Source organism: Aeromonas eucrenophila (genome assembly GCF_000819865.1).
Lineage (GTDB): Bacteria > Pseudomonadota > Gammaproteobacteria > Enterobacterales > Aeromonadaceae > Aeromonas > Aeromonas eucrenophila.
Genome location: NZ_CDDF01000005.1, coordinates 967,633 through 1,020,314 on the forward strand (window position 1 = coordinate 967,633; position 52,682 = coordinate 1,020,314).

Annotated in this window: 48 protein-coding genes, 2 tRNA genes, 1 other RNA gene, 1 pseudogene and 1 riboswitch; of the genes and pseudogenes, 30 read left to right on the plus strand and 22 right to left on the minus strand. The window is 57.2% G+C overall.

All coding sequences use genetic code 11. The annotated features are described in order from the left end of the window. Positions 1-2 precede the first annotated feature (2 nt). Positions 3-131, minus strand: a non-coding RNA gene (locus BN1124_RS20825) — RtT sRNA. Positions 132-648: 517 nt separating this feature from the next. On the opposite strand from BN1124_RS20825, the gene BN1124_RS08265 reads away from it, so the two are divergent. From BN1124_RS08265 to BN1124_RS08280, 4 genes are all read left to right on the plus strand, one after another. Next, on the plus strand, positions 649-1,773 hold the full coding sequence (locus tag BN1124_RS08265; RefSeq protein ID WP_042640752.1) for a Fic family protein: 1,125 nt from the start codon (positions 649-651) through the stop codon (positions 1,771-1,773). Positions 1,774-2,118: 345 nt separating this feature from the next. Continuing rightward, entirely contained in the window at positions 2,119-3,189 is a 1,071-nt protein-coding gene (locus BN1124_RS08270; protein ID WP_042640754.1) for a helix-turn-helix domain-containing protein, read from the plus strand. Between the two features lie 706 nt (positions 3,190-3,895). Further along, a complete protein-coding gene (locus tag BN1124_RS08275) occupies positions 3,896-6,025 on the plus strand; it encodes a site-specific DNA-methyltransferase (RefSeq protein ID WP_042640756.1) in 2,130 nt (709 codons plus the stop codon). 3 nt (positions 6,026-6,028) lie between these two features. Further along, positions 6,029-8,626: a DEAD/DEAH box helicase gene (locus BN1124_RS08280; protein ID WP_042640758.1), complete on the plus strand. Its 2,598-nt coding sequence runs from the start codon at positions 6,029-6,031 to the stop codon at positions 8,624-8,626. 791 nt (positions 8,627-9,417) lie between these two features. Here BN1124_RS08280 and BN1124_RS08285 read toward each other — a convergent pair. From BN1124_RS08285 to mepA, 11 genes are all read right to left on the minus strand, one after another. Next, positions 9,418-10,758, minus strand: coding sequence for a VapE domain-containing protein (locus BN1124_RS08285; protein WP_042640760.1), 1,341 nt, complete (start codon positions 10,756-10,758; stop codon positions 9,418-9,420). Positions 10,759-11,308: 550 nt separating this feature from the next. Beyond that, positions 11,309-12,286, minus strand: coding sequence for a site-specific integrase (locus tag BN1124_RS08290; protein WP_052445580.1), 978 nt, complete (start codon positions 12,284-12,286; stop codon positions 11,309-11,311). 146 nt (positions 12,287-12,432) lie between these two features. Continuing rightward, positions 12,433-13,602 carry a tyrosine-type recombinase/integrase gene (locus BN1124_RS08295; RefSeq protein WP_197066190.1) on the minus strand — a complete coding sequence of 390 codons (1,170 nt, stop codon included), beginning with the start codon at positions 13,600-13,602 and terminating at the stop codon, positions 12,433-12,435. A gap of 867 nt (positions 13,603-14,469) precedes the next feature. Then, positions 14,470-15,792 (minus strand): type II toxin-antitoxin system HipA family toxin, encoded by a 1,323-nt coding sequence (locus BN1124_RS08300; RefSeq protein WP_042640763.1) that lies wholly within the window; start codon positions 15,790-15,792, stop codon positions 14,470-14,472. Further along, positions 15,786-16,121, minus strand: a complete 336-nt coding sequence (locus tag BN1124_RS08305) for a helix-turn-helix transcriptional regulator (protein ID WP_042640944.1) — start codon at positions 16,119-16,121, stop codon at positions 15,786-15,788. The genes BN1124_RS08300 and BN1124_RS08305 overlap by 7 nt, the downstream gene beginning before the upstream one ends. A 352-nt stretch (positions 16,122-16,473) precedes the next feature. Continuing rightward, the gene (locus BN1124_RS08310) at positions 16,474-17,754 is read right to left on the minus strand and encodes a site-specific integrase (protein ID WP_231553614.1); all 1,281 of its coding nucleotides are present in this window, start codon (positions 17,752-17,754) and stop codon (positions 16,474-16,476) included. 83 nt (positions 17,755-17,837) lie between these two features. Further along, a tRNA-Ser gene (locus BN1124_RS08315) sits at positions 17,838-17,925 on the minus strand. 176 nt (positions 17,926-18,101) lie between these two features. Next, on the minus strand, positions 18,102-18,719 hold the full coding sequence (locus BN1124_RS08320) for a TPM domain-containing protein (protein ID WP_042640765.1): 618 nt from the start codon (positions 18,717-18,719) through the stop codon (positions 18,102-18,104). 22 nt (positions 18,720-18,741) lie between these two features. Next, on the minus strand, positions 18,742-19,521 hold the full coding sequence (locus tag BN1124_RS08325) for a TPM domain-containing protein (RefSeq protein WP_082041494.1): 780 nt from the start codon (positions 19,519-19,521) through the stop codon (positions 18,742-18,744). Next, entirely contained in the window at positions 19,518-20,108 is a 591-nt protein-coding gene (locus tag BN1124_RS08330; protein WP_042640769.1) for a LemA family protein, read from the minus strand. Before BN1124_RS08330 ends, BN1124_RS08325 begins: the two co-directional genes overlap by 4 nt. 56 nt (positions 20,109-20,164) lie before the next feature. After that, a complete protein-coding gene (mepA, locus tag BN1124_RS08335) occupies positions 20,165-20,908 on the minus strand; it encodes a penicillin-insensitive murein endopeptidase (protein WP_042640948.1) in 744 nt (247 codons plus the stop codon). A 186-nt stretch (positions 20,909-21,094) separates the two neighbouring features. Here mepA and BN1124_RS08340 point away from each other — a divergent pair, with 186 nt between their 5' ends. Together BN1124_RS08340 and BN1124_RS08345 are read left to right on the plus strand one after the other, a co-directional pair. Continuing rightward, entirely contained in the window at positions 21,095-21,697 is a 603-nt protein-coding gene (locus tag BN1124_RS08340; RefSeq protein ID WP_042640771.1) for a hypothetical protein, read from the plus strand. 157 nt (positions 21,698-21,854) lie between these two features. Continuing rightward, positions 21,855-22,133 carry an RNA recognition motif domain-containing protein gene (locus BN1124_RS08345; RefSeq protein WP_082041515.1) on the plus strand — a complete coding sequence of 93 codons (279 nt, stop codon included), beginning with the start codon at positions 21,855-21,857 and terminating at the stop codon, positions 22,131-22,133. Positions 22,134-22,208: 75 nt separating this feature from the next. On the opposite strand, the gene BN1124_RS08350 is transcribed toward BN1124_RS08345, so the two are convergent. Beyond that, positions 22,209-23,108 carry an aldo/keto reductase gene (locus BN1124_RS08350; RefSeq protein WP_042640775.1) on the minus strand — a complete coding sequence of 300 codons (900 nt, stop codon included), beginning with the start codon at positions 23,106-23,108 and terminating at the stop codon, positions 22,209-22,211. Positions 23,109-23,260: 152 nt separating this feature from the next. On the opposite strand from BN1124_RS08350, the gene BN1124_RS08355 reads away from it, so the two are divergent. From BN1124_RS08355 to ltaE, 3 genes are all read left to right on the plus strand, one after another. Next, positions 23,261-23,668 carry a hypothetical protein gene (locus tag BN1124_RS08355; protein ID WP_042640777.1) on the plus strand — a complete coding sequence of 136 codons (408 nt, stop codon included), beginning with the start codon at positions 23,261-23,263 and terminating at the stop codon, positions 23,666-23,668. 90 nt (positions 23,669-23,758) lie between these two features. Beyond that, the gene (locus BN1124_RS08360) at positions 23,759-24,475 is read left to right on the plus strand and encodes a Rossmann-fold NAD(P)-binding domain-containing protein (RefSeq protein ID WP_042640950.1); all 717 of its coding nucleotides are present in this window, start codon (positions 23,759-23,761) and stop codon (positions 24,473-24,475) included. Between the two features lie 87 nt (positions 24,476-24,562). Further along, on the plus strand, positions 24,563-25,579 hold the full coding sequence (ltaE, locus tag BN1124_RS08365; protein WP_042640779.1) for a low-specificity L-threonine aldolase: 1,017 nt from the start codon (positions 24,563-24,565) through the stop codon (positions 25,577-25,579). A 104-nt stretch (positions 25,580-25,683) separates the two neighbouring features. Here ltaE and BN1124_RS08370 read toward each other — a convergent pair whose 3' ends face one another. The 4 genes and pseudogenes from BN1124_RS08370 to BN1124_RS08385 all read right to left on the minus strand — a co-directional run bounded on the left by BN1124_RS08370 (position 25,684) and on the right by BN1124_RS08385 (position 28,986). Further along, entirely contained in the window at positions 25,684-26,115 is a 432-nt protein-coding gene (locus BN1124_RS08370; protein ID WP_042640781.1) for a PAS domain-containing protein, read from the minus strand. A 65-nt stretch (positions 26,116-26,180) separates the two neighbouring features. Continuing rightward, positions 26,181-27,203 carry a response regulator gene (locus tag BN1124_RS08375; protein ID WP_042640783.1) on the minus strand — a complete coding sequence of 341 codons (1,023 nt, stop codon included), beginning with the start codon at positions 27,201-27,203 and terminating at the stop codon, positions 26,181-26,183. Positions 27,204-27,255: 52 nt separating this feature from the next. Beyond that, positions 27,256-28,202: pseudogene (locus BN1124_RS08380) on the minus strand (LysR family transcriptional regulator). 82 nt (positions 28,203-28,284) lie between these two features. Beyond that, positions 28,285-28,986, minus strand: a complete 702-nt coding sequence (locus BN1124_RS08385) for a DUF2982 domain-containing protein (RefSeq protein ID WP_042640787.1) — start codon at positions 28,984-28,986, stop codon at positions 28,285-28,287. A gap of 169 nt (positions 28,987-29,155) precedes the next feature. Between BN1124_RS08385 and BN1124_RS08390 the strand changes: the two genes are divergently transcribed. From BN1124_RS08390 to BN1124_RS08410, 5 genes are all read left to right on the plus strand, one after another. Next, positions 29,156-31,096 (plus strand): putative bifunctional diguanylate cyclase/phosphodiesterase, encoded by a 1,941-nt coding sequence (locus BN1124_RS08390; RefSeq protein WP_042640789.1) that lies wholly within the window; start codon positions 29,156-29,158, stop codon positions 31,094-31,096. 153 nt (positions 31,097-31,249) lie between these two features. After that, positions 31,250-32,815, plus strand: a complete 1,566-nt coding sequence (locus tag BN1124_RS08395; RefSeq protein ID WP_042640791.1) for an AbgT family transporter — start codon at positions 31,250-31,252, stop codon at positions 32,813-32,815. A 67-nt stretch (positions 32,816-32,882) separates the two neighbouring features. Beyond that, a complete protein-coding gene (nfsA, locus tag BN1124_RS08400; RefSeq protein ID WP_042640793.1) occupies positions 32,883-33,608 on the plus strand; it encodes an oxygen-insensitive NADPH nitroreductase in 726 nt (241 codons plus the stop codon). A 161-nt stretch (positions 33,609-33,769) separates the two neighbouring features. Beyond that, entirely contained in the window at positions 33,770-34,534 is a 765-nt protein-coding gene (locus BN1124_RS08405) for a hypothetical protein (RefSeq protein ID WP_042640795.1), read from the plus strand. Beyond that, positions 34,528-35,082: a VOC family protein gene (locus tag BN1124_RS08410; protein WP_042640797.1), complete on the plus strand. Its 555-nt coding sequence runs from the start codon at positions 34,528-34,530 to the stop codon at positions 35,080-35,082. The genes BN1124_RS08405 and BN1124_RS08410 overlap by 7 nt, the downstream gene beginning before the upstream one ends. A gap of 74 nt (positions 35,083-35,156) precedes the next feature. Here BN1124_RS08410 and BN1124_RS08415 read toward each other — a convergent pair whose 3' ends face one another. Beyond that, complete coding sequence (locus tag BN1124_RS08415) at positions 35,157-36,371, minus strand: MFS transporter (protein WP_042640799.1); 1,215 nt, start codon at positions 36,369-36,371, stop codon at positions 35,157-35,159. A 117-nt stretch (positions 36,372-36,488) separates the two neighbouring features. On the opposite strand from BN1124_RS08415, the gene BN1124_RS08420 reads away from it, so the two are divergent. Continuing rightward, positions 36,489-37,361: a LysR family transcriptional regulator gene (locus BN1124_RS08420; RefSeq protein WP_042640801.1), complete on the plus strand. Its 873-nt coding sequence runs from the start codon at positions 36,489-36,491 to the stop codon at positions 37,359-37,361. An 89-nt stretch (positions 37,362-37,450) separates the two neighbouring features. On the opposite strand, the gene ribA is transcribed toward BN1124_RS08420, so the two are convergent. Then, positions 37,451-38,044: a GTP cyclohydrolase II gene (gene ribA, locus BN1124_RS08425; RefSeq protein WP_042640802.1), complete on the minus strand. Its 594-nt coding sequence runs from the start codon at positions 38,042-38,044 to the stop codon at positions 37,451-37,453. A 262-nt stretch (positions 38,045-38,306) separates the two neighbouring features. On the opposite strand from ribA, the gene cmk reads away from it, so the two are divergent. The 6 genes from cmk to pyrF all read left to right on the plus strand — a co-directional run bounded on the left by cmk (position 38,307) and on the right by pyrF (position 43,550). Next, on the plus strand, positions 38,307-38,999 hold the full coding sequence (gene cmk, locus BN1124_RS08430; protein ID WP_042640803.1) for a (d)CMP kinase: 693 nt from the start codon (positions 38,307-38,309) through the stop codon (positions 38,997-38,999). Positions 39,000-39,092: 93 nt separating this feature from the next. Continuing rightward, positions 39,093-40,763, plus strand: coding sequence for a 30S ribosomal protein S1 (gene rpsA / locus BN1124_RS08435; protein ID WP_005327816.1), 1,671 nt, complete (start codon positions 39,093-39,095; stop codon positions 40,761-40,763). A gap of 92 nt (positions 40,764-40,855) precedes the next feature. Further along, positions 40,856-41,140: an integration host factor subunit beta gene (gene ihfB / locus BN1124_RS08440; protein ID WP_033129160.1), complete on the plus strand. Its 285-nt coding sequence runs from the start codon at positions 40,856-40,858 to the stop codon at positions 41,138-41,140. Between the two features lie 156 nt (positions 41,141-41,296). Then, positions 41,297-41,581, plus strand: a complete 285-nt coding sequence (locus BN1124_RS08445; protein WP_033129161.1) for a LapA family protein — start codon at positions 41,297-41,299, stop codon at positions 41,579-41,581. A 9-nt stretch (positions 41,582-41,590) separates the two neighbouring features. Continuing rightward, positions 41,591-42,757, plus strand: a complete 1,167-nt coding sequence (lapB, locus tag BN1124_RS08450; RefSeq protein WP_042640804.1) for a lipopolysaccharide assembly protein LapB — start codon at positions 41,591-41,593, stop codon at positions 42,755-42,757. 94 nt (positions 42,758-42,851) lie between these two features. Next, positions 42,852-43,550, plus strand: a complete 699-nt coding sequence (pyrF, locus tag BN1124_RS08455) for an orotidine-5'-phosphate decarboxylase (protein ID WP_042640805.1) — start codon at positions 42,852-42,854, stop codon at positions 43,548-43,550. A 71-nt stretch (positions 43,551-43,621) separates the two neighbouring features. Here pyrF and rrtA read toward each other — a convergent pair whose 3' ends face one another. Further along, positions 43,622-44,200 carry a rhombosortase gene (gene rrtA / locus BN1124_RS08460; protein ID WP_082041496.1) on the minus strand — a complete coding sequence of 193 codons (579 nt, stop codon included), beginning with the start codon at positions 44,198-44,200 and terminating at the stop codon, positions 43,622-43,624. Between rrtA and BN1124_RS08465 the strand changes: the two genes are divergently transcribed. The 5 genes from BN1124_RS08465 (at position 44,166) to BN1124_RS08485 (ending at position 47,095) form a co-directional block, all read left to right on the plus strand. After that, entirely contained in the window at positions 44,166-44,822 is a 657-nt protein-coding gene (locus BN1124_RS08465; RefSeq protein WP_197066191.1) for a tRNA-uridine aminocarboxypropyltransferase, read from the plus strand. The two genes, rrtA and BN1124_RS08465, sit on opposite strands and share 35 nt — an antisense overlap. 64 nt (positions 44,823-44,886) lie before the next feature. Continuing rightward, complete coding sequence (gene queC, locus BN1124_RS08470; protein ID WP_042640808.1) at positions 44,887-45,576, plus strand: 7-cyano-7-deazaguanine synthase QueC; 690 nt, start codon at positions 44,887-44,889, stop codon at positions 45,574-45,576. A gap of 55 nt (positions 45,577-45,631) precedes the next feature. After that, positions 45,632-46,303 carry a 7-carboxy-7-deazaguanine synthase QueE gene (queE, locus tag BN1124_RS08475; RefSeq protein WP_042640954.1) on the plus strand — a complete coding sequence of 224 codons (672 nt, stop codon included), beginning with the start codon at positions 45,632-45,634 and terminating at the stop codon, positions 46,301-46,303. 1 nt (position 46,304) lies between these two features. After that, on the plus strand, positions 46,305-46,535 hold the full coding sequence (locus tag BN1124_RS08480) for a DUF3820 family protein (RefSeq protein ID WP_042640810.1): 231 nt from the start codon (positions 46,305-46,307) through the stop codon (positions 46,533-46,535). Beyond that, positions 46,532-47,095: a cob(I)yrinic acid a,c-diamide adenosyltransferase gene (locus tag BN1124_RS08485; protein ID WP_042640812.1), complete on the plus strand. Its 564-nt coding sequence runs from the start codon at positions 46,532-46,534 to the stop codon at positions 47,093-47,095. Before BN1124_RS08480 ends, BN1124_RS08485 begins: the two co-directional genes overlap by 4 nt. A 67-nt stretch (positions 47,096-47,162) precedes the next feature. Here BN1124_RS08485 and BN1124_RS08490 read toward each other — a convergent pair whose 3' ends face one another. Continuing rightward, a complete protein-coding gene (locus BN1124_RS08490; RefSeq protein WP_042640814.1) occupies positions 47,163-47,567 on the minus strand; it encodes an H-NS family histone-like protein in 405 nt (134 codons plus the stop codon). Positions 47,568-47,884: 317 nt separating this feature from the next. Continuing rightward, a riboswitch (Lysine riboswitch) is annotated at positions 47,885-48,056 on the plus strand. A gap of 86 nt (positions 48,057-48,142) precedes the next feature. Between BN1124_RS08490 and BN1124_RS08495 the strand changes: the two genes are divergently transcribed. Together BN1124_RS08495 and BN1124_RS08500 are read left to right on the plus strand one after the other, a co-directional pair. Beyond that, positions 48,143-49,723, plus strand: a complete 1,581-nt coding sequence (locus tag BN1124_RS08495) for a Na+/H+ antiporter NhaC family protein (protein WP_042640816.1) — start codon at positions 48,143-48,145, stop codon at positions 49,721-49,723. Positions 49,724-49,823: 100 nt separating this feature from the next. Then, positions 49,824-50,405: a thymidine kinase gene (locus BN1124_RS08500; RefSeq protein WP_042640818.1), complete on the plus strand. Its 582-nt coding sequence runs from the start codon at positions 49,824-49,826 to the stop codon at positions 50,403-50,405. 71 nt (positions 50,406-50,476) lie between these two features. Here BN1124_RS08500 and BN1124_RS08505 read toward each other — a convergent pair whose 3' ends face one another. Then, a complete protein-coding gene (locus tag BN1124_RS08505; RefSeq protein ID WP_042640820.1) occupies positions 50,477-51,814 on the minus strand; it encodes a flavohemoglobin expression-modulating QEGLA motif protein in 1,338 nt (445 codons plus the stop codon). A 158-nt stretch (positions 51,815-51,972) separates the two neighbouring features. Here BN1124_RS08505 and BN1124_RS08510 point away from each other — a divergent pair, with 158 nt between their 5' ends. Together BN1124_RS08510 and BN1124_RS08515 are read left to right on the plus strand one after the other, a co-directional pair. Continuing rightward, entirely contained in the window at positions 51,973-52,428 is a 456-nt protein-coding gene (locus BN1124_RS08510; RefSeq protein WP_082041498.1) for a type III secretion system chaperone family protein, read from the plus strand. A gap of 146 nt (positions 52,429-52,574) precedes the next feature. Then, positions 52,575-52,662 (plus strand) — tRNA-Ser (locus BN1124_RS08515). Positions 52,663-52,682: the final 20 nt, after the last annotated feature.

Below are 52,682 nucleotides of genomic sequence, written 5' to 3' on the forward strand. Positions count from 1 at the left end.
TTTGGCGGTGAGGGAGGGATGATTCGCCACTGCGTGGCTCACCCCTTCGGGGCGGCCCGCGGCCGTTCATCGCGGCAAGCCGCTCTGCTCGAACCCGGCGAGGGTTCTCGCCCTCCCTCGTCGACATCAGAGATATGTGTCGACTTGGAAAGCAAAAAGCAGACCCTGAGGTCGGCTTTTCAATTTGGCGGTGAGGGAGGGATTCGAACCCTCGTTCGCATCCATCACAGCTCAAATAAAACCTTAAATTTCAATAACTTACGTCGACTTTATCGATACAAAAAACAGCCTGATTGACTCAAGCTTTTGTCATGAAATTTCCCATACATCTTATATAACAAAATACAGAAAAGTCAATTTATTCACGATGGTAATGTGAGTTACGTCGCTGCCTCTCTGGATGACTGAGCGCGCTTAGTCGAGCCTTCCACTGGTACATTAGTAGTCGCCTGTAGGGGGCAGAGCAGCTCAAGGTTTTGGCTAACTAAGCCAAAATCAGTGGTTTCCGCTATCTCGGTTGTGCAGTGAGCCGAATCACAGCTATTATCGGCTCATATTTTGAGCCAAATGTGTTATCGATTCGACTCAAAATGTGGCATTCCGCAGTCACAGTCCGAACCCTGCAACGATAAATCACGAGACAAACACATGGTAACTGACTGGATCTGGCAGCATGAGGACTGGCCAAATTTTTGCTGGCAAGATGAACAGCTACAGCCACTGCTGCGCGTGGCGCACCGTAATATGGGGTATCTCCTCGGCCTCCATTCAGTCCACTGTTCGACACTGGAGCAACAATCCCTGGCACTCGATACGCTACTGGCCAATATCCTCGCCTCATCGGCCATCGAAGATGAACGACTCAATGCCCAATCGGTACGCTCATCGCTAGCTCATCGCCTAGATATATCGGAGCCTCGGCCCTATCCCACCTCAGCTCGCTCTGAGGGATTGGCCAACTTGATGCTCGATGCTATCGACAATCGAAATCAGACTCTGACGCAGGAGCGCCTTCTGCAATGGCATCTCTGGTTGTTTCCCGCTGACGACAGGATATTGCAGCGTGTACGCGTGGGTCAGCTGCGCGGTGATGAGCCGATGCAAGTGGTATCTGGGCAACTAGATCAACCAATCGTGCATTTCGAGGCCCCACCGCGCCTAGGGCTAGCTCAGGCATTGACCACCTTTATCGACTGGTTTAATACAAGTCTGGATAACCCCTGCCTTGACCCTCTACTACGTGCCGCCATCTGCCACCTGTGGGTTGTCACGCTGCACCCGTTTGATGATGGCAATGGTCGTATTACTCGTGCCCTCACCGATTTGGCTCTCTCTCAGGCCGATAGCCAGAGCATCCGCCTGTATGCCATGTCGGCGACCATATTCGCGCAACGGGCCGATTACTATAGAGTGCTGGGACAGGTCCAGAAAGGCAGCCTGGATGTCACCACTTGGCTGGTCTGGTTTTTGGATACCCTCAATGCCACGCTGGAGCAAGCTCGGCAGACGTTCACGCGGACCCTGGTCAAAAACCGTTTCTGGCAGCAACGGGGTTCCGAACGACTGAATGCAGAACAGGCCGCGTTGCTTGATCGAATGCTGTTAGACAGTGACGAGAACGGTTTTTTGCAGGACATTACTGCCAGCCGATATCAGAAGATGGCCGGGGTCAGCAAGGCTACCGCAACACGTCATCTTACTGATTTACTTGATAAAAACTGCCTTGAAAAAATGCCAGGTGGTGGCAGAAATACCCGTTATCAGATCAAGTGAGCCCCTCTAATTGCGGCTTTGGGTCGTTCATCCTAGAGAGTGGCCAAATGCTCATCAATGACCACATTCGGCACATTTGTCAGCTGGCAGACATAAACCTGCGCCGAGCGCTGTCTGGCCTCAATAATATCAAAGCGCTAACCATCCGCACCTGATCGCCCCAGCCAATCAGCCAATCAGCCACATTCGAAACCATGTGGTTGCAATGTTGCGCTCGCTCATAGGGTGCTCTCCTAACTTGAATAAATAGGATATTGACAATCCCAATAGGCAGCATGATATCTTATCAGCCTTGTTTTAGGACAGGGGAAAAAGCGCAGTGAACACCCACCTAAGAGTACATCTATGGCTTTGAAATTTGAAATCCCGCAGCTGGAACTCACCCCAGAACACATTAGATCAGTGAGACTCTATCTCTCCGAGATGTACGATATGCCAACCCCCATTACTCAAGCGGAGATGGCCAGCCTGCTCGGTTGTGGCAATACCAACAGCTACGCCAAATGGGAACGTTTGGATAACTCACCACCTGCAATGGTACTGATGTTTTTGCAGAGGCAAATCAGCTGTGTGCACCAGCGTCTACGAATGTATCAAAGCGAAACTCATTCAATGGGTCTCTTTTTCGCCTTCCACGCTGATGTCACGCGGACGGCTGTCGATGAGGCTGCGGTACGACGCAACCGGATATTGTATGAGGGCGCCTGGGCCTTTGGGGAACTCGATAGCTTTAATCATTGGAGGTTGCCTAATACCCCATTCACTATTCGTAATGCATTTGGTGGACGCAACAAACTGCGTACGTACCCCATATTTCTGCTTGATCAGATGATACGGCAGGATGATGAGGCCATGATGTCCGCGGACGACATCCACCATATGCGTGAGGAACTGGCAGTTCTCGTCGACCGTTCGAGAAATGGCGGGACAGCAACAGTACCATTTGAACACTTCGATGTGACCTTGAAAGGGGGAACCCTGACGATTTTTGTGCGAAACCCAGACCACCAAGCTCTGCTGCAAAATCGCTTTTCAGATGCGTATCGTCAATTTTGCCTAGATATGACGCCCGAGTTGTCTGATGAACTCATTGAGCGCAAAGGGCGGCATGTTCTGACGCGGTGTGTGAGTGATCCCGAATCCGGCCGTGTGATTTTTCGGCACTTCATTGGCGCAGACAATCGAGTAAAGTTTTTGCAATTAAGCCAACTGGGAGCCGCGCTGGATCGGAAATCGGCGCTGCCAGCTAAAGAGCCACTTTTTTCCGCTGGATTCGAACTCTGGAGGGCGATGCAGGTAGGTGAGCGGAAATCTTCCGGCACGACATTCAAAGTGGCCCTTGAGGGCCGAGATTTGACAATCCGTATCGATGACACATGGAAGCGTGCGCTGAAAAGTCTCGCAAATAGTTTGTAGTGGTCACTGCTAACAAAACCAAATTGACTGAATGAGGTCATTTTTCATATGTTCGGCATAACTCGACAACCCATCAGCAAGAAGATCTAACCGTCCTTACAACCGCTCATACCACTACAGACAGCTATAACCTCGGGGTAGCCGCCCACGCTTTAATGATCATGCTGCTATCAACAGCATGTTTTTTGTGCAGGCAACGGGTGTTTGCTCTTCAACACATACAGTATACCGTCCATAGAACAGGGGTTTTCTGGGCACTCCGAAGCCCTCTGCTTTTGGTTTCGCCGAAGCTGCCGCCGAGTGTTAATATACCCACCAATTTTTAGTGTTCTGATTGCGCCAATGAACCAACGCAAAGGATACGACCGCGTATCGACCAATGGCCAGTACCTAGACTTACGCCAGCGCGATGCGCTCATACGAGCCTGGGATACTCTCGTCGGACGGCTGGAGCAGCTAGGCCCTTGTTTGCCTGATTTGGTGCAGATTGTGGCCGGTCTTGAACTGCGAGGCGGGCAAACTGGTTTTCCATGTGTTCGCGATACTCGCAGAGTTTGCACATGGCATGATTCGGGAACGGGCGCAGGCATAGCTGGTAGCCGCCCGTGGATCGCTGCAATGGTATATCTCAAACCACGATTTACAAGCATTGCGGCGTAGTCCAACCGGGTTATAAAGCGAAGATAAAAAAGAGAGAAAAATTTCCGTGTCCAGACTTACTGATTTGATTGCTAAGGCAAAAGCCAAAGATTCGGCATTAGGGGCCGAGTTGGATCGAGAGTTTAAGATTCTGTCGTCACGTCTTCCCTTTGGACTGAACTTCGAACGGCATAGCCCGGAGGTAGTTGAGTTGCCACTGCGACCAATCCGCAAGGGTGACAAAGTGCGCGTATTACCGGCGCGTGGCTCTACCAAGAAGGGTGATCAGCGACTGTGGCAGGTAAAGATCATCCACAGAGCCAAGAGAACGGCTGTTTTAGAGTTGTTGGATGCGGCAGAGGTCGAAATGCAGACCGTGACGTTGGACAATCTGGTGGTGGTGGCCGAGTTCCGCGATGCCATCTACCCCGGTCTGATCAGTACCGGCAAGGTACTGCGTGGCAGCGATAAGCCTTATCATACGGTCATTAATGGCGAAAACTACCATGTCCTCAAGGCGCTGACCTACACCCATCGAGGCAGGGTGGATGCCATTTACATTGACCCACCGTACAACACGGGAGCAAAGGACTGGAAGTACAATAACGACTATGTTGCCGGTGATGACCTATATCGACACAGCAAGTGGTTGGCGATGATGGAGCGCCGCCTGTTAGTAGCTAAAGAACTGTTGAATCCAGTGGATTCAGTGTTAATCGTCACCATTGACGAAAAGGAGTATTTGAGACTTGGATTACTATTGGAACAGGTATTTCCAGAAGCACAAATCGAAATGGTTACAACAGTTATTAGCGCAAAGGGTGTCGCTCGGTTTGGCCAGTTCTCACGGGTAGAGGAGTTTATTTATTTTGTAAGCCTGGGTAATGCTAGTGTCCAACTTGGTGAACAGAATATGCTGGACGATTCTCGCTCGGCTACTGCGCAAATCGGACGTGATATTGATTGGCTTGGACTTCGCCGTCGCGAACCTACTGCGAAGCGAGGGGCTCGTCCAAATCAGTTTTACCCAATATTCGTCGATGTAGTTTCAGGTTTCATTGAATCCATAGGTGATCCAATCCCCGATAACGTGGATCGAATGACAGTGACATCGCCGAAAGGAACAATTCCAATTTGGCCACTAAGGCCGAAGGGCGGTGAGGGTCTTTGGGGCATCACACCTGAAACGGCTAGGAGATATCTCCAAGATGGATTTATACGCGCACGCAACTACAAGCCGGAAAGTGGTCAGGTCGCAATTCACTATCTGCCAAGTGGTACTGTCAATGCGATTCGGGATGGGCGAATTGATGTAGTTGGGCATGATCCAGATGGTGCTGTAAGAGCTATTCATCGAGAGCGCAAGGGTGTAATTCCAAAGCGTGTATGGAACATGGCCTCTCACAATGCGGAGAATGGTGGATCGCTGATTTTGTCTAAGTTGATTCCGGATCGTCGTTTTCCTTTCCCCAAATCACTCTACGCAGTAGAGGATGCGTTGAGATTTTTCGTTGCCAACAAGCCCGAAGCTATCGTTGTGGACTTTTTCTCTGGCTCCGGTACCACAGCTCACGCCATTATGCGTCTGAATCGCCAAGATGGCGGTCGCCGCCAGAGCATTAGTGTCACAAACAATGAAGTTGGCGCAGATGAGCAGAAGAAGCTCAGGGAACAGTGTTTGCGGCCTGGTGATGATGAATGGGAAAAGTGGGGCATCTGCGACCATATAACCAAGCCTCGTGTTGCAGCAGCCATCACGGGCAAGACTCCAGACAATGAACCGATCAAGGGCGACTATAAGTTTACCGATGAATTCCCGATGGCCGAAGGCTTTGAGGAAAACGCCGAGTTCTTTACCCTGACCTACGAAACCCCGGTTTCTATCAGTTATAACCTTGCTTTCAACCGAATTGCGCCGCTGCTGTGGATGCGAGCCGGTGCGCGGGGTCGTCGTATAGACAAGCTGCCAAGCGATGGTTGGGCGGTAGCGGATGCCTATGGACTGCTAAGCAACGTTGATGCAACCACACCTTTTATTAAGGCGCTGGCCGAGGTTGCTGGGCTACACATTGCCTATATCGTTACCAACGATGATCGACGCTTCCAAGCTATTGCCAAGCGGTTGCCAGATTACGTCGAGCCAGTGCGCCTGTACGAATCGTATCTCACCAACTTTAGCTTCACCAACGGAGAATAATGGATGAAGTTCACGCTCAAAGACTATCAGCGCGACGCCGTCCGCGACTCCTTGAATAATTTGTGCAAAGCTCGCCGCCTGTGGCAAAACGAGTCAGATAGAACTGCGTTTTCACTGACTGCGGTAACCGGTGCTGGTAAGACAGTCATGGCAGCCGCAACCTTCGAAGCATTGTTTCACGGTGACGATGAATTCAGTTTTGATGCCGACCCGGGCGCAGTGGTGATCTGGTTCAGCGATGATCCTTCGTTAAATGAGCAGACTCGCTTTCGCTTTATCGAGGCCAGTGATCGTATCAATTACACCGATCTAGTGGTGGTGGAAAACAGCTTTAACAGGCCTAAGTTCCAAGCGGGGAAAATTTACTTTCTTAATACCCAGAAGCTTGGTAAGAACAGCTTGTTGGTGCGTGGGCATGACCCCGAGGAAATGGCAGCCAAACTGGATAGTACCTTCCCTGAAATGCGCCCAGACCTGCGTGCATACACTATCTGGGACACCATTCAAAATACTATCGAAGACCCAGACTTGACGCTCTATCTAGTATTGGATGAAGCTCACCGAGGCATGGGGGCACAGACGGCAGCTAGCCAGAACGCCAAGAGCACTATTGTCCAACGGCTCATCAATGGTGTCGGTAGTGTGCCCGGTATCCCAGTGGTATGGGGCATTTCGGCTACTGTGGAACGGTTCAACAAGGCGATTGAGTCGGCAGGTAAGCATATCAAATTGCCGAATGTCGAAGTTGATGCGTCTAAAGTACAGGAGTCTGGCCTTATCAAGGACACAATCCTGTTAGATATCCCTGACAATGTCGGTGATTTCGATACCGTGCTGGTGCGGCGTGCGACAGATAAGTTAAAAGAGTCCACTGCGGCTTGGGGAGCTTACTCCAGACAGCAGCAGGAAAGCCAGGTTGTCATCCCCCTGATGGTTTTACAGGTTCCCAACACACCTGATCCTGATGAAATTGGGCGGGCACTGGATACCATTTTCGAGCGCTACCCCGAGCTGACTTCTTCCAGTGTGGCACATGTTTTTGGAGAGCACACTACACAACGATTCGGCAATCGCGACGTGCCCTACATCGAACCGCAACGGGTTGAAGAATCGAAGTGGGTGCGGGTGCTGATTGCCAAGGATGCCATTAGCACAGGCTGGGACTGTCCACGAGCTGAGGTCATGGTTTCTTTCCGGGCTGCTAGCGACAAGACCCATATAACTCAGTTGTTGGGGCGTCTTGTGCGTTCTCCGCTGGCTCGTCGTATCCCTGGTAATGATCGCTTGAATGCCGTGGACTGCTTGCTGCCTAAGTTCAATCGTAAAGCCGTGGAGCAGGTGGTCGATGAGCTGACGACAGGCAACGAGGCTGCGACGCCTGGACGCGTCTTGATCGATTACATTGAAGTGCGGCCGAACCCTACTGTTTCGTCTGCCCTGTGGGAGACATTCGAAGCGTTGCCAGCACAAACGCGTCCACAGCGTGGAGCTAAACCTGCGGTCAGATTGACTGCGTTGGCACATGAATTGGCGTCCGACGAGATTCTGTCCGGTGCTGGCAGGCTGGCCCATACCAAGATGCACGCCGCCTTGGATAAATTTCAGACCGACAACGAAGCCAAGATCAAGGCCAAGCGGCAGTCCGTATTGGTTGTGGATGGCAAGACCGTGAAAGCAGACATGTTGGGCCAGGGCCGGAGTCTCGAACAGTTCTGGGAAGACGCTGACGTGGCTGCGATCGACGATGCCTATCGCCGTTCGGCACGTATCTTTAGTCCAGCGATTGCCCATTCGTATGTTGATCATCTGGCGAGTCAGGAAACTGACCGCGAAGGCGATCCGGAAGCATTCTTGGAAGCCATTGTCGAAGCTCGTGTGACCGTTGCTGGTTTGGGGCTGGTGATGGAGGTGCAGGCTTACTTCGATGGCAAGGCAGATAATCTCGTAAAGGATTGGCTGGATAAGTATGGGGCGCAGATCAAGGCACTGGGCGATGATCGCAGAGAGTCCTATCGACAGATTATCGAGATGAGTGCGGAGCCGCAGGACGTCGGATTGCTGAAACCAGAAGCTAGGTATGAGGCGACCAAGGCGAACGAAAATAGCAAGGTGAGAGTTATTCCAGTTTGGGATAACCATTTACTGTGCGATCACGTAGGCAAGTACCCGGCTGAACTGAATGATTGGGAACGGACGGTTGTAGAAACTGAATCGGCAAGGCCCGGTTTTTACTACTGGTATCGAAATCCGCAACAACCTGGACAATCTTCACTGGGTATTGCCTATGAGAAATCCGGGCAGTATGGAATTGTCCGTCCTGACTTTCTGTTTTTTGCTGAGCAGGACGGTTCCCTTGTTGTCGATCTAGTTGATCCGCATGGGCTCCATTTGAGTGATGCTCTGGTCAAGCTTCAAGGCTTGGCGCTGTATGCTGCGAGCCACCCCGATGTTTATCGCCGGATAGAGTCCATCGCCCAGGTGAAGGCAAACGGCAAACTACGAGTGCTCGACTTGAAACGGCGGGAGGTGCGGGATGCGATTGCTATTGCTCAGGATGCGGAAGAACTGTTCAGTAGTGGGCTTGCAAATGATTACCTGTGATACAGCAACTAAGAACGGTTAATCAGCTCAACTACGATCGGTGCCATGGCGTATGAAACTACAAAATGAAACCGAACTGTTTTTCCACACGGAGGAAAGAAGGGGGGCTGAGCGCCATCGAATAAGTATTCGCGCCATCCGGCCAGGCCACCCAGCCTACCTGCAACTCTGCTGCATAAGTACAATGAGTAGCTAGAGCCAACGCTGTTGCCCTTATTGAAGTGGAGCTGCCATCGGGAACGGCTGGGAATTATTTAGAACACCAAAAGGGATTCAATGGGGCTCATCATTGATTACACTGCTCATTTATCAGGGAGACTGTGTGCAGTGGAACCATCTATCTGGCTGGGAACAGACTAAAAAGCGGTTGGATTGACCCTTGGACTGGTGTTTGAACTGGATGACTTGCCGTTGGCCAACGGCAATTAAAAAACGTCTTGGTCTATTTTGGTTAGATTCTAGTTAGACTGGCTCTGTGGCACTTAATCAGTCTCTCACCAGCGCCATGACTGAGTTTGAGGTGATCATGGTTAGGCGGTTAAGCAGCATTGCTATAAAGCGATTAGATCTGTTGAGGAGCGAATACCTTGAAACGCTCCTCCCGGTATCCCAAATGCTTTTATTTATATAAAAACTACTTAACCATTTAACCAAAAGCATCTGTAGGCCAGTCATCACAAGGTACTCCGACTGGTTAAGCAAATCATATCGCCCCTAACCAGAGTCTAACCACCTAACCATCCGCCAACCCAGCGGACAAAAAAAGCCCCGCCTCAGCGGCAGGGCTCGGGTTACTTGTCGGCGTTGTCCACCGGCTTTGGGGTTACCACCGGCAAACTATACTGAGTTTGGTTGGCTCTCCCTGGTGTGCTTACGATCTTCCCCTCCTCCACAAGCGCCTTGAGAGCTTTACCCCAGGCTCCCGCCATACTCAACTTCTCACCGTGGCGGGCGCAGAGTTCGCTCGCAATAAGCTTTTCAGTCTTGGAATATTCACTCGACAGGTAGTGATGACAGATAAATTCATACACTGGGCCTTTGTCGGTATGAGCCCCGTTTGCAGTGGCGGCCAGGGCAGCCGTTTTGTCATCCAGAAACCATGATGCTCCGGCATCATAATGCTCCTTGACCTCCAACCAGAACTGACGCAATTGCTCGGGCTCGGTGTGACGAACGCGACCCGCGTCCCAGCTCCAGCCGAGGATTGTATTTAGGGCATCCATATCCGCCGCCGCAGAGAGTTCGATAACCGCAAATCGGGTGTTGCCGGTTGCATCTTTGAGGAAACCCGTACCGTTGACCGTAGCAATGAATGCCGTCTGACGCGGTTTGGTGGTCATACTGCGGGCATAGGGTAGACGAAAACAGTCGTTCTCTCGGGTCAGGAAGGCTTTGAGGGAACCCGCTTCGTGCTTGGTCGTGCTCTCCAGCTCAGCCAGCTCCACGACCCACGCAGACACTGCGCGGCGAACATCATCGGGTTTGTCAGGATTGACGGCGCAGTCCAGCGTCGAGCCTGGCACCACGGCAGCAAAACGGCTGATCCATGCGGATTTACGGAAGGACTGTCCACCCGCGAGTACAGGCACCAACTTTGAGTGCCAGTGTGGCTCATACAGCGCTGCAACACACCCGACCAACCAGGCACGCAAAACAGCAGCTGCATATACTGGATTGACGGCATTCAACGTGGCGATCACGGCATCAATACGTGCTGTGCCGTCCCATGGCTCCCCGCTCTCCAACCAGTGGCGTACAGGGTGGTAACTGGTGCGTTCACAGATAGCGACTAAATGTTCTTCAATGGCTGCGTCCTGTACACCTGCCAATTGGCAGGCATCGACCAGCGCCGAACGCTGGCCCGCCTCAGATCCCCCCAGACGCTCACCATTGGCGCCAGCCAGCTCTGGCTCACCCGTCATTTGATTGTAACGCGGAGACCATGCATGGAATTGAATAATGGCGAGTAAATTGCCGCTCGTTTTGATGGGGCGGCCAGTGGGGCTAAGATCCGGCAGGAGCAGCCGTTCACCACTCATCACAGCCTGTTGACCCTGCGGTGTGGTGCTGCACTCGTTAACGTGGAGTGACAGCATCTTATTCCCCGATGTAGCTTCTTTTGTTATTGTCATTTTATTATCCTCGGCTCTACCGCCTGTTTATTGTTATATATTGGGTACTACAACCCTCAGAGTATAATTTGATGTGCAGCCAATAAATAATGTGCCTGACTATTATGTCCAATCTATTTTTATGAATGGCATTGCGCAATCAATATGGATGACCGTCACCTATAATATAGGTGTCAAGGTCGTTCTTCCTCATGCTTCGTCAGACTCCACCTTGACACCTATATTCGGCACCTTTGTCATGCCATATTGCTCGCTTCATGCCATCCATAAAAAAGGGTTCTCCACCCCACTTCGTTCGCAAGCTCTCTACGGGGGTTCCGGTCTCGTAACCTCGACACACCCCCATACTTACGCGCAGCTTGCGTGCGTAAGTATGGTTCAGGATGACGTACTTCCGGGGAGCTTCCTCAGCGTACTTACGGTCGCCCCCATTGCGCACTTACGTGCGCACCAGCCAGCATCACTCGTGATATTAGTGTCCGCTGCTGAATACTATAAATATGCGCCATCCCCCCAGATCTGATTAACCTATGCGCGTTAGGTTCTCACATTATTTCAACGAAAAATCATCCCCGTTGATTTTCATGCTAGATATAAAAGCAGCCATTCCCGACAGTTGCTCATTGCTATGAAATTCTTGACTTGATCCCTGCGCCATGACCGGTGTGTTCGGCTTGCTATAACTTTTTTTATCCGCTGACGGCAGATCATGCGTCACTCTGATGTGACTCAGATCGGCATCAGCAGGACAACCCGGCAGCACTCCTCCTTTTGCTGTTTTTCGATTTCCGTAACGATCGACCGAAGCCGTTGCTTGATGGCCCATCAAATAGGCAATGCGCAGGCGATCCAGTCCTGTCGCCTTGAGCTCAGAGCCGAGTTGGTGACGCCAACTATAAAACGTGGGGAGTGATTTACGCCTCGGCCATAATTTCTTACCAACAAATCGCAGCTTGTCTTGCATTGCCCCAATATTCATGAGCTGCGCTTCTCTGACTACCGCAGCTAACCAACGTGGATCCGTTCCCTCAAACAGTAATGTTCTATCTGCGCCTCGTGTGCCATTATGACTCTTTTTTGCCCCCTCAATAGTCAGTTTGGTGCCATCCACTTTAACAGCAGCGAGTTCTGCGGGTCTGATTCCAGAGTATTTGAACAGTATAATAGCAGCCGCCATACTCATATCGCCATGCTCTTTAAAATATGTGATGAGCGCGTTTTCGTCAGCAGAATTGATGGTCTTAACTCTGTTTTGTTTCTTTTTTACCGGCGTCTTGCTGCCCTTGGCCGTTACAGGGTTGCGCAACCCAAGGGTGCGTTTAGCGGCATCGTCATAGCCCTGATCTTTTTGATGATATGCTAAAGCGCAGCGTAGACGTCGCCAATAATCAGGGCGATATCCGGGGGCACACCCCAACAACTCATCAGCAATATTTTTCACAGTGAGCTTTAAGCCTTTTTGTGCCAAGCGCAGATAAAAATTCTTTGCCAGCTTTACGTATTCCAGCTTGGTTTTATCGGTAGCCATAGAATGAATTCCTCTGGGCTCTTAGTGGCCCTTATTTTATGCTAGGGAGGGTGAAATCTAGTCCACCCAGATAATATAAAAACATTTAGCATTTACGTCTATGCCAGACGTTGAAACTACATCTTATAACTTATTACCACCTTATTTTATTGACTACCGGTCACCCGTTGACAGAGAATATTCATTATTTTTTGCATCATCTGTGGCTTTGCCAATAATGCATCTATATCTATGTTTTCATCAAAATGAACATCGAGATCAGCTTTAGGCTTATGGCCATGGATACAGGTATTAAAGACCGTATCAGCTTTCCCCCTAAAATCGGGAGCGTCCTCCATTAGCCATCGCCCATAATGGCGCAGGATCATTTCCGTTCCAGTATGTCCCATCTGACGAGCAATCCACTCGATACTGATCCCCGCTGAGAGGAGTTGACTCGCATAAGTGTGCCTAAAATGGGACGGTCCCCGATAGCGAACACCAGCCACCTTGCAGAATGGTCTGAAAAATTTCTCTCGGTACTCGTCAACCGACCTATAGATACGTTTTCTGGCACTGTAGTAGGCAAGCAGCGTTCGAGTCATTGTGGTAACAGTACGATTGTCAGACAATCGAACAGTAATCGATTTTGCCTTACAATGTGTTTGACTCAATAGGATACGCAGTGCGTCAACAGCTTGGTTAGATAACTCTATCGTCCGTTTTGAACTCTTGGTTTTTGGTACTTTGTACACCCCATCAACCAATGCGAGATCGATAAGCAAGGTCTTTTTATCGAGATTGACCGCCTCGGCACTGACCGCCATTAGTTCACTGATCCGCATACCGGTGGTGATCCCAAGCTGGATCAGTGCTACGTCAATCAAATTCAGATCTTTCTGCCCGAGAAATGCCTGTATTTCGTGCTGATAAAAAGGGTCTGGCTCTTCGGTCTCGAATTTACACTTTTTGATGCCGTCCATTGGACTGGCACTGATCACACTATCATTGACCGCTCTGGCATAAACCTGTCGCAGCAGGTCCAGGTACTGGTTGATAGTATTCCCCTTATAGCCTTGCTGATAAAGGTCAACGACAAGCAGCTCAATATCAGTAGTGCAAATCGTCGCTAACTCTCTATCGCCAATCCAGCCGATGAGCTGTTCCATTTTTCGTTTGGTAATATCGTTGGTTGATGGCGCACATTGAAATTTTTTGATCTCAAAGTGCTGACGCAGGGCAGCCGCAAGCGTTTTTTCGTTAAACATCAATGGCTGAGTGCCTTTGCCTTTATTCTTTTTGGCTTTAACATTCCTTGTATTTGATTTTCTATTCATCGCGCACCTTCGTTTTTATTGTTATAGACAGTTCACGCCCTGCAACAATAGCAATGGCAAACTTAAAATTGAAATTTTAACTTTGAGAGAAGAAAAACGATTCAAAAAAAGTCGCATAAATCTGATTGCAATCTTGCAAACAGTTTTTTATAAAAAACATACTTATAGGTTGGCAAATGCCAAATGTTAATAATTGATAAGATTTATATAGTCAAATTTTTTTGGCAGCCTGCCTAATTCAAGATAGAGCCAAGAAAAATACTATAGACTGCCAATTTAACCAGATGTTCTAGGTAATAACTGAGATTTCAGCTTATCAATGAATGGCTGCTTTCCAGACGGCTTATTGAAAACCAAACATATAATGACCACCCATTGAAGTAATTGAGCGACTTGGCTTGTTCAGTACGCCATGTTCATGCAGTTCAATAGCATCTTGTATCTCGTGTATACCGTTGTTGTAGCCTGTCAATGATGACTTTAACGATACGTTACAGGGTATAAATCTCACAGTCAACCACTTTCAATCACAAATTAAATTTAATGTCAACATTTTTTTATTGGATTTTATGGATATTTTGGATGGGCATTAAAAACAATATTTATCAATGAGATACGAATGATTTCAGCATCGGTACGGCAGCTGGGTGCTGCGAGGTGCCTATGGCTGCCCGATTTATCGGGAGGGGCCAAGACCAACCTAGCTGCCGTACACCACATCGCGCTGGGCATACCGCGCAGCGAGCAAAGCAAAAAATGGCAACTATGAATCGTGGTTATCTAGAACAGGTGATCTTGGCTAGATTCAGCAGACTGGATAATAAATAGTCCCTCATGCGTTTGCCCTGGGCTTGCGGCTACCTCACATCACCATGACAACCGGAGGTGTTGTCCCACCTCATAGGCTAAGGATTGCGGCACATCGTTATCACGCGCTAACTTAGGCCATGTGGAAACAACATCAACCACCCGCTCTAGCATTTCATCGACAACTTTCGGGCTAAATATCGTGATGGCTTTGCCGACGCTGTGGAGATCCTTTCTCGTGAAGTCATCTCGCTTGCCATTGAGCGTCATCCAGTGCGAGTTAATCCACTTGTTGCCATGTTTGTAGCTAAAGGCCAGATCGTATGCTGGGGACAGCCTCCATGTGCCCTGATTGTCCATTGTGAAGGCCCAGTTTTTGGGGTGGTCATCGTGATTTCTGGCAACGATGTTGAAGATCATGCGCAACAGGATTTGGTGTGCGTCTTCGACAGGGAGGGCTAACTGTCGTGCTGTTTGAAAAATCTCGTGATAGGAATAAGTACCTGGCATTTTGTAGTCAACGTGCTGCATGGCGTTGAGTGTTTGAATATGCACTTTCTCTTTGCCAATGCGATCAAAGCGCTGCGTGAGAAAATGTCGTCGCGCCCCTTCTTCCAGTAATTTGCAATAAGACATGTTGATCCCAACCGCCGTTGCCATCAGGTAGTACACATACTCCATGGCACCGTACCCCAAGGGATCACCAAACGTCTCAGTATCTGTTCTGTGGGTGTTTACGCCATCGAACTTGAGTAAGTAGTGGCTCCACCCTTCCGGCGCTTCGACCTGACCCGATTTCACATGGCGAAATTGGGCATCAAACGCCAAGACTGCCTTGGGTCTCGCACCGCCAGCACTCATTCCCACCTGCATCAGTTGTTGCATCGCAAAGCTATCGGCACCATTACCGTGGGTTAGGGTCGCCTCAAAATTTGTTCTGGTATCAATGACTGTCTGTGCCACCCGCACGAGATCTTCAAGCGCAACGTCTTTAGGAGTGACTGCAATCCCCTTGCGTGTGGCTGGTCGGAATTCCAACGCCCCCATCCCTCGGCTCCCTGTATATTGCAGTCGTTGCAAAGGGGTGATCTGTGCAGGGTCTTTCCCTTGACTTGCCACCCAGGCATTCAGGACAGCATTACCGAAATCGTCAGGGAGGCTGTCAGCCAGCATTCCAGGCAAACATCGGAATGTGGAGTAACTGAGGTTAGGGAAGCTGTAAACCATCCCTTGTCTGAGCGGCATCATCAGGGGGGAGAGCTGCAAGCCAGTGTTGATAAACTGGGGGGTGTACTCGAAATAGCCTCGCCCAGTTTCTGGGTCAAAACTCAGAACACCGACCTTGTGCAGGGCGTAATGGACATTGATGAACTCGTTTACCATTCGCTTACCACTGGTTTGCTTGGCTTGCTGGATATACCGGATGCTCGCCGCCTTTCCTTGCCTGCTAACTGGGCAAGTTGGATTGGTGAGATAGGCACCGGGGGTAGGAAGCTATCGAGTTGATCGGCAATGTTCATTGCTCGCATCAATTTGACGAGGGTGGTCAGATCGACATTGCCTGTTTCGGCGTGCATCACTTTTTTGCGAGTCACTCCTGCCAACAGAGCAAGTGCTGCCTGAGTGATGTTGAGATTCAAACGTACTCGCTGCAATCTCGCCCCCAATTCTTGGGTGATAACGTCTACAGGATCGCCGTTGGAGATGGTCATGTAATGCTCCATTTTTCGGACATTATCGTTCATTAACATGATTATGTCCCTAATAAGGAACACAAAATTATTTATCAGTAACTAAATCAAGGTCCTATTTTGGAAGCAACATAGGCATTTTATGCAATAAAGATCCATTTATGGATCTTTATTGCCTTTGCCAAATATTCATGGGGTCACCGCACAGCAGGCTGGTCTTGCGGGCTAACAATCCGACACCTGCGTCGGGCTACCCCCTACCGATCTAGCAGGGTGCCGTAGATAGTCGGACGACCTTTACTGATGACGTCTACCTCATTGAGATGTAGCTGGAAGCGGCAGACGAGGTTATAGGCTTTGGTGGATCTGGTTCTCACATTTCGACCAAATCGCTAGGGATCGACTCAATCTTTTCCTTCAAGAGGGAGACACTAACCCGCTTGCCATAGCGGCCAAAGGTGATCCCTTTTTTACTGTGCCCAACCAACTCTGCAACGATATGCTCTGACACATCGGCCTGTTGCAGCTCATCAACAAAGGTATGGCGCATGCCATAGATCGTCGGACGACCTTTACCGATGATCCCAGCCTCATTAAGGTGCCGCTGGAAGCGGCAGACGAGGTTATGCGACCAGTCGTTATCCTTGCCCGAAGGCTTGTCATCAAACAGGTACTTTTTGCCCTGCTGGCGGCGTAGCGCAACATAGTCGAAGAATTGATGTCCGGTCAACGCACTGTGAAGCGGCACAGTGCGATAAGCATTATCCGTTTTGAGTTGTTGATCTGCTTCACCAGCCTCGACTTCCAGACACCAGACCCCCTCAATCTGCTTGATATTCTGAGTCTTGAGCTGACAAGCCTCCGAAGGCCGTAGTCCGGCATACAAGCACAGCAAGGGCACCCACCAGTCCTGGATCCGCAATTTTTTACCTTTCTGTGATTGTTTGCTGCGCAGGCTCGCAAACAGTTGAGCCAGTTGTGGGCGATGCCACCGCACCCGGTCGTTATCTGCTCGTCTGCTGGGCTTCTTGCCCGCCGTCAGCCCCTCAAACGGGTTGCGGCTGCAATAGGCCAGGGTGACGCACCAGCGGAAAAACTGCTTGTGGGCTGCCAGGTAATCCGATTTGGTTTTGAAGCTGATGTCGGTCTTGCGCAGCAAGGCATTGCGATACTCCTGTGCCAGGGTTGGCGTCACTTCATCGACTTTGAGCCCCTTGGCCCAGGTGACGAAGGCGTTGATCCGGATCTGGAGCTGGCCCACCGATTTATGCTGGATCCCTTCGCTGGCTTTGGCGTCGAGAAACTGTGTAAACGCCTGGGTAAGGGCGATCCCCTTGGCGGGGCAAGGCGAGGACTCGGCGGGGGAAGCAATGGATTGGGAGGACGCAAGAGGCACAGCAAAGCCCGCCGCTTTGAAGGCATCAATCTCAGCACGGATCCAACGATAGAAACTACGCGGGGTGGCATCGGCAGGGGTAGCCGCAATGAGTGCGCGGGCACGAGCGGCCAAGGCCAGATTACGGTCTACGGCGAGTTGGCGCTCTTTGGTACAGAGGGAGGTACGGATTGCGAAAGGTAGGCCACGGTTACGCAAAACCTTCGGGAGAGGGAGCCGTGTGTAGTAGGTGCCGGAGGCATTTTTGCTCAGATACATGATTGTTCCACCCAGTTGATCCAGGAAAAAAATCACGTAAGTCTAGAAATGAAAAAACCCGTTGAAATTCAACGGGTTATATTTGGCGGTGAGGGAGGGATTCGAACCCTCGATACGTTGCCGTATACACACTTTCCAGGCGTGCTCCTTCAGCCACTCGGACACCTCACCAAATTTTTGACTGCTGTTTAACGTGTTCAATCGCCACGTGGTTCGCTGCGCCGTTGCGCTGGAACGGGGCGTAATTTAGGGGAAAGCGGATGCTGGGTCAATCACTTTTCCCCTTATTTTTCATAATCTTTATCGAGTGTCTATCCCTTAAGCAGAATGGCGGTTTTTTAAACCCCTCAAGGCTTGTCCAGGATGATCAGGCTGTCAGGCAACTCGTTCTGGTCCCGGGTGGCCGGGAAGGCGTCGGTCAGGATGTCGCTGGTGCGCTCGACACATTCGAGGAAACCCTGCTCGATCTCCTTGTTGCGCACCCGCACCACGAAGTCGTCGATGATCTGTTGCCACTGCTCGTTGTCGATGTGCTGGGCGATGCCGTCGTCCACCAGGATCTCCACATAGTGTTCGGCCACCGAGACGAAGATCAGCACCCCGAGTCTGTCTCGGGTGCGGTGCAGCCCCTGTTCGACGAACTGCAGGCGCGCCATCAGGGACGCCCGGTGCTGGCGTACCTTCTTCGGGATGAGCCGCATCTTGATGGGAGTCCAGTGGAACAACAGACTGAGCAGCAGCCAGACCGACCACTGCACCAGCAGGATCTCGTACCAGCCGAGCCAGAAGCCGAGCTGGAACACCAGCAGCGGAGTGAGCATGGCCAGCAGGGCCGCCCAGAGGGTCGGAATGTAGCGGTAACCGTCGCTGGCGGGGGCCAGCACTGTGACCAGCTCGGCGTCCGTGGCCAGCTCGGCTTGTCGTACCTTGGCCTGGAGGGTGTGATAGAACTGTTTTGAAATCATTATGTTGTCTCTTGATCCCTGATTACCAACCGCCGGAGGCACCACCGCCGCCAAAACTGCCGCCACCGCCGCTAAAACCGCCGCCACCACCGAATCCGCCGCCGGGGCGTCCGGCACCGAAGCCACCGGCCAGATAGGCGGCCCGGCGGCGACCACCGGGGCCACCCCCACCGTCTCGCAGGTTGTGCAAGATGATCATGGCGACCACCACCAGGATGAACAGCCAGGGGCCGCCCCCCTTGTCGTGCTTGGCGACGTCCGCCGGTGTGTACTCGCCAGCCAGTGCCTGCATGATGCCCTGACTGCCAGAGACGATGCCGGCCACCATGTCACCGCGCTTGAAGGCGGGCAGGATCCGGGTCTGGATGATGTTGGCGGCGATGGCGTCGGGCAGGGCGCCTTCCAGCCCGTAGCCTACCTCGATACGCACCTTGCGCTCATCCTGGGCGATCAGCAGCAGCACACCGTTGTTCTTGTCCTTCTGGCCTATGCCCCAGTGACGACCGAGTTGATAGCCATACTCCTCGATGGTCTCGCCGGCCAGGGTATCGATGGACACCACCACCAGCTGGATGCCGCTGCGTTTTTCAAACGCTGCCAGTTGTTGGGTCAGCTGGTGGGCCTGCTTGCGGGACATCAGATTCGCCTGATCCACCACCCGGCCGCTGAGGGCGGGGAAGCTGGGGGCCGCCTGCAGGGCCGCGGTCCACAGCAGCAGACAGCAGAGCAAAGCCTGGAGTAGCGGGTGTGCCGTGCCCCTGTGCAAGGACGTGGGCCAAAACCCGCGAGTTATTCGGCTCATTGGAAGCTGACCTTGGGCGCCTCATCGGTGCCGGGTTTGGCGCTGAAGCTCGGTTTGGCGGTGAGATCCGAGTAGAGCAGCTTGGACCAGATGACGCCCGGGAAGGTGCGGATCTCGGTATTGAACTGACGCACCGCCTCTATGTAGTCGCGGCGAGCCACGGCGATACGGTTCTCGGTGCCTTCCAGCTGGGCCTGCAGGGTGAGAAATTGCTGATCGGCCTTGAGCTCGGGATAACGCTCAACCACCACCATCAGGCGGGAGAGGGCACTGGAGAGCTGGTTCTGGGCTGTTTCAAATTCCTTGAGCTGGGAAGGGTCGCTCACCTGCACGCTGCCGACCCGGGCGCGGGCATCGGTCACCGCCTTGAGGGTCTCCTGCTCGTGGCTGGCGTAGCCTTTGACGGTGGCCACCAGATTGGGGATGAGATCGGCACGGCGCTGGTACTGGTTCTCGACTTGGCCCCAGCTCGCCTTGACCTGTTCGTCCAGGGTCGGGATGTTGTTCATGCCGCACCCGGTCAGCCCCAGCAGCAGGGTCAACATCAACAGGCTCTGGGTGGTCTTGTGCCAGAGAGAAGTGGCCATCTCGTTGTCTCCATTGGATGTATTTAATTCGGCGTTGACACCATACCAGCTTGTGGTCAGCCGCCACAACGGCTGGGTAGGGTCGGTGGTTGGTAGCTCATCGACACCTTGGGCAACTGGGGTTTGTCTTTCAGCCAGGAGGCCAGTTCGGCGCCGCAGCCATTGCCGGGCGGGATCGGAGCCTGAGGCTGGCAATCAGGGCTACCGGCGGGACAGCGTAGCCGGACATGGAAGTGGCTGAAGTGGCCGACCCAGGGCCGCAGCTTGGCCACCCAGGGCTCGTCCCCCGCCCGTTTGCAGACTTCGGCCTTAAGCACGGGGTTGATGAAGATCCGCGCCACCTCGGGCTGATTGGCGGCGAGGCGCAGCAGCGTGAGCTGCTGGGGCCCGAAGCGACCGGGCAACACCCGGTAGCTGGGCTCGTCGATCAGCGCCCACTCCTTGGGGGCATCCCGCTCCCATTTGCTGATGGGCCGGTTGGCCATCCGAAACCAGATGTCGGCGTCGAGACCGGTCTGGTGGCTGCGGTGGCCGGAGCTGAAGGGGCCGCCCCGCGCCATGGCCAGATCGGCGATGTAGAGATCCGGCATGCCGGCCAGCTTGGTGCGGCTCGCCAGCCCCTGCAGGTAATGGATGAGATCGGGGTGGCCGTAATAGCGCAGACGCTTGCTGCGAATGACCTGATAGCCGGGTCCCGACAGGGGCAGGGCCACGGCATTTTTCAGGCAACCGGCCGAATAGCCACCGATGGCTTCGGCATAGAGGGCGCTGGTCATGAACAACAGGCTGGTGGCAAGCATAGGGTGTCCGGCGATGATGCCCAAAACTGGGCTCAAGTGTGGCTTTGATGGTTCCCATCATATCAACAAGCCCGAGCCGTCGTCATCCGTCCCGCCACGCGGGTTGCCAGGGGTGGGCGGGCTCGCGCACAATGCGCGGCAACGCAGGAGCAGCCCGGCTGCTCGAGTCCATGTGAGGAGTACGAGATGAGAGTCAGTGAATTGGTGTCACAGGCGGGGATCTGCTGGTTGATGCCGCCAGCAGTGCGCTTCTACGGGGTCATGGGCAGCCTGCTGCTGGCGAGCCTAGGGACTGTGGTGGCCGCGATCTGGCTGGGGTATCCCGAGATGGGGCTGCTGCCCTGGGTCGGGCTGGTGTTTGGCGGCATAGTGCTGCTGATGATGATCCTGCCGCGCAACTGGCAGCGCTGGCGATTGGCCGAGCTTGCCTGGGATGAGAGCCATCTCTATCTGCTCAACGGCAGCAATGACAAGGCGCTGGCCCTGTCCCGGGCGGCGTTGGTCGGTATAGAGCGGACGCGCCAGATAGGTCACGACGGCCAGTGGCTCACGTTCAGCCTGGATCTGCGGCTCGATCCCGCGGCCCTGGCCGATGCCACCACCTTGCTGGGCCTGACCCGGGAGGCGACTCATGAGGTGGCGCCCGGCATCTATCGTTTCGGCTTTAAGCGGGCCTGGCACGGCCGCCGTGCCCTCGCTGGGATCCTGAGCACCTTGCAACCGCCCCGAGCTGACTATTTTCTCGACAATTTGCCACAAAGCTCAGATACTGCCTCTGATTCGAATTGATCTTTTCTGCTCCGATAGTCCAAGAGATCAACGGCTTGGGCCACGGGGTGGGGAGTGCCACGGCATGCTGTCGTGGCAGGTCCGGCATGGGGGTTGTGCCCTTACTTCTATGCTGGTGGATGCATAGATAAGGCACCTTGAATCGAGAGTGGATGGCATGAAGATTTACGTAGGTAATCTGTCGTACCGGATGACGGCCGACGAACTGACAACCGTGTTCAGCCAATTTGGAGAGGTAGAGAAGGTCGATATCATCATCGATCGCGATACCGGTCAGTCCAAGGGATTTGGCTTCATTGAAATGCCGGTGAACGGGGATGCCGAGAAGGCCATCGCCGGGCTACATGGCACCGAAATAGGTGGCCGCACCATCACAGTCAATCAGGCCAAACCGAAGACAGATGCACCTCGTGGTCGCCCCCAGCGCCACCGTTGAATCGTCTCGATAACGGAAAACGGCATGGATCACTCCATGCCGTTTTTGTTTTTGTGGGACCCTGCGTGGGCGGGATCAGGGCACGTCGTAACCGAGCGCCGCCTTGCGGATGCGGAACCACTGCTGACGATTGAGCTGGATGGATTCGGCGGCCACGGCGGCGGCGATCCGCTCCCGTTTGCCGGAGCCGATGAGCGGCAGCGGTTGGCTCGGCAGCATCATTACCCAGGCGTAGACCACCTGCTCTATGTGCTGGGCACCCACTTCCTGGCGGATCTGCTCGAGCTCGGCGCGCAGTGAGCCATAGGCGGGATCGTTGAACAAGCGGCCGCCGCCGAGGCAAGACCAGGCCATCGGCTTGATGCGCAGCTGCTGACACTGATCCAGGGTGCCATCCAGCGTTGCGCCCTGGTTCAGGGGCGAGATCTCCAACTGATTGGTGACCAGCGGGAAGGGCAGACGGGACTGCAACAGCTCGAACTGATGGGTGGTGAAGTTGGAGACGCCAGCGTGTTTGATCTTGCCCGCCTGCTTGAGGCTGATGAAGGCATCGGCCACCTCGTCGGCATCCATCAGGGGATCCGGGCGGTGGATCAGCAGCAGATCCAGGTGATCGGTGGCGAGCTTTTGCAAGGAGGCCTCGGCACTGGCAACGATGTGAGCCTTGCCGGTGTTGTAGTGATTGAGGGCATGCTCGGGCTTGGCGGTGAGGGCGATGCCGCACTTGCTGACGATCTCCATGCGATCACGCAAGGAGGGCTCGAGGCGCAGGGCATGGCCGAACGCCTCCTCGCACTGATAGCCGCCATAGATGTCGGCGTGATCGATTGTGGTGACCCCCAGATCCAGATGGTATTTCATCAGATCCAGCAGGGCCGCGGGGGAGAGCTGCCACTCCATCAGGCGCCAGTAACCCATGATGAGGCGGGAGAAGGTCGGGCCCTCGGGATGCAAGGCTAAGCGGGATACAGACATGGTGACTCCTTGGCAAATAGAGATAAAGGCAGAATAAATGCTGCCAGCATCTTGGTCTCATCTGGTGGACAAGGCAATAATAGACCCTTCGTGAATTCGAACTTTGGTTCTGAAAAGAGAGCCGGAACCAGAGAGAAGATGGGGAGACAATCATGGAAGGATTTGCCGGCAGGCTGCAGAGCCTGATCGGGGAGGGCAGTGTCAGCGCCTTCGCCCGCAAGGTCGGGCTGAGTGAGGCGCTGATCCGCAAGTACCTGAAAGGGGCCGAGCCTGGCCTTGGCAAGGCGAACCAGATCGCCATGGGGGCCAACTGCTCCCTGGAGTGGCTCGCCACCGGCTGCGGTTATCTCTATCGTCAGGCCGAGGTGGTGGACAGAGAGGCGCTGGCCGCGGCGGGCGTGCTGCTGCAGGAGCGGCTGCCCGAGCAGGCATTGCCCGATGAGGAGCAGCTTGTCACCCTGCTCGCCTACTACCAGTTCTTGCGCAGCCACAAGCAGGCAGACGGCTTTCTGGATCTGGCGCGGGCGAGGGAGTTTGGCCGTCATCTGACCGAGGCCTGAGCACGTTTCGCACCCACTGGCAGGCCTGCAGCGGGCGATTCTTCTGATACCCTCTAAACAAAGAGTCAATCCAAGGACATGGAGATGGAGATGGGCTATCTGATCCTGGGCAGTGGTGGGTTGGGCACGGCGTTGGCACATGAGCTGGCCGACCGTGGCGAAGAGTGGTTGCTGGCGGGCAGGCAGTCGCCGAGGGGGCTGGATCCGGCCTGCTACTTTCCGCTGCAGGAGGTGGACCCGCTCTCCTTCGAGGCCCTGTTCACCCTCTATGACGGCGTCAGCCTGCCGAGCGTGGTGATCAACACCATAGGGTTGCTGTCTGATCTCAATCACATGCCGGAGCGGCGGGTGGAGGAGGTGGATCCCCAGTGGCTCTGCGAGAGCCTGCAGGCCAATGCCTGGCCCCAGCTCGCCCTTGGCGCCAGTCTGAGCCGGTTGATGGCACCGGATAGCCGCCTCTGGCTCTGCAGCCTCTCGGATCTGGCGGGCAGTCTGGGGCAGGCAGAATCAGGCCAGCCGGGTATTGGCAGTCGCTACAGCTATCGCATGAGCAAGGCGGCGCTCAACCTGGGGGCCCGGATCCTGGCGGCCGAGTGGGCCGACCGCTTCCCTGGGGCGGGGGTCATTACGGTGCATCCTGGGCTGATGAATACCCCCATGCAACAACCCTTCCTGCACGAGCTGGATCAGGCCCTGCTTCAGGATCCCGCCCTGGTGGCGCCGCGGCTGCTTGACCTCATCGCGCGCCTGACGCCGGCCCAGTCTGGCCGCTTCCTTGACTTGCAGGGCCGGCCTCTGCCCTGGTGAGCATCGTGCTCACATTCCCGTGTCCCATCCCTTGCCAGCTCCGTCCTGGCTGGTTAATGTCATCCCCCTGCATTCAGGAGGATGACCATGCGCTACATCGATTTACGAAGTGATACCGTGACCCAACCCACGGAAGCCATGCGCCAGAGCATGCTGCACGCCGAGGTCGGCGACGATGTCTATGGGGAGGATCCCAGCGTCAACAGGCTGGAGCAGCGCGGTGCCGAGCTGCTGGGCAAAGAGGCGGCTCTGTTCGTGCCATCGGGCACCATGTCGAACCTGCTGGCGATGATGAGCCACTGTCAGCGCGGCGAAGGGGCCGTGCTCGGCTCAGCCTCCCACATCTACCGCTATGAGGCGCAAGGCTCTGCCGTGCTGGGTTCGGTGGCCCTGCAACCCGTGCCCATGCAGGCCGATGGCTCCCTGGCGCTGCACGACCTGAGTGCAGCCCTGGCCCCCGACGACGCCCACTTCGCCCAGACCCGGCTGATCTGCCTCGAGAACACCCACAACGGCAAGGTGCTGCCGCTTCACTATTTGCGCGAGGTGCGGGCCTTCGTCGACAGCCGGGGTCTGCAACTGCATCTGGACGGTGCCCGGCTGTTCAACGCGGTGGTGGCGAGCGGCGAGACGGTGCAGGCCATCGCTGCCCCCTTCGACAGCGTCTCCATCTGCCTCTCCAAGGGGTTGGGTGCCCCCGTTGGCTCCCTGCTGGTGGGCTCCCGGGAGTTCATCGCCCGCGCCAGACGGCTGCGCAAGATGCTGGGGGGCGGCATGCGCCAGGCGGGGATCCTGGCCCAGGCCGCGCTCTTTGCCTTGGATCAGCACGTGACCAGGCTGGCCGACGATCACCGCCGTGCCAGACGGCTGGCAGAGGGGCTGGCCGCCTTGCCCGGCATAGTGCTGGATCTGAGCGAGGTGCAGACCAACATGGTGTTCCTGCGCTTGAGCGAAGGGGAATCGACCCCGCTGCTGGCCTTCATGAAGGAGCGCGGCATCCTCTTCTCCGGCTACGGCGAGCTGCGGCTGGTAACCCACCTGCAGATCACCGACGACGACATCGACGAGGTGATCGATGCCTTCACCGAGTATCTGAGCGCCTGATGGCGGCGGCTTCGCGGATCACGTGGAGTCATCCAATGCAATGACAAGAAGGGCGCCCTGAGGCGCCCTTCTTGGTTCTCTATCTGTGCTAGTGACTGGCGGGATCAGCCCTGGCGCTGGCCCATGATCAGCATGGCCTCGTCGGTGGCATCGTAGATCATGATGGCCAGATGGGTGACCTCGCCACCAAAATCGGCGAGGGGCACCAGGGTCAGGTTCTGGTACATGTGCGGCGCCGAGCCCGTGATGGGGCGGTAGTTGGAGAAGCGCAGCAGGTAGGGGCGCTGCTCCCAGGTGCTGAAGGCGCGGTTGTTGAGCTTGAATACCATGTTCGCCTTGCGTTCGAACCAGGCCCTGTCCACGTCGGGGAAGAGGTCAAACAGCAGCTGATCCCGCACCGCACCGGCCAGCCGGCCGCTGTGACTCTCCATGAAGCCGTTCCACACCTGCACTCTGTAGCCCTTGTCGAGCACGACCAGCCCCACGTCCAGGTTCTGGACTATGTTCATCAGCCAATGAAATTCACGGATTTCCATGGTCACTCCCGGGGTAAGCGCATGATGTTGTTATGGGTTTTTGCGATTGCATCGTCAATGCACCGCTAGAGCATATGCATTATTTTATTGTTCATGGTGGCGATGGAATCTTCGGTAAACAACAGCAATAGATCGCATTGCACCGCATATCCCTGGATCCGGTAGTTGATCTCGATGGCCAGGGTACGGCGCCAGCGGCTCTGGTTGGTCTGAATCAGATCTCTAATGGGTCTGTGCTGACCGAGCACCACCGGATGCCCTTGGCTGAAGGGGGTATCGAGCTGGTTGGCGTAGCCGCGCAGGAAGGCGCCGATCAGCACGTTGGCGGTATCCATCAACAGCTCCAGCTCGGCGTTGTGATCCAGTTCGCCCTGGTGGTTCATCAAGCGGGCCAGATCCTGGAAGCTGGCGTCGTGGAACAGCAGCAGGGCCTCGCCGGCGATACCGGCGCCGATGAAACCCTGACAGACGGCGGAGAGGGTATCCGACTCGGCGGCGGCCGAGAGTGCCATGTGCAGCTCAGAAACCTCCAGCACATTGACGTTGGGGATGGGCAGCAGCACGAAGGCGTCGAGCAGGCGGGCCAGCAGATCGGCGGCCTGACCCATGGCGACGTTGGCGAGCTCCTGGTAGACATCCCGCAGCTCGGGGGTGAACGAGATGGCGTTCTGCAACGGGGAGGGGTTGAGAGCCGGGGGAGCGGCGAGGGTCGCCGCCGGCGCGGCCGCCTGCCACAGGCCGTGCTGACGAAGGAGGGCACGCAGGGTCTCGGGGGCGGCGGGCTTCTTGATGAAGTCCAGGGCCCCCAGTGCCATCACACGTTGATAGGCTTCCGGCTGGATGTCGCCGGAGACCACGATCACCTTGTTGCGCAGCCCCTCCCGCTGGAGGGTTTCCAGCACGCCATAGCCATCCATCTGGGGCATGGTCAGATCCAGAAAGATCAGGTCCCCGTTCCCCATCAGGATCTGCTCTACCCCTTCCAGGCCGTCGGCAGCCTGATGCAGGTTGACATGCCAGTCGGCAGGTAGGGCGCGGGCCAATTGTTTACGAGCGAACCCCGAGTCATCACATATCAATACATTCATAGTGTTAGCGGCCTGTGCAACGAGCATTGCGCTAAGTGTGCGCCATCAATCGTCAGATGCAATGGGCAGGGGCATCGCCGGTAAAAATTGATCGTCCCGTTGATGACTGCGGTAGCGTGCGGAATATTTTTCGACGAATTCGGCGAACATCTTAACACGCAGCGGGGTGAACTGGGGTTGGCAGAGCAACATGTAGAAGGGACGGCGGCCCGACTGCCAGTCCGGCAGGACGGCGACCAGCTGCTCGTCTTGCAAGAAGGGGTGCACATAGTGCAGCGGGGCGTTGACGATGCCGAGGTGGCGCCTGGCGGCTCGCACGGCAGCCTGGGTCTGGTTGACGTTGAGGCGAGGGATCCGCTTGATCTGCACCACCTGTTCGCCCTGATCGTCCCGCCCGGTCAACTGCCAGTGCTGATGTGGCCAGCAATGGATGAGCTCGTGCTCCTCCAGCTGGGCCGGGTGTGAGGGGGTGCCCATCTTCTCCAGATAGAGGGGGGAGGCAAAGAGGCCGTACTGGATGTGGCCAAGGCAGAGGGCATTGGGCAGAGACTGGGGCAGCTCACCGTTGAAGAACACCAGATCCCTGTCCTGATCGCAGAGGGGGGCCTGATCGTTGGTCTGGCTGATGTCAAATTGCACCTGGGGATAGCGCAGACCGAAGTCCGCCAGCATGTCGACCAGTATGGTATTGGAGAGGGCGATGGGGGCGGCGAGGCGGATCAGGCCGCTGATGTCGTGCTCCTGGCCCTGGATCTCGCCGGTGGCCTGCTCTATCTCGGCGAGCGGGGTGCACAGGCGTTCATAATAGCGCAGCCCTTCATCGGTGAGGCGCAGCTTGCGGGTGGATCTGTGTAGCAGGCTGCAGCCGAGCTGCTCTTCCAGTTGGGAAATTCGTCGACTGATAGTGCCGGTCGGCATGCCCAGCGCGGCTGCGGCGTGGGAGAAACCGCCCTCTTGCACCACCTTGACGAACAGATAGAACTCTTCGATGTACTTCATAAGCGGTATAAGGGGTGTTCTGGATGTAACAAGCCGGAGACCTTATGAAGAGTCGCCGGGCTTGGCAAGCGCAATCCGGCGTTTAATTGATCTGGATTAGATTCGACTCGCGCCGGTATTGGTTCAGCAAATGGACGAAATCGGCAGGGGGGCGGTCGAGGCTGTTGTCCGGCACCAGCAGATCATACCCCAGCAGATCCCGCAGCCTGGTCATGCGGTTGCCCAGCATGGCGATCACCCCTTCGTAGCGTTGACCCGAGGGGGAACGAAAGCGGCTCTCCTCCAGCAGACCCTCGCCCAACAGCCCGGAGCCGCAACCACCGGTGGGGCAATCGGCCCCTTCACTTTGCATCGCCTGGAGCAGCACGGCCCGCTGCTCGGTCAGCAGGCGCACGGCCAGCCTGGGTGTGATCAGCGTCAAAAAATCGTCGTAATCTTTTATCTTCAATCCGATGTAGGGCAGGGGCACCAGATCCCAGCCCAAATGAATACGCGGTTGGTCAATACGTTGAATATTTCTCCATTTCAGGAGCCAGCCACCGTACTTGTGGTGATATTGCAGACAATCCTGACACAGAGAGAGGCTAAAATGAGGCTCAGCCAACTTCAGCCCCCCGACAAGAACTGTCAGCAGACCGACCAAGAGGGCGGATATAGCAGGGATTAATAGTTGTTCATGGAGAAAAAAAAGTATAAAAATCATAGCAATGGTTATGACCATGCCCAACAATATCAGTGTGAGTCCATTTCTTCTGACCATGGGGATCACATGTAGCGTTTTCATATGATGTCTGCCCCTTTTCGCGTGCATGTTTCCAGATTATGGGCCGGATCGGATTTTGTACCAGCACGGGGGAGCGTTCAGGAGCCTGCCGTGGCTGGTTTTTGCTATGAGCTCTCAGCATGAATCATCACCTTACATGAATACGCTAGACGAACGCCTGCTCCCTGGGATGGATGTCCTCCATACGCCCATCTGGGTCTATGACATCCAGCGTCATCACATCTATTGGGCCAATGGCCCCGCACTGGGGTTGTGGGAGTCGAGCTCCCTGACCGAACTGCAATCCCGCGACTTCTCGGCCGACATGGCCGCCGCCATCGACCTGTTGCTGCAGCGCTATCTCGGCGACTTCCAGCAGGGGCGCAGCTACAACGAGTGGTGGACCCTCTCCCCGAAGGGGGTGAAGAAGCAGGTCTACCTGCGGCTCTCCGGGATCGAGATAGCCGGGCGCCTGATGATGATGACGGAGGCGGTGATCGATGCCGACACCCTCTATCAGGAATCCTCCCTCGCCACCGGCGACACCCTGGCCTGCTTGTTCGACAACGAGGGGCGCCTCGAGAGCGGCAACCACCATTTCGACATGTGTTTCGGGGAGGGCACCACCCAGCTCACCCAGATTTTCTCCGGTTGTGACGAGGTCTTCTACCGGCGCCTGTCTCGCCTGGACGAGGTGGTGGCCGAGGGGGAGTGCCGCACCCTCAAGGGAATGCGCTGGTTTCAATACCAGTTTCGCCACATCCAGCAAGGGGCCCGGATCCTGCTCACCATGCGTGACATCACGGATCGCAAGCTCGAGGAGCTCGAGCACCGCCACCTGGCCTGGCACGACTCCCTCACCGGCCTGCTCAACCGCTACGGTCTGATGAAATCCCTCGAGGCCTATTGCGGCCTGGGGGGGCGCTTCGCCCTGGTGTTCATGGACTTGGACAACTTCAAGCTGGTCAACGACAACTACGGCCACAAGGCGGGGGATCGCCTGCTGGAGCGGGTGGCCGGACGGCTCAAGCAGATCTGTCCGCGGGACGTGGAGCTGGCGCGCCTCGGCGGGGACGAGTTCACCGCCCTGGTGCCGCTGAGCAACTCCAGCGACAGGGCCCAGGAGGTGGCGGATCTCATGCTCTCCCAGATGACCAAGCCGCTGCAGCTGAGCGGCGTGCCCGAGGTCACCATAGGGGGCAGCATCGGCATCGCCATCTACCCGGACGATGCGGACGACGGCGACAACCTGATCACCCGCGCCGACATGGCCATGTACCAGGCCAAGCAGATGGGCCGCCTGCGCTGGCAGCGCTTCACCCCCAGCATGCAGCAGACCCTGCACCGCAAGCTCACCCTGAAACAGTTCCTTGCCAAGGCCATAGGCCGGGGCGAGCTGAGCCTGCGTTATCAGCCCCAGGTGGACGTAGCGCAGGGCAAGCTCATCGGCTTCGAGGCCCTGCTGCGTTGGTACAACCCCGTGCTGGGGCACGTCTCGCCGGCGGAGTTTATCCCGCTGGCCGAGGAGATGGGGCTCATTCGCGAGGTCGGGAGCTGGGTGCTCTCCACCGCCTTGTCCCAGATGGGGGCCTGGCAGCGCCAGTGGCAGGTGAAGGTGCCGGTGTCGGTCAATCTGTCCGGCTTCCAGCTCTCCGCGACCCTGCCGGCCCTGGTAGCGCAGCAACTCAAGGAGTACGGCGTCGAGGCCGACTTGTTGACCTTGGAGCTGACGGAAACCGTGCTGATGCTGGACATGAAGGGCTGCATCGAGATCCTCGATGCCCTGAGCGATCAGGGGATCAAGATAGCCATCGATGACTTTGGTACCGGCTACTCGTCGCTCGCCTACCTCAACCGGCTGCCCATCGACACCATCAAGCTGGATCGCTCCTTCGTGGTCGGCCTGAACCTGCCGGTGATCCGGGCCACCGTCGCCATGGCCACCAGCTTGGGGCTCGGGATCCTGGCGGAAGGGGTGGAGGACGAACATGAGCTCGCGGCCCTGCGTGCCCAGGGCTGTCACGTGTTCCAGGGCTTCCTGTTCAGCACCCCCATGACGCCGGCCGAGGTGGCGGCGACGGGCTTCGGGATCCACTGCAAGGTGGGACATTATCCGCTGGCGAGCGGCTGAGGCTGCCGCAGATAATGTGCGGCATGTCGCGTTTTTGAAGCGCGACATGCCAAATTAAACGTAATTAATCGAATTTTTGTCTCAGGTTATGGGATTCATTAGACGTTCTCGCTAGTATGCGCGCTCATTTCTTGGTCATGGAGTATTACCATAATGAGTCAGGCTACTACCAACGAGCGTTCTGCCACCCCGTCCAAGGGCTGGTTGAATCGCTTCCTCAACGGGGTCGAGAAAGCGGGTAACAAGCTGCCCGATCCCGCCATGCTGTTCCTCTACGCCCTGCTGATCGTCTGGGTCGGCTCCTGGGTTCTCTCCCGCTTCTCCTTCGATCTGGTCAATCCCCGCAGCGGGGAGGTCGTGGTGGTCAACAACCTGCTGACCGGGGCCGGGCTTGCCGAGTTCCTCGCCAGCATGGTCACCACCTTCACCAGCTTCGCGCCGCTCGGCATCGTGCTGGTGGCCATGCTGGGGGTCGGCGTCGCCGAGCAATCCGGCTTCATCAACACCGGCCTCAAGAAGCTGCTGAAGGTCACCCCGGCCCGCTTCCTGACCCCCATGCTGATCCTGGTGGCCATCGTCAGCCACACGGCGGCGGATGCGGGCTATGTGCTGGTCATCCCCATCGGCGGCATCATCTTCCACGCCGCCGGCCGCCACCCGCTGGCGGGGATAGCTGCCGCCTTTGCCGGGGTCTCCGGAGGCTTCGCCGCAAATTTCCTGCCCTCCGGCGGGGATGCCCTGCTGCAAGGCTTCACCCAGTCGGCGGCCCAGTTGCTCGATCCCGATTATCTGGTCAACACCCTGTGCAACATCTTCTTCACCGGCGCCTCCTCCCTGCTGATCATCTGCGTGGGCTGGTTTGTCACCGAGAAGGTGGTGGAGCCGCGCCTCCAGCATGTGCCGCTCAACGAGGATCTGGCGAGTGCCGACGAGATGGGGCGCTACAGCGCACGGGAGAGTCGGGCCTTCAACTGGGCCGGCTTTGCCATGCTGGCGGCCATAGTGCTGTTGGGGCTGGCCCTGACACCGGGCGACTCGCCGATGCGGGCCGCGGATGGCTCGCTCACTACCTTCGCCGCCCCCGTGATGAAGTCCATAGTCCCGCTCATCTTCCTGTTGTTCATCCTGCCTGGCATCGTCTATGGCTTCGTGGCGGGCAACTTCAAGAGCGGCAAGGACGTGATCGACGCCATGTCGGCCACCATGAACAAGATGGGCTCCTACATGGTGATGGCCTTCTTCTGCGCGCTCTTCATCAAGGCGTTCGGGGATTCCAACCTCGGCACCCTGCTGGCGCTGTCCGGCGCCGAGGTGCTCCATGCCCTGGCGCTGCCGGGGGAGGTGACCATAGTCGGTATCATCCTGCTCACCGCCACCGTCAACCTGGTGGTGGGCTCGGCCTCCGCCAAGTGGGCGCTGATCAGCCCCATCCTTGTGCCCATGCTGATGGCGGTGGGGATCTCCCCCGAGCTGACTCAGGCGGCCTACCGGGTGGGGGATTCCTCCTCCAACATCATCACCCCGCTGATGGTGTTCTTCCCGCTGGTGGTGGTCTATTGCCAGCAGTATGTGAAGAGCACCGGGATAGGCACCCTGGTCTCCATGATGCTGCCTTACTCCCTGGCCTTCCTGGTGAGCTGGACCTGCTTCCTGCTGCTGTACTGGGCGCTGGGCTTCCCCCTCGGGTTGCAGGCGCCGTATGTGTATCCTGCCCCCTGAGGGTGACGAGGGGCCTTGGGCCCCTCGCTTTTTTTGGGTACAGTGTGGCCTTCTTCCTGGAGGCCTCATGAACCCGACCATCGATCTCATCCTTTCCCATCGCTCCATCCGCCAATTCACCCCGGAGCCCATCACGGCCCAGCAGCTCGATCAGATCCTGAGCGCCGCCCAGTGCGCCTCCAGCTCCAGCTTCCTGCAGGCCAACAGCATCATCCGGGTCACCGACAAGGGGCTGCGCGCCAGACTGGCCGAGCTCGCCGGCCATCAGGCTTATGTGGCCGAAGCGGCGGAGTTCCTGCTGTTTTGCGCCGACTACCAGCGCCATAGCCAGATAGTGCCAGAGGCCCAGACCGGCTATGCGGAGCAGCTCCTGATCGGCGCCATCGACGGCGCCCTGATGGCCCAGAATGCCCTGCTGGCGGCGCAATCCTTGGGGCTCGGCGGCGTCTACATCGGCGGCATTCGCAACAATGTGGCGGCGGTGAGCGAGGCGGTCGGGTTGCCCCATCTGGTGATACCGCTGTTTGGCCTCTGTCTCGGTCATCCCGCCCAGCAGCCCGAGCAGAAACCGCGGCTGCCGAGGGGGCTGGTAGTGCACGAGAACCGCTATCCAGAGACGCTCGATCGCGCTCTGCTCGCCCAATATGATGAGCAGATCCACGACTACTACCTGGCCCGCAGCGGCAACAACAAGCAGCAGACCTGGAGTGGTCAGATCAAGGCCATCCTCGGCAAGGAGGCGCGTCCCTTCATGCTGGGATTCCTGCATTCCAAGGGGTTTTGCCTCAAGTAATGGGGGGCGAGGGCGATATGGATCTAGGGCGGGGGCGCGCCGCTCGTCGCCGCGAGGCCAGCTGGCATTGTTGTGAGGCAAGGCCACACTGCGCGCTACCTTATGCGGGTAAGCTGTTGTAGGATCACGCAATTGGATTGGGACAGGAGTTTGTACACCCTATGATTTTAACCTTGATATTGCTGTCGATTGGCGCACTCCTGTTTCTGGTCATCGCCTATAACGTGGTGCAGCAATATAAGCAGAAGGCCGAAGCCGACAAGCGCCAGGCCATCGCCCGCCACAAGGCCGTGGCGGACGAGACCGAAGAGGTGCTGCTGAACGTCAACCTGGTGCCCTTCTCCAAGAACATGGTGCTGCTGTTGCAGCACAGGATCCTGGATGCCTATCGCGCCATTGCGCTGGTGATGCCCGGCAATCAGATCAAGCAGCGCATCGCCGACGTCCAGACCCAGATCAAGAACGTGCAGGAGAACTACAGCAGCCAGGACGAGGGGCACTTCAAGACCCCGGAATCCGATCGCCAGGCGATCCAGATGTTGCAGCTGGCCAAGAAGATGCGCGCCGTGCTGCGGGTCGAGCACAACAAGGGCAAGATAGATCCCCACGGCTTTGCCCAGGAGGATCGCCGTCTCGAGCTGATGCAGCTCAAGATCAACATCGCCAACCTGGTCAAGCGGGCCATGGATGCCCAGATCCAGGGGCAATACGGCACCTGCCGTCAGCTCTTTACCAAGGGGCTGGGTGCCCTGGCCAGCGTCTCCGACAAGGACGCCTACCTGCTGGCGCGGGAAGAAGACATGCGTCAGGGGATGCGTCAGCTGGAAGAGCACCTGCAGCAGCACAGCGAGAAAGAGCTGCAACACCTCAAGGACAAAGAAGCGGACGAGCTGGATGTCCTGTTCCAACCCAAGAAGAAATGGTGATCATGTCTCATCCACTGGATACCACGCTGGGGCCCATGGCCCCATTTGTTTGCCAACTGCTGACCGAATTGCACGGCCTCATGGGAGAGCATGCCGCTCCGCAGGTGGATCACCTCTGTTACCGCGCCGCCAGCCTGCCGGAGTACCTCGAGTTGAAAGTGCTGCTCGCGCGCCACGGGGTCTTGCTGGTGGAGGGGATGATCGGCGGGCGGCCCATCGCCACCTATCGATTGCATCAGCCGGTCTGCGCCAACGAGGTGAGCGTGCCCTGCATCGAGCTGGCCGCCCCCAAATCGGGTCGCAGCCATCAGGCGGGGCTCGAACACATCGAGCTGGTGGTGCCCTCACTGCACGCGCTGGTGGTCGCGCACCCGGCATTGCCGTTCAAGACCGGCAACATCGAGGATGGCCGCAACCCGGACCTGGGGCTGATGCTGCCTTCGGGCCAGGTGAAATTCCACTTGCGCCCTTTAAGCGAGGTGATCGACGAGGAGCTGGGTACCGGCGCCGTGGTGCCGGTGCCGCCGGACTATTATGACGGCCTGTGAGTTCGACGATGTGTGAACGGATGATCTGAGCCTGGTCACCCGCATCCGCTTGTCGGTGGGGGTGGCGCCGGGCATCAGGATGCCGAGTGACAGGAGAGGGGACGCGCACTGCGTCCCTTCAGCTGACCGAGCCAGAGGCTCAAGGCTGCGGTGACGCACAGCACCAGCTCGATGCCGAGCACCAATCCCCCAAGCCCCCCTCGCTCCCAGAAGGGGTGTAGATAGAGCCCCCCCAGACTGGCCCCCAGATAGTACCCCACCAGATAGAGCGACGAGGCCAAGGCCCTGTTGTGCTCCACGTGTTGGCCCACCCAGGCGCTGGCACAGGCGTGGGCGAGGAAGAATCCGAAGCTCGAGATCAGCAGGCCACCGATGATGGCGGTCAGCGTGCCCTGCAGTAGCGCCAGGCTGCCGATGGCCATCAGCAGGATGCCAGCGAGCAGCAGGCGCTGGGCTCCCCAGCGATTGGCGCAGCGACCGCTCAAGGAGGAGGCGAGGGTGCCGGTGAGATAGGTCAGAAACAGCATGCCGAGCCACTGGGTCGGCAGGGAGAAGGGAGCCTCCGCCAGCAGGAAGGTGAGGTAGCTGTATTGATTCAAGAACACCATGAAGTTGAGACCGCCGATGAGATAGGCGCCCACCAGCAGCGGATTGCCGAGGTGACTGGCGATGGCGCGGCGCAGTTGGCCGGGCTCGGCCACCACGGCCACGAAGCGGGTCTGGGGAGGCAGCAGCCAGATAACCAGCGGCAGCAAGGCCAGGCTGATGAGGCCGATGCCAAGAAACGTGTGCTGCCAATCCCCGAACCAGCCAGCCAAGAGGCCACCGACCACCCGGCCGGCGATCCCGCCTAAGGAATTGGCGGCGATGTAGACCCCGACAGCGGAAAGCAGGGCGCGCTTGCTGAACTCCTCCCCCATGTAGGCGATGGCGGTCGCGGGCAGGCCTGCCAGCAAGGCGCCTTGCAGGATGCGCAGCATCACCAGCTGATCGAACTGGCGGATGAGCGGAATGTACAGGGAGAGCAGGATGGCGCCGGTCAGGCTCCACAGCATGATCCGGCGACGGCCGAAGCGATCCGCCAGCCGGGCGCAGATCAGCAGCGAGGTCGCGAGCCCGGCGGTGCAACCCGCCAGGGTCCAGCCGGCCGACAGGGAGCTGACGGAAAACACCTCTGCCAGCAGGGGCAGCAGGGGGTGGGTTTGGTAGAGATTGAGAAACACCAGGAAGGAGCCCAGGCTGAGGGCCAGGGTGGCGCGCATCCACTCGCGACTGCCTACTTCGATCATATGCGGTTGTCCTGACTGCATTTTTTGCAGAGAAATCTGCGATATAACCGCAGACTAGTGCGCTGCTTGATATAAATATAATATATTTATGTTATCCACCTCATAAATGAAATTGATATGGATCTGAAACAGCTCAGTTATTTGCTGGCGGTACGGGACGCGGGCTCCTTCACCCGGGCCGCCAGCGCGCTGCACGTGGCGCAGCCGGCGGTCAGCATGGCCATCGCCAAGCTGGAGAGCCAGCTTGAGCTGCGCCTGTTCGACCGCCAGGATCGCAATGTGCGGCTCACCCCGGAGGGAGAGGTGCTCTGTCGCCATGCCGAGCGGCTGCTATTGCAGATGCATCAGGCCGAGGCGGAGATGGCGGAGCTCAAGGGGCTGGAGCGGGGAGAGGTGCGCATCGGCATCCCCTACATGATGGGCTCCTACTACTTCCCACCCATTCTGATGGCGTTCAAGCACCGCTATCCCGGCCTCAAGATCCGGGTGGAGGAGGCGGGCACCCGGGAGCTGCTCAGCCGCATGGTGGACGGCAGCCTGGACTTGGCCATCCTCATCACCAGCGATCTGCCGCCGGCGCTGGAGGGGGCCCAGCTGCTGCGCGAAGAGATGCTGATGGTGGTGGGGGAGGAGCATCCGCTGCGCCAGGCCGCCAGCGTCTCGCTGCCACAATTCTTCGGCCAGGAGCTCGCCATGTTCAGACGCGGCTTCTATCACCGCGAACACATGGAGGTGCTGGCCCAGGGGCTGGGCTGCGAGCCGAACATCGCGTTCGAGAGCAACCTCATTCCGCTGCTCAAGGCGGTGGTGAGGCAGGGGTTTGCGGTGACCACCTTCCTGCGCATGGCGCTGGACGAGGAGACGGCGCTTATCGGCGTGCCCTTCGCGCCACCGATCTTCCTCGATCTCTGCGTGGCCTGGCGGCGCGGGGATCCCCTCTCCATGGCCAACCGGGCGCTGAGAGATTTTCTGCTGTCACAGGCAAGATAGTTAGCATTACGTCTTGTAAAATGTGATTGACGCAAATAAAAACGCCTCCGTTTAGGAGGCGTTTCTCAAGGGTCGCAAGAGAAGAAGCCCTACTTCTTGAGCAGGTGATCCAGCTTGTTCGCCTTGGTGGAGAGATAGAACTCGTTGTGGGGGTTGCGCCCCTCCTGCAGGGGAACGCGCTCGGCCACCGGGATGCCGAAACTTTCCATCGCCTTGAGCTTGCGCGGGTTGTTGGTCATCAAGCGCAGGCTCTTGACCTCCAAAGCCTTCAGCATGTCGGCACAGATGGTGTAATCGCGCATGTCGGCGGCAAAGCCCAGCGCCACGTTGGCCTCGACGGTGTCGGCCCCCTGATCCTGCAGGTGATAGGCCCGGATCTTGTTGAGCAGACCGATGCCACGCCCTTCCTGACGGACATACAGCAAGACGCCACGGCCGGCCTTGGCGATGTTCTGCATGGCGGCCTGCAATTGGAAGCCACAGTCGCAGCGCAGGCTGAACAGGGCGTCTCCGGTCAGACACTCGGAGTGAATGCGTCCAAGCACGGGCTCGCCGTCGGCGATATCGCCCATCACCAGCGCGGCGTGATCCTTGCCTGTGCCGGTTTCCTGAAAGCCAACTAGCGTGAAGGTGCCCCAAGGGGTCGGCAACTTGGATTTAGCCACCAGGCTAATGCTGCTCATAGGGTTGCTCCTGACTACAACTGCTTAAAAAAGGCGGCTAGTTTAGCGCGCCTCATCCATAACAACCATAAGAACAAAACCTTGCAGTGAGGAATGCTTTGCCGGATTGGTCATAATAGGCGCAATCGCGACGACTTCCGCGCAAATCTGTGGTCTGACAACTGCCAGACCCCGTGCATTCGGGTATAATCGGCGCCCATTACCCCATCCCGGCAGGGATGTGTGCAACCCGTCAACGTGCAGCGTGCGCAGGAGAAAAGTTATGCCCCAGATGGCCCCCATGATGACAATCGATGGCCCAAGTGGTGCCGGCAAAGGCACCCTGTGCCAGTTGTTGGCGGAGAAGCTGGGTTGGCACCTACTCGATTCCGGCGCCATCTACCGGGTGCTGGCGCTGGCCGCCTTGCACCACGATGTCGAGATTGACGCCGAGGCGGCCCTAGTGCCCCTGGCCGCGAATCTGGACGTGCAATTCCAGGTTGAAGGTGACCAGGTGAAGGTGGTGCTGGAAGGGGAGGATGTCTCCCGTACCATCCGCTCCCAGGAAGTGAGCGACGCCGCCAGCAAAATTGCGGTCTTCCCCCGGGTGCGCGAAGCCCTGCTGCGTCGCCAGCGTGCTTTTCGCCAGCAACCGGGTCTCATCGCCGATGGCCGTGACATGGGTACAGTGGTTTTCCCCGAGGCCGAGGTGAAGATTTTCCTCGACGCCAGCGCGGAAGAGCGGGCGCAGCGCCGCTATAAGCAGTTGCAAGATAAGGGCTTTGATGTTAACTTTGAGCGTCTTTTAACCGAGATTCGGGAACGTGACGATCGCGACAGAAATCGCGCCGTTGCCCCCCTGAAACCCGCGGAAGACGCGCTCGTCGTCGACTCAACGTCGATGACCATAGACGAAGTGCTGGTGACGGTACTCGCTTATGTAGAGCAACAACTTGGTGATGTCAGCGCAAGTTGATGTCAGTCGTCTGCACCATGGATGGCGCAGATAATTTAAAACAACCCCGCTTGTGCCGGATTGCGAGTGGATGTTTCATTTGTGACACAAACAATGATCGAATCTTTTGCTCAACTCTTTGAAGAGTCCCTGAACGCCGTTGAAACCCGTCAAGGTTCCATCGTCAAGGGTACCGTCGTTGCTATCGAGAACGGTTTTGTACTGGTTGACGCCGGTCTGAAATCCGAGTCTGCCATCCCTGCTGAAGAATTCAAGAACGCCCTGGGCGAGCTGGAAATCAATGTAGGCGACACCGTTGACGTGGCTCTGGACTCTATCGAAGATGGTTTCGGCGAAACCAAGCTGTCCCGCGAAAAAGCCAAGCGCCACGAAGCCTGGCTGCAGCTTGAGAAGGCATACGAAGAGCAAGCTACCGTTATCGGTATCATCAACGGCAAGGTCAAGGGTGGTTTCACCGTTGAGCTGAACGGCATCCGTGCCTTCCTGCCGGGTTCCCTGGTTGACGTGCGTCCGATCCGTGACACCGCTCACCTGGAAAACAAAGAACTCGAGTTCAAAGTCATCAAGCTGGACCAGAAGCGCAACAACGTTGTTGTTTCCCGTCGTGCCGTGATCGAAACCGAGAACACCTCCGAGCGCGAAAGCCTGCTGGCCAACCTGCAAGAAGGTCAAGAAGTTAAGGGTATCGTCAAGAACCTGACCGACTACGGTGCATTCGTAGATCTGGGCGGTGTTGACGGCCTGCTGCACATCACCGACATGGCGTGGAAGCGCGTTAAGCATCCTTCCGAAATCGTCAACGTTGGCGACGAGATCGCTGTCAAGGTTCTGAAGTTCGACCGCGAGCGTACCCGTGTATCCCTGGGTCTGAAGCAGCTGGGCGAAGATCCCTGGGTTGCTATCGCCAAGCGTTACCCGGAGACCACCCGTCTGTCTGGCCGCGTGACCAACCTGACCGACTACGGCTGCTTCGTTGAAATCGAAGAAGGCGTGGAAGGCCTGGTACACGTATCCGAGATGGATTGGACCAACAAGAACATCCACCCGTCCAAGGTTGTTAACGTTGGCGACGTGGTTGACGTGATGGTTCTGGACATCGACGAAGAACGTCGTCGTATCTCCCTGGGTCTGAAGCAGTGCAAATCCAACCCGTGGCAGCTGTTTGCCGAAACTCACGCCAAGGGCGACCGTGTTTCCGGTAAGATCAAGTCCATCACTGATTTCGGTATCTTCATCGGTCTGGATGGCGGCATCGACGGCCTGGTTCACCTGTCTGACATCTCCTGGAACAACCAGGGCGAAGAAGCCGTGCGTGAATTCAAGAAGGGCGACGAGATCGAAGCCGTTGTTCTGCAAGTGGACCCGGAGCGCGAGCGCATCTCCCTGGGTGTCAAGCAGATCGAAGAAGACCCGTTCAATAAGTACCTGTCTGATAACAAGAAAGGTGCTATCGTGAAGGGTAAGGTTACCGAGGTTGATGCCAAGGGTGCCGTGATCGAACTGGCTGATGGCGTGGAAGGCTACCTGCGTGCCTCCGACGCTGCTCGTGACCGTGTAGAAGACGCCACTCTGGTGCTGTCTGTTGGTGACGAAGTTGAAGCTAAATTCATGGGCGTTGATCGTAAGAACCGCACCGTAAGCCTGTCTGTCCGTGCTAAGGACGAAGCTGACGAGCGTGTTGCTATCGATAGCCTGAACCAACAAGAAGAAGTTGTGTTCAGCAATGCTATGATGGAAGCGTTCAAAGCCGCCAAGGGTGAGTAATCCTTGATGCAAGAAAAGGGCGGCTTTACGCCGCCCTTTTTTATCTTGGCAAAATGAATATTGCATGTGATCGGGGAAGGAGATTTAACCTTATGACCAAATCAGATCTCATCGAAAAATTGGCTGCCAACCGCATGCATATGCCGGCCAAAGATGTCGAAGCCGCCATCAAGGAGATCCTTGAGCAGATGGCGTCGACCTTGCAAAACGGCGACAGGATTGAAATCCGAGGATTTGGAAGTTTTTCACTGCACTATCGTGCCCCCCGCGTGGGTCGCAACCCCAAGACCGGGGACAAGGTTGAACTGACCGGGAAATATGTCCCTCACTTCAAGCCGGGTAAAGAGTTACGCGAGCGCGTGAACATCATCGAATAATGCAGAAAATGGCATACCTGGGTATGCCTTTTTTATTTTTGCGACATTGGTTACGCCAATTGTCGGGTTTATCAAAGTCTTTTCCCATTCGCTCTAGAGTCTGCCGGTGATTTTAAGGATAATCGGTCTCTCATTAGCTACAGACAGGGAGCTCTTATGAAGCGTATCTTGGCCCTTATCCCATTGGTGCTGGTGTTTGTATTGACCCTCGCCATAGGTTCACAAAACGGCCAGCAGGTGCAGTTCAATTATCTGATAGCACAAGGCGAGTTCTCGCTCTCCATGCTGCTGGGATTCTTCTTTGCCGGCGGATTCTTGCTGGGCTGGTTGGTATTCGGTCTGCTCTTCCTGCGCCTCAAGCTGCAAAATCGCACCCTCAGTCGCACCATGCGTCGTCAATCCCGCGAGTTGGAGCTGGCCCGGTCGGCTACCAAGGAATAATGTCCCTCGATGCTTGAACTGCTTTTCCTGCTGTTGCCAATTGCCGCTGGTTATGGTTGGTACATGGGACGCAGGAGTGTTCGCCAGGACACCCAGCAACAAAGTAACCAGTTTTCCCGCCAGTATGTGGCGGGCCTCAACTATTTGCTGTCTGACGAGTCGGACAAGGCGGTGGATCTCTTCATCCAGCTGCTGGAAGTCGACAGCGACACCATCGAAACCCACCTCTCCCTCGGCAACCTGTTTCGCCAGCGTGGCGAGGTCGATCGCGCCATCAAGATCCACCAGAATCTGGTCAGTCGCCAGCTGACCCGGGAACAACGCCAACTCGCGCTGCAAGAGCTGGCTCGCGACTTTCTCGCCGCCGGCCTGCTGGACAGGGCCGAGGCCATCTGGAACGAGCTGTGCGACGACAGTGACTTCGAGGAGACGGCGCTGACCCAACTGCTGATCATCCATCAGCAGCTGCGCGATTGGGACAAGGCCATCGAAGTCGCCGTGCGCCTGCAGAAGTTTCAAGGCAAGAAGTTGGCCGACCCCATCTCCCATTTCTATTGCGAGCAGGCGGAGAGTGCCCTGCGTGACGGGGATCTGGTCACAGGGCGTACCCGCTTGAAGCGGGCGCTCAGCGTCAATCCTGCCTGTGCTCGCGCCAGCCTGCGACTGGCCGAACTCACCATGGAGGAGGGCAAGTTCGAGGAGGCCAGCAAGGATCTGTTGCGGGTGTTCGAGCAGGACATGGATTTTGCCTCCGAGGCCATGCCGAAGCTGCTTGTCTGCTATCAGCAGATGGGGCGCAGCCAGGAGCTGATCCCGCTGCTGGAGAAGGCGGTGGAGGATCATGCCGGCGTCAGCGTGACCCTGGCCCTGGCCAATCTGGTGGAGGAGCGCGATGGCCTGAGTCAGGCGCGCGCTTTGGTGCTGCGTCAACTGCGGCGCCATCCCTCCATGAAGGGCTTCTATCAGCTGGTCGGCTTCCAGCTGGCCAGCGCCGAGGAGGGCCCCGCCAAGGAGAGCCTGGAGCTGCTGCAGCAGCTGGTTGGCGAGCAGATCAAGATCAAGTCGACCCACAAGTGCCGCCAGTGTGGCTTCGCCACCCACTCGCTGTTCTGGCAGTGTCCCTCCTGCCGTCAGTGGGGCACCATCAAACCCATTCGTGGCCTGGACGGCGAATAGCCTGAGCCGGGATGAGTGAATCCCGCGGGCTCGACCGGGTGCCAGCAGGCGAGGCCCGGGGCGGGCCTTGCAATACCAACCCATAGGAAGTGACATGCAAGATCCCAAAGTACTGGTTGCGCTCGATTATCAGCACGAGGCCGATGCCTTCGCCTTCATCGATCAGATCTCCCCGGCCCAATGCCGCCTCAAGGTGGGCAAGGAGATGTTTACCCTGTTTGGCCCCCAATTCGTGCGCCAGCTGGTGGCCAAGGGATTCGACGTCTTCCTGGATCTGAAGTTTCACGACATTCCCAACACAGTGGCCAAGGCCGTGGCAGCCAGTGCCGAACTCGGGGTCTGGATGGTCAACGTGCACGCCAGCGGTGGCGAGCGCATGATGCGGGCCGCCAAGGAGGCGCTGGCCCCCTATGGTGACAAGGCCCCTCTGCTGATCGCCGTAACCGTGCTGACCAGCATGGAGCAATCCGATATGGCGCCGCTGGGGCTCAGCGTCGGCCCGGCCGAACAGGTGATCCGGCTGGCCAAGCTGACCAAGGAAGCGGGGCTGGATGGGGTGGTCTGCTCCGCCGAGGAGGCCTCTGAGCTCAAGACCCTGCTGGGGGCCGATTTCAAGCTGGTCACGCCGGGCATTCGTCCGACCGGTGCGGCGGCAGGGGATCAGCGCCGGGTCATGACACCGCGGGCGGCGGTGGAGGCGGGGGCTGACTATCTGGTGATCGGCCGTCCCATCACTCAGTCCGCCGATCCGGCAGCTATGCTGACCAGCATCAATGCCGAGCTGAATGGTTAGTGAGTACGACGACAGAATGAAACAGGCCGGATCCTGGATCCGGCCTGTTTCATTTCAAGTCCTGGTAGAACTCAAGACTTGAGGGGCTGAGTCCCCAGGCCGAGGGGCAACAAACCGAGCAACAGGCCGGCCACCGAGCCGATGAGATGAGATTCGATGTGTACCCTGGCGCCGATCAGCACGGCCACCGGACTCTCCCCCGCGCTGTAAAAGTCCAGCCCGAGCTTGATGACGATGCCCAGCAACATCAGCCAGCCGGAATGGCGGCGATGGCGGATATCCTGCACCGCGCCCCACACGAACAGGCCATGCAAGGCGCCGGATAGCCCCATGTACCACTGGGTCTGCGGGCACCACCACCAGATGCCGAGGCCGACGGCCGTACTCAGCAGCAACATCAGCACGGGCAGGCGCCAGCCGGTGAGATATTCACGAAACAGGCTGTAGAGCACCACCAGCCCGCTCAGGTTGAGCAGCAGGTGCCATAAATTGGTATGGGCCAGATTGCCTGTTATGATGCGCCACCCTTCGCCCTGGGCGATCAGGGCGCGCTCGAAGGAGAGCAGGTGGTTCGGTACGGTGAAGAAGAGCAAGGCAGTGATGAGCGACAGCGTGATGACCCAGAGCAGACCCGATTTTTCTGACAACATGAAACAGCCCAACGACAGAGAGAGCCGCTACTGTACACGCTGCACCCGAGCCCTCAAAGCCTGTCTGTGTGATTATATCGAGCGGGTATCCCACCTGGCGCCGCTCCATATTCTGCAGCATCCGACCGAAGTCGGTCACCCCAAGGGGACGGCCGCCTTGCTGGCCGCCTCTCTCACCGATGCCTCCATCCATGTGGGGGAGGACTTTGCCAAAGACGATGGGCTCAATGCCTTGCTGGCCGACCCCGAGGTAGCCTGCTATCTGCTGTGGCCGGATGAGCATGCCCTGACCCTGGACCAGGTGCGCGAGCGGGTAGTGGCAGAATCTGGTGTCCCCCGAACAACCCGCTTCATCCTGCTCGATGGCACCTGGCGCAAGGCCTACCGCATGCTGCACAGCAACCCGGCTTTGCTGCGGCTGCCGAGGATCAAACTCGGCGCCATTCCGGGGCAATACTCCATTCGCAAGAAGCCGTTCCCCGAGGCGCTGTCGACCCTGGAGGCGGGCTACCATCTGTTATCCCAGTGGGAGGGAGAGCCCGAGCGCTTCGCCCCGCTGATGAATCTTTTTACCCATTTAAACCAGCAGTGGCATGACTTTGCCCAGGGTCGCCGCACCTAAAACTGCATAGTTAGAACCGCGTATTCAGAACAGAGAACTGATAACAGAGAGAGGAGTGAGCAACGTGAAAAAAGCCGTCGTGGTATTCAGTGGTGGTCAGGATAGCACCACCTGTCTGGTGCAGGCACAGGCCCGCTATGACGAAGTGCACGCCATCACCTTCGACTATGGTCAGCGCCATCGGGAGGAGATAGACACGGCCCGCCGTCTGGCCAAATCATTTGGCATCGCCGCCCACAAGGTGATGGACGTGACCATGCTGGGGGAGCTGGCGGTCTCGGCCCTGACCCGGGACGAGATCCCGGTCAGCGGTGAGCTGCAAGACAACGGCCTGCCCAACACCTTCGTGCCGGGTCGCAACATCCTGTTTCTGACCCTGGCCTCCATCTATGCCTATCAGGTGGGTGCCGATACCGTGATCACCGGGGTGTGCGAGACCGACTTCTCCGGCTACCCCGACTGCCGCGACGAGTTCGTCAAGGCGCTCAACCAGGCGGTCTCCCTTGGGCTGGATCGCGGGATCCGCTTCGAGACGCCGCTGATGTGGCTCGACAAGGCCGAGACCTGGGCACTGGCGGATCATTATGGTCATCTCGATACCGTGCGCCAGCAAACACTCACCTGCTACAACGGCATTCAGGGCGACGGCTGCGGCACTTGCCCCGCCTGCGAGCTGCGCAGCCGCGGCCTGAACCAGTACCTGGCCGACAGGGTTGGCGTCATGGCGCGCCTGCACAAGAAAACCGGATTGTGAGTCTTGCCGCCGTTTGGGGTATAATCCGCGCCTTTTGCAACAAGTCGTGACCAGCATGCACTACCCAATCAACGAGATCTTCCAGACCATCCAGGGGGAGGGGGTCTTCACCGGCCTGCCCGCCATCTTCGTTCGCCTGCAAGGCTGCCCCGTGGGCTGTCCCTGGTGCGATACCCGCCACACCTGGGTGGTGGATCCGTCCCGTGAGGTAGACAGCAAGGAGGTGCTCGATCGCTCCAACGAGTCCGATGGCTGGAGCAAGATGAGCACGGACGAGATCCTGGCGAGTTTCGAGACTCTTGGCTATAAAGCGCGCCACGTGGTGTTAACCGGTGGCGAGCCTTGCCTCTATGATCTCATCGAACTCTCGACGGCCCTGGTGACGGCGGGTTTCCAGGTCCAGATCGAGACCAGCGGCACCAGCGAGATCAAGACTCACGACAGCACCTGGGTCACCGTCTCGCCGAAGATAGGGATGAAGGGGGGCTTGCCGGTGCTGCGCTCGGCCCTCGAGCGTGCCAACGAGATCAAGCATCCGGTGGCGACCGAGCACCACATCGAGGAGCTCGACGCTCTGCTGGCGACCGCTGAATTACGCAAAGACGTGGTCATCGCGCTGCAACCCATCAGCCAGAAGCCCAGAGCCACCGAGCTTGCCATGGCGACCTGCATCGCCCGTAATTGGCGGCTTTCCATCCAGACCCACAAATATCTGAATATCGATTAAGATGGACAATCTATCGGACGAGCGGGTATTGCTGAGCCTGGCGGGCAAGATGCCTTACGGTAAATATCAGGGGCGACGCATCATCGATATTCCCGAGCCCTATCTGGTGTGGATGGCGCGCAGTGGTTTCCCCGCCGGTACATTGGGCCAGACATTGGCACTGGCGTACGAGATAAAACTCAACGGACTCGAGTCCATGATTATTCCCATTATTAACAGGATGTCAGTATGAGAATATATACCCGGCAGGGCGACAAGGGACTCACCCGACTGGCCGATGGCAGTCAGCTTGCCAAGGATGACAGGCGTGTCGAGACCTATGGTGCCATCGATGAGTTAAATTCCCAGATAGGTCTGCTTATTGCCGAAATACCGGTGCAGGAGACGGGATTATTGGCCGAGTTGATATTGCTGCAGCAGGAGCTTTTTGATTTGGGAGGTGAGCTGGCCTTTTCCTGCGAGGCGCAAAGTGCGGCCCTGTGGCAGGTCAATGAAAGCTGGACACTGCGACTCGAGCAACAGATTGATGCCTATAGCGCCCAGTTGCCGGTATTGCGTAATTTCATCTTGCCGAGCGGTTCCCGGGCAGCGGCGCAGGCCCATGTGGTGCGGACCCTGACCCGTCGCTGCGAGCGTCTGCTGCTGGGCTTGAGCCGCGTCGAGCGGGTCAACCCGGCTGTCTTGCCCTATCTGAACCGGCTGAGTGACTGGTTTTTCACGGTGGCGAGATATCTGCTGGTGTGCACCAACACCCCCGAGGTGCTCTGGGTCAAGGCCGCCGATCGGGGCTGAGCGCCGTTACACGGATAATAAAAAACCTCGCCAGTGCGAGGTTTTTTATTTGGCCAACATCGGGAAATTAGATGGCAAATTCTTCCACGGATTTGCCTTCAGCCACGGCCTTGGCAATGGTGGAAGGCATGCGGCCCTGACCGGTCCAGGTCTTTTCCACGCCATCGTCCAGATAACGATATTTGGCGGGGCGGGGGGCGCGTTTACCCTTGCTGGCCTTGGGGCTGTCGACGGCAACAGTGCCCACCAATTCAGACGGATCAATACCTGCGGCCTTCAGCATTTCGGCATATTCGGCAATTTTCTTTTGGTGCTCTTCGCGCGCCTGACGATCGGCGGATTCATCCTGCTGGCGTTCGGTGACGATGGCGGTGAATTTTTCCAGACCCTCTTCCAGTTGTTCCAGAGTCAGCTCACGGCAGGCAGCACGCAGGCTGCGGATATTCAGCAGTACTTTCAAAAATTCGTTCATATGGGCTACCACGCGAGAAAATATTAAAGAGAGAGGATGGTTTTTCGATAATTTATAGGGTGATTTGGCATCAAGTCAAGCACGGTGAATTAATTAATTCGATGGATAAATTAAGCCTGGCGAATAATAGGTGGGGCATATATCGACTATTTGATGACCTCCATTCCCGAATGAGTTCCTGACAGATGAAAATATCGGCTATATCAATTTTATCGCACCAATTGACTACCATTTCCCGTTCAGCTGCCATACAAGTATTGAAATTTAATCAAAAAACTTGCTATCACACCGTGCCTCGATAAAATGTGCGCCGAATACCTTTAAGTAGAGGCGCGCTGCCTATGAGTAACCGAGCGGAGGGTGATGCCTGCGATGTTCGGGGAAAGGAGTCGGCGCCGAAGTGACCAGGCCATCATACCGGGTTGCTGGTTCTGCATCGAACAGGTGCAGGACTGCCATAGTCATCCACTATGGAGCGCTACCTGAAGGGGCTGAGGAGTATTACCTCCCCATGGGTTTTGTTTCTTTATCCTCTCGGTAGATCTCCACCTGTTGTCTTTAGGTGCAAAGAGATCATGGACATAGTTCACTACGCCGACTCCGGTTGGTCAGTCATTCCCCCTTTATTGGCCGTCGCCCTGGCGATCATCACTCGTCGCGTCCTGGTGTCGCTCGGGGTCGGTATCGTCGCCGGCAGCCTGCTGCTCAACCAGTTTTCGCCGCTCGACTCCCTGCATTACATGCTGAACACAGTGCTCAAGATCTTCTGGGTCGACGGGGCGCTCAACCGTGACAACGTCAACATGATCCTGTTCATGTTGCTGCTGGGTGGCCTCATCAGCCTGATGAGCGTCTCCGGTGCCACCCGCGCCTTCGCCGAGTGGGCCGAGCGCCGCGCCAAGACCCGCAAGGGGGCCAAGGCCCTCACCGGCATGATGGTGTTTGCCTTCTTCATCGATGACTTCTTCCACAGCCTGTCAGTGGGTGCCATCTGCCGCCCGGTCACCGATCGCTTCCAGATCTCCCGCGCCAAGCTGGCCTATCTGCTCGACTCCACCGCAGCCCCTGTCTGCGTGCTGATGCCCATCTCCTCCTGGGGTGCCTACATCATCGCCCTGGTGGGCGGCATCATGGCCGCCCATGGCCTGACAGATCAGAGCCCCATCTCCGCCTTCGTCGAGATGATCCCGATGAACCTCTACGCCGTGTTCACCCTGATCATGGTGCTGGTGGTGATCGCGTTCCAGCTCGACATCGGCTCCATGCGTCAGCACGAGCAGTGGGCGCTGGAAGGCAAGCTGTGGGATGAGTCCAAGGGCCGCCCCATAGGTCTTGACATGGAGTCGCCGGAAGAGAGCAACGGCGGCATGATCGACATGGTGCTGCCGATCCTGACCCTGACCCTGGCGACCGTCTACTTCATGATTGACTCCGGTGCCGCCGTGCTGGAGGGCAAGGGTCTGCCGTTCAGCGTGCTCGGGTCCTTCGAGAACACCAACGTCGGCTCCTCCCTGGTCTACGGCGCCCTGTGCAGCCTGGTGGTCTCCATCGGTCTGGCCATGCGTCTCAAGCTCGGTGCCAAGAACTGGATGAAGGCCGCCCCGCAAGGGATCATGGCCATGTTGCCCGCCATCAACATACTGCTGTTCGCCTGGACCATTGGCGCCGTGGTGCGCGACGTCGAGACCGGCAAGTACCTGGCCTCCATGGCCAACGGCAACCTGCCCATCGAGGTGCTGCCGGCGGTGGTGTTTATCCTCTCCTGCGCCATGGCGTTTGCCACCGGCACCAGCTGGGGCACCTTCGGCATCATGCTGCCGCTGGCCGGTGACATGGCGGCTGCCAGCGACATCAGCCTGATGTTGCCCATGCTGGCCGCCGTGCTGGCGGGCTCGGTGTTCGGGGATCACAGCTCGCCCATCTCCAGCACCAGCATCTTGTCGGCCACCGGCGCCGGTTGTCACCACATCGATCACGTGATGACCCAGCTACCCTATGCCCTGGCCATCGCCTTCGGCGCGGCCCTCGGCTATTTGGTGATGGGGCTGATGCACTCGGTGCTGGCGGGCTTCACGGTCAGCGGGCTCTGGTTTGTGATCTTCTCCAGCTACCATCTGCGCAAGTCCCGGCAGCATCGCGCGCTGGCCGTCGCATAAGTCAGTTCGCATAAATTAAACAAGGGGCCCACGGGCCCCTTGGTTTTGGCGGGGGCTTTGGTTAGCATGCGCCCCATAAATTCAGTTTCGGAACGTACTCATGGCTTCACTGCACTACAAATTTGCCACCATGAACTCGGGCAAGTCGACCCAGCTCATCCAGGCTCACTTCAACTACCTGGAGCGTGGCATGGTCCCGCTGGCCATGACGCCCGTCATCGACGATCGCTTCGGCACCGGGGTGATCAGCGCCAGAGTGGGCCTGGAGCTGAAGGTGGAGGTGTTCAGTGACAGCTGCGATCTGTTCGAGATGGTCAAGGCGCGCCATGGGCAGAAGCAGATCGACGTCTTCATCGTCGACGAGGCGCAGTTCCTGACTCGCGAGCAGGTCTACCAATTGGCCCGCATCGTCGATGAGCTCAAGATCCCGGTCATCGCCTACGGCCTCAAGACCGATTTTCGCGGCGAGCTGTTCCCCGGCTCCTACCATCTGCTCTGCTTGGCGGACAAGTTCGAGGAGCTGAAAAGCATCTGCTGGTGCGGCAACAAGGCGCACATGAACTCCCGCGTCAACGAGGCGGGGCAGGTGATGCGCGATGGGGAGCAGGTGGAGATAGGGGGCAACGATCGCTATGTGTCCCTGTGCCGCAAGCACTACCTGGACGGTCGGGCCTTCAAGTAACCGAATCCCATGATCGAAAAGGGCGCCGACAGGGCGCCCTTTTTATTGTGAGAAATTCCATCCAATCCGACTTAGTCCAGCTCGATATCCACCGGCGCTATGATGGGGTCGGCCACCGGCAGACGCTGGAACAGCTGGCGGAAGTGCTGTTGCACCCGCCCTATGTCCACCAGCGACATGCCGGAGGCGAAGCCGAACCAGACGTAGAGACCGGTGAGATCCCGGAACATGGGGGGCAGGTAGCGCGGCGCGTCGATGAGCCCCTCCAGATAGTGCTGATAGAGCACGGGGATGTCGTCCAGGGTCACCTTGCCGACGAACAGCATGGGCAAGATCTCCGGCACTCCCTCCAGCACGGCGCTACGGATGAAGTTGACCGTCTCCACATAACCCTTCACATAGGAGAGATCCTTGGTGAAGCAGGCGCCCCCCTCGACCATGCCGCCGCGAAACACCCGCTGGGTGATCTTGTAGGCGTCGTGCTCGCTGGCACCCTGCTGGGTGAAGTGGCGGAACACCTCGATGAAGTCGGCGCCGCGCTCCGCCATGTCGATGGCCATCACCCGATCCGAGATACGCTTGGCCCTGTCCGGGAAGGAGCTGAAGGTGAGCGTCTCGATGAGCACCGCCAACCCCTCCTGACAGGCGGTGATGCGCGGCGAGCCTGCCCCTAGCCAGGTGGCGTAGGATTGCTGGCGGCCGTTCAAGGTGGTACCCACGTGCACCCAGCCCTCGTGCACCTCCAGCACCTGCAAGTCCAGCTCCGAGAAGCGGGCGTGGGAGCTGAGCTTGATGTAATCCCCGCCGGCGGCGGCGTCCGAGACGATGCCATCGCTGAGCTTGACCTGCACCGCGCCATCCTCGAAGTAGTTCGACAGCTTGCCCTGCAGCTTGGCCACTGCGGCGTTTCCCTCAAACTCCTTGGGGTAGGGGCGCACCAGGTGGCGGGCGCCGGGCAGGGAGAAGATGTCGCACAGGCGGGCGCCCAGCTCCTTTAGCGTCTTGCGATCCCCGCGCAGGTGATCGCTGGCCGAGCCGTACAGCAGCTGGCTGTAACGCTGGAAGTCCGGCTGCCCGCGCTGGCGCAGCATCTCGATCACCACCATGTATTGATCCACCGTCTCCTGCAGGATCCGGCCCAGATCGTCCTGGGGGCCGAGCCGGCGCCTTATCCGGTCTCTGAGTTCTTTGAGCTCCAGGTATTTGTTGCGCGGATCGAACCCCAGGGGGAGGGACTGGTAGAAGTTCGCGTCGATGGCGGGCAGCTCGCGCCCGCCCTTGGCCAGAAACTCGGTTTGCAGGTGGCGTGGCCACTTGATGGCATCCAGGATGCGGATGGGTTTTTGCAGGCTCAGCAGCTCATCCGAGAGGGATTTCAGGTGCAGGCGGTATTTTTCTTGGATGGTCATCTGGCCTTATCTGGCGGCGGCTGAGGAGCGAGAATGGCTGAGTATATGCACAGCGCTTGCCAAAAAGAAGCGAGACAGGGGCTGATCCGGCCAGCGCACTTTTGGTTGCCGGCAAATTGGTTTAGACTGCGCCCCTTGATCCTTATCGTGTCGTGAAAATGATGAATATCCCCAGCTCTGAAATGATAATGCGTTGGTTGCAGCAGGCCCGGATCGAGCACTATGTGTGCGACCAGTGCCACGGCATCCACATGGTCTCCCTGCAGTCGGTCGACAGCATTCAGGAGAGCCGGATCTTTGTCGAAGAGGAAGGGCTGCTGTTTTCATCCGAGCTGGAGGTACGCCCCTCATCGTTGCTGCCGCTGATGGCCGAGCTGGGTCGCCTCAACATGCAATACCCGTCCCTCAAGGTGTTCCTCGACATCATCGACGACAACCTGCCGCGTCTCATCGTCGGTCACACCGTCTTCACCAAGGCCGGGCTCACCGTTGAGCAGTTCCTGCTGTTCGTTGAGAGCACCACGGCGGCGACTCACGAAGTCATCTCCGAATGCGAACGACTGGGCTTCCTCAACCTGCCGGAAATCCAGGTTGCGCCGGAGTCTGTGCATTAATCTGTGCGTTAAATGTGCGAACGGTTCGCTTCGGCCAAAAAGCCGTTGACGCCGGCGGACCTTTCCCCTAAATTACGCCCCGTTCCGGCGCGTTAGCGCAGTGAACCACGTGGTGATTGAACACGTTAAACAGCAGTCAAAAATTTGGTGAGGTGTCCGAGTGGCTGAAGGAGCACGCCTGGAAAGTGTGTATACGGCAACGTATCGAGGGTTCGAATCCCTCCCTCACCGCCAAATAAAACAAAAGGGCCTGT

Bases quoted from the DNA above. Each gene is read 5' to 3' on its own strand.
- BN1124_RS08410 (WP_042640797.1), top strand. From the start codon at position 34,528: ATGGTGATCATGTCTCATCCACTGGATACCACGCTGGGGCCCATGGCC.
- BN1124_RS08300 (WP_042640763.1), bottom strand. From the start codon at position 15,792: ATGGTAAACGAGTTCATCAATGTCCATTACGCCCTGCACAAGGTCGGT.
- BN1124_RS08500 (WP_042640818.1), top strand. From the start codon at position 49,824: ATGGCTTCACTGCACTACAAATTTGCCACCATGAACTCGGGCAAGTCG.
- lapB (WP_042640804.1), top strand. From the start codon at position 41,591: ATGCTTGAACTGCTTTTCCTGCTGTTGCCAATTGCCGCTGGTTATGGT.
- cmk (WP_042640803.1), top strand. From the start codon at position 38,307: ATGCCCCAGATGGCCCCCATGATGACAATCGATGGCCCAAGTGGTGCC.
- BN1124_RS08345 (WP_082041515.1), top strand. From the start codon at position 21,855: ATGAAGATTTACGTAGGTAATCTGTCGTACCGGATGACGGCCGACGAA.
- BN1124_RS08495 (WP_042640816.1), top strand. From the start codon at position 48,143: ATGGACATAGTTCACTACGCCGACTCCGGTTGGTCAGTCATTCCCCCT.
- BN1124_RS08305 (WP_042640944.1), bottom strand. From the start codon at position 16,121: ATGACCATCTCCAACGGCGATCCTGTAGACGTTATCACCCAAGAATTG.
- nfsA (WP_042640793.1), top strand. From the start codon at position 32,883: ATGAACCCGACCATCGATCTCATCCTTTCCCATCGCTCCATCCGCCAA.
- BN1124_RS08310 (WP_231553614.1), bottom strand. From the start codon at position 17,754: ATGTATCTGAGCAAAAATGCCTCCGGCACCTACTACACACGGCTCCCT.
- BN1124_RS08395 (WP_042640791.1), top strand. From the start codon at position 31,250: ATGAGTCAGGCTACTACCAACGAGCGTTCTGCCACCCCGTCCAAGGGC.
- BN1124_RS08465 (WP_197066191.1), top strand. From the start codon at position 44,166: ATGACCCAGAGCAGACCCGATTTTTCTGACAACATGAAACAGCCCAAC.
- BN1124_RS08445 (WP_033129161.1), top strand. From the start codon at position 41,297: ATGAAGCGTATCTTGGCCCTTATCCCATTGGTGCTGGTGTTTGTATTG.
- BN1124_RS08350 (WP_042640775.1), bottom strand. From the start codon at position 23,108: ATGTCTGTATCCCGCTTAGCCTTGCATCCCGAGGGCCCGACCTTCTCC.
- BN1124_RS08270 (WP_042640754.1), top strand. From the start codon at position 2,119: ATGGCTTTGAAATTTGAAATCCCGCAGCTGGAACTCACCCCAGAACAC.
- BN1124_RS08280 (WP_042640758.1), top strand. From the start codon at position 6,029: ATGAAGTTCACGCTCAAAGACTATCAGCGCGACGCCGTCCGCGACTCC.
- BN1124_RS08265 (WP_042640752.1), top strand. From the start codon at position 649: ATGGTAACTGACTGGATCTGGCAGCATGAGGACTGGCCAAATTTTTGC.
- BN1124_RS08510 (WP_082041498.1), top strand. From the start codon at position 51,973: ATGATGAATATCCCCAGCTCTGAAATGATAATGCGTTGGTTGCAGCAG.
- BN1124_RS08375 (WP_042640783.1), bottom strand. From the start codon at position 27,203: ATGAATGTATTGATATGTGATGACTCGGGGTTCGCTCGTAAACAATTG.
- BN1124_RS08420 (WP_042640801.1), top strand. From the start codon at position 36,489: ATGGATCTGAAACAGCTCAGTTATTTGCTGGCGGTACGGGACGCGGGC.
- BN1124_RS08340 (WP_042640771.1), top strand. From the start codon at position 21,095: ATGAGAGTCAGTGAATTGGTGTCACAGGCGGGGATCTGCTGGTTGATG.
- rrtA (WP_082041496.1), bottom strand. From the start codon at position 44,200: ATGTTGTCAGAAAAATCGGGTCTGCTCTGGGTCATCACGCTGTCGCTC.
- BN1124_RS08330 (WP_042640769.1), bottom strand. From the start codon at position 20,108: ATGGCCACTTCTCTCTGGCACAAGACCACCCAGAGCCTGTTGATGTTG.
- BN1124_RS08360 (WP_042640950.1), top strand. From the start codon at position 23,759: ATGGGCTATCTGATCCTGGGCAGTGGTGGGTTGGGCACGGCGTTGGCA.
- BN1124_RS08415 (WP_042640799.1), bottom strand. From the start codon at position 36,371: ATGATCGAAGTAGGCAGTCGCGAGTGGATGCGCGCCACCCTGGCCCTC.
- BN1124_RS08390 (WP_042640789.1), top strand. From the start codon at position 29,156: ATGGATGTCCTCCATACGCCCATCTGGGTCTATGACATCCAGCGTCAT.
- BN1124_RS08285 (WP_042640760.1), bottom strand. From the start codon at position 10,758: ATGACAATAACAAAAGAAGCTACATCGGGGAATAAGATGCTGTCACTC.
- rpsA (WP_005327816.1), top strand. From the start codon at position 39,093: ATGATCGAATCTTTTGCTCAACTCTTTGAAGAGTCCCTGAACGCCGTT.
- pyrF (WP_042640805.1), top strand. From the start codon at position 42,852: ATGCAAGATCCCAAAGTACTGGTTGCGCTCGATTATCAGCACGAGGCC.
- BN1124_RS08505 (WP_042640820.1), bottom strand. From the start codon at position 51,814: ATGACCATCCAAGAAAAATACCGCCTGCACCTGAAATCCCTCTCGGAT.
- queE (WP_042640954.1), top strand. From the start codon at position 45,632: ATGCACTACCCAATCAACGAGATCTTCCAGACCATCCAGGGGGAGGGG.
- BN1124_RS08480 (WP_042640810.1), top strand. From the start codon at position 46,305: ATGGACAATCTATCGGACGAGCGGGTATTGCTGAGCCTGGCGGGCAAG.
- ltaE (WP_042640779.1), top strand. From the start codon at position 24,563: ATGCGCTACATCGATTTACGAAGTGATACCGTGACCCAACCCACGGAA.
- BN1124_RS08295 (WP_197066190.1), bottom strand. From the start codon at position 13,602: ATGAATAGAAAATCAAATACAAGGAATGTTAAAGCCAAAAAGAATAAA.
- BN1124_RS08320 (WP_042640765.1), bottom strand. From the start codon at position 18,719: ATGATTTCAAAACAGTTCTATCACACCCTCCAGGCCAAGGTACGACAA.
- BN1124_RS08385 (WP_042640787.1), bottom strand. From the start codon at position 28,986: ATGAAAACGCTACATGTGATCCCCATGGTCAGAAGAAATGGACTCACA.
- BN1124_RS08370 (WP_042640781.1), bottom strand. From the start codon at position 26,115: ATGGAAATCCGTGAATTTCATTGGCTGATGAACATAGTCCAGAACCTG.
- BN1124_RS08485 (WP_042640812.1), top strand. From the start codon at position 46,532: ATGAGAATATATACCCGGCAGGGCGACAAGGGACTCACCCGACTGGCC.
- mepA (WP_042640948.1), bottom strand. From the start codon at position 20,908: ATGCTTGCCACCAGCCTGTTGTTCATGACCAGCGCCCTCTATGCCGAA.
- BN1124_RS08325 (WP_082041494.1), bottom strand. From the start codon at position 19,521: ATGAGCCGAATAACTCGCGGGTTTTGGCCCACGTCCTTGCACAGGGGC.
- BN1124_RS08355 (WP_042640777.1), top strand. From the start codon at position 23,261: ATGGAAGGATTTGCCGGCAGGCTGCAGAGCCTGATCGGGGAGGGCAGT.
- ribA (WP_042640802.1), bottom strand. From the start codon at position 38,044: ATGAGCAGCATTAGCCTGGTGGCTAAATCCAAGTTGCCGACCCCTTGG.
- BN1124_RS08405 (WP_042640795.1), top strand. From the start codon at position 33,770: ATGATTTTAACCTTGATATTGCTGTCGATTGGCGCACTCCTGTTTCTG.
- ihfB (WP_033129160.1), top strand. From the start codon at position 40,856: ATGACCAAATCAGATCTCATCGAAAAATTGGCTGCCAACCGCATGCAT.
- BN1124_RS08490 (WP_042640814.1), bottom strand. From the start codon at position 47,567: ATGAACGAATTTTTGAAAGTACTGCTGAATATCCGCAGCCTGCGTGCT.
- BN1124_RS08290 (WP_052445580.1), bottom strand. From the start codon at position 12,286: ATGGCTACCGATAAAACCAAGCTGGAATACGTAAAGCTGGCAAAGAAT.